The sequence below is a fragment of the Nitratireductor sp. ZSWI3 genome (assembly GCF_024655565.1).
In the GTDB taxonomy this organism is placed as follows: Bacteria; Pseudomonadota; Alphaproteobacteria; order Rhizobiales; family Rhizobiaceae; genus Nitratireductor.
The window spans coordinates 1-54952 of the sequence record NZ_JANKOF010000010.1; the positions used below are offsets into that span (position 1 = coordinate 1).

The following is a 54952-nucleotide window of genomic DNA, read 5'->3' on the forward strand; positions in this document are numbered from 1 at the left end:
GCCGGGGCGAACGGCCCCGGCGCACGGCTCATTCTTGCCGGCGAGGCCTTTTGCCAGACGACCCGCCGCACCTCGAAACACTGCGCACTTTCGCATCTGCGAAAAAACCTGTATGAGCGCGGCGACAGAAACTGGCTGCGCCACCCTTCGCGCGTGCCCCGCCGACCCCAAAGAGCGACCATGAAACTGCGCAATATCGCGATCATCGCCCATGTCGACCATGGGAAGACGACACTCGTTGACGAACTTCTGAAGCAATCCGGCGCGTTCCGCGAGAACCAGCGCATCGCCGAGCGGGCGATGGATTCCAACGACCTTGAGAAGGAACGCGGCATCACCATCCTGGCCAAGGCCACCTCGGTCGAATGGAAGGACACCCGCATCAACATCGTCGACACGCCCGGCCACGCCGATTTCGGCGGCGAGGTCGAGCGCATCCTGTCGATGGTGGACGGTGCCGTGCTTCTGGTGGATGCCGCCGAAGGCCCGATGCCGCAGACGAAGTTCGTCGTCGGCAAGGCGCTGAAGGTGGGCCTGAAGCCGATCGTCGCCATCAACAAGATCGACCGCCCGGACGCACGCGCCGACGAGGTGATCAACGAGGTGTTCGACCTCTTCGCCGCACTCGATGCGACGGATGAGCAGCTCGATTTCCCGATTCTCTACGGTTCGGGCCGCGACGGCTGGATGAACCACAGCCCTGAGGGGCCGAAGGACCAGGGCCTCGGCCCCCTGTTCGACCTGGTGCTGGAACATGTGCCGGAGCCGGCCACCGAGCCGGGGCCGTTCCGCATGATCGGCACGATCCTCGAGGCCAATCCCTTCCTCGGCCGCATCATCACCGGCCGCATCGCAGCCGGATCCGTCAAGCCGAACCAGGCGGTGAAGGTGCTTCACCATGACGGCACCCTGCTGGAAAACGGCCGCATCTCGAAGATCCTCGCCTTCCGCGGGCTCGAGCGCCAGCCGATCGAGGAAGCGCAGGCGGGCGACATCGTCGCCATCGCCGGCTTGCAGAAGGGTACCGTGGCCGACACGTTCTGCGATCCCGCCGTCAGCGAGCCCATGGAAGCCCAGCCCATCGATCCGCCGACCGTGACGATGAGCTTCATCGTCAACGATTCGCCGCTTGCGGGCACCGAGGGCGACAAGGTGACGAGCCGCGTCATCCGCGACCGCCTCTTGAAGGAGGCTGAAGGCAACGTCGCGCTGAAGATCGAGGAAGCCGAGGACAAGGACTCCTTCTACGTCTCCGGGCGCGGCGAATTGCAGCTCGCCGTCCTGATCGAAACCATGCGCCGCGAGGGCTTCGAGCTCGCCGTGTCGCGTCCGCGCGTCGTCATGCAGAAGGATGAGAGCGGCCAGATCCTCGAACCGGTCGAGGAAGTGGTTATCGACGTGGACGAGGAGCATTCGGGCATCGTGGTGCAGAAGATGTCCGAGCGGAAGGCCGAGATGATCGAGCTGAAGCCTTCCGGCGGCGACCGTCAGCGCCTGGTCTTCCACGCGCCCACGCGCGGCCTGATCGGCTACCAGTCGGAGCTGCTGACCGACACCCGCGGCACGGCGATCATGAACCGGCTTTTCCACGAGTATCAGCCCTACAAGGGCGAGATCGGCGGCCGGATCAACGGCGTGCTCATCTCCAACGACAACGGCGAGGCGGCCGCCTATGCGCTGTTCAACCTGGAGGACCGCGGGCCGATGGTCATCGACGCCGGCACGAAGGTCTATCAGGGGATGATCATCGGCATTCACAGCCGCGACAACGACCTCGAGGTGAACGTCCTGAAGGGCAAGAAGCTCACCAACATCCGCGCCGCCGGCAAGGACGAAGCCGTGAAGCTGACGCCGCCGATCCGCATGACGCTGGAACGCGCGCTCTCCTGGATTCAGGACGACGAGCTGGTGGAGGTGACGCCCAAGTCGATCCGCCTGCGCAAGCTCTACCTCGACCCGCACGAGCGCAAGCGCTTCGAAAAGCAGAAGGTTGGGGCGGCGTAACAACGCCGCTCCGGTCTTTCCCGCGCCGACATCGGCAACGCCGGCGGGCCTTCGGATCAGCTCATTCGGGCTCCGGACGGGCGAAATCGCCGGTCTGCGGGTTCATGACCCAGAGTTCGCCGCTCGAGATGTCGAACCACGCCCCGTGCAGCGAAAGACGGCCCTTGTCCTCAAGGATCTTCACGCACGGGAAGCTGCGCAGATTGGCGACCTGGTAGCGGATCGATATGCGCTCGAGCGCCGTCTGGCGCTCGGCGGGCGTCATCATCGGATTGCTGGTGAGGGCCTCCGCCGCCGGCGCCACCAGGCCCATCCACTTGCCGATGAAATCGCCCGGCGACAGCGGCTCGGCGGACGGGTTGAGAGCGGCGCCGATGCCGCCGCACCGTCCGTGCCCCATGACGACGATGTGCTTCACCTTCAGGCTCTGCACCGCGAATTCCAGCGCCGCCGAAGTGCCGTGATGCTGGCCGTCGGGCGCATAGGGCGGCACCAGATTGGCGACGTTGCGCACCACGAAAAGCTCACCCGGCCCACAATCGAAGATCGTCTCCGGAGCGGCACGGGAATCGCAGCAGGCGATCACCATGGTCTGGGGAGACTGGCCTTCCTTGGCCAGGGAACGATACCGGTCGCTTTCGGAGGAATATCGCCCGGCCATGAAGTTGCGATAGCCGGCGAGCAATCGTTCGGGCAGATGGGTCATGGAATGCCGAATAACCGGAAATGGCGCGGCAGGCAACGTGCATTGTGCAATCCGGCCCGGCGCCCCGCGCGTCCGGTCAGGCCGTGCGGGAAACGGGCTCCCCGACAGCCTCGACCCTGATCTCCACCTGCGGCTGGCTGAGGCTCGGCCGGTCGGTTTCCAGCATCAGCTCGTCGGCACCGCGCTCGGCGGCCTTGCCGAGCACCTCCACCACCGACCCCGTCGTCAGGGCCAGAGCTTCGGCCGGCCTTTCCCCTGCCAGGATGCGCGCCAGATAGAGCGCCGCAGTCAGGTCTCCGGTGCCGTTGGGCGCCTTGGGGATGCTGTCGTGCTCGGCCCGCAACACCCTGTCGGGCGTCACCAGGAGATTTGCCAGCCGGCCCTTTCTGCCGGTCGGCGCGGATGTCACCAGCACACGTCCGGGCCCCGCCCTGCGCGCGGCGGCGACCGCCGCGGCCGTATCGGCGATCGCAAGCCCGGTCAGCCATTCGAGCTCGTAGCGGTTCGGCGTGGCGATGTCGGCGAGCGGCATCAGCGTGCTGCCGATAGCGCGCGCCGTCGCCTCGGGCACGTAGAGACCCTGCCGGTCGCCGATCACGGGATCGCAGACATAGAGCGCCCGCGGGTTGGCCGTCTTGACCTTGCGCACCAGCCCCGCGATGGCCTCGACCTGATCGGCGGAGCCCAGATAGCCGGTCAGCACACCGGCCACTTCGCCCAGCCAGGGGGCGTTTGCGAGGTCGGCGAGGAACCGCTCGAACGCGTCGGCTTGCGGCACGATCCGCGTTGCCGGGCCATGCCCCGGATGCCAGGGCAACAGGATGGTCGGCACCGCCCAGACGGGAAAGCCCAGCGTTTCGAGCGCGAAAACGGCCGCGCGGTTGCCGACGCTGCCGCGCGCGACATGGCTGGAGACCACGATGACGGCACGCCCTGCGCCGCTGGCCTGCGATCCCGTCATGGCGCTATCCGCCGAACACATAGTAGAAGAGCCACGCGATCAGCGCGACGAGCACCGTCACCGCGATCGTGCGACCGATGCGCGTTCCCCACAGCTCCACCGGATCGTCCTTGCGAACGTCGTTCGCCGTCACATGGTCACGCACGCGGCCGAGCATGGAGCTTTCGCTTTCACGGCCCACGCGCTCCAGGATGCGGCGGGATTCGGTTTCGGCCTTGTCGTCCTTTCGTCGTGGCGTCATGCAACAGTCCATGTGAGCACAATGGCCGAAACCCTACAGCACGGAGGCGATGATCGGAATTGGTTTCCTATCAGTGGTCCATGTTCTAATGTCGCCAGATCCAATGTCGACGAGGGGTCGATCCATGTCCTACGCCAAGCCCTTTGCCGCCCGTTTTCCGCGCGGCCCTTTCACCTTTGTCGCCCTGATCCTGATTCTTCCATTGTTGACGGCCTGCGGCTTCAACACCATTCCGACGCAGGAGGAGAAGGCCAAGGCGGCATGGAGCGAAGTGCTCAACCAGTATCAGCGTCGCGCCGATCTCATTCCCAATCTGGTCGAGACGGTGAAGGGCTATGCGGCGCAGGAGCGTGAGGTGCTGCAGGGCGTCGTCGAGGCGCGTGCCAAGGCGACCCAGGTGCAGGTCTCGCCGGAGATGCTCAGCAATCCCGAGGCCTTCAAGGCCTTTCAGGAAGGGCAGGCGGGCCTGACGGGCGCCCTTTCGCGGCTTTTGGCGGTGGTCGAGAACTACCCCGACCTGAAGTCCAACCAGAATTTCCTTGCCCTGCAGGCTCAGCTCGAAGGAACCGAGAACAGGATCGCCGTCGCCCGCCGCGACTATATCGAGGCGGTGCGGGCCTACAACACCTCCCTGAGGACGCTGCCGTCCATGCTGTGGGCCAAATTCTGGTTCACCGACGCAAAACCGTTCGAGACCTTCACCATCGCCGAGGACAAGATGGAGGTTCCATCGGTGAATTTCGACGCCAAGACCGGCGGCTGATCGGGTTTCGCTCGATGGGGGAGGCATTGTCGCGCGTCTCGACGGGGCCGGAGCGTGTCGGCCGGCTCGCAGGCCGGCTGCGCGCGATGCTGGCGATCTGCCTCGCCGTTCTCGCCGCATCGCTTTTCGCCCCATCGCTTTTTGCCACGTCGCTTTTCGCCGCCGAGATCCCGCCGCTCACCGGTCGCGTGGTCGACAATGCCGGCATCATCGACGATGCGGCGGAGCGGGCGCTGACCGAAAAGCTCGCCGCCTTTGAAGCTAGATCCTCCGACCAGATCGTCGTCGCCACCATCCGCAGCCTTGAGGGCGAGGCGTTGGAGCCTTTCGCCAACCGCCTCTTTCGCGCCTGGGGCATCGGCCAGGCCGGTGAGAACAACGGCATCCTCCTCCTCGTGGCGCTCGACGACCGCAAGATGCGCATCGAGGTGGGTTACGGGCTCGAAGGCACCCTGACCGACCTGCATTCGAAGCTGATCATCGAGAACACCATGGTGCCGGCCTTCCGCGCCGGCGATTTTTCGGGCGGCATCAGCCGCGCCGTCGACGACATGATCATGGTGCTCGAGGGCAATGCGGCCGAACTGGAAGCCCGCGCCGAGCGCAACCGGCAGCAGGAAGAGAGCATCCCCTGGCCGGTGCTCCTGTTCATGCTCGTCTGGGGCACGTTCTTCTTCGGCGGATTCGCCTTCGCGTTCCTGCCGCCGATCTTTGGCCGCAAGATCGGGCCGGGCCGCTATCGCTGGCTCGGCATGGACGTCAGCTACAACAAATCGGGCCGGCGTTCGTCGAGTGGACGGTCATCCGGCGGATGGTCGTCCGGAGGCGGAGGGTTCTCCGGCGGCGGCGGCTCGTCCGGCGGCGGTGGCGCCTCGGGGAGCTGGTAGAATGACAAGACGGGACAAGACGCTCAGCGCAAGTGAGCACGATCGCATCGCCCAGGCGATCAGGGATGCCGAGCGCAACACCAGCGGCGAGATCTACTGCGTCCTGGCGCGCTCGAGCGATGCGTATCTCTACCCCGCCGGCCTCATCGTGGCCCTGGCGATCCTGATTCTCGGTCCGCTTGTCGCGCTCGGCCTCGAATTCTGGTGGGTCGTGATCGATCCGGTGGCCTTCGCCACGGCACAACTCGCCGCCTTCGCCGCTGCCGCGCTCCTCGTAACGGCTTTCCCCGGCCTGCGCGCCGCGCTGGTGCCGAAGGCGCTCAAATACCGCCGCGCCCATGACAACGCGCAGAAGCAGTTCCTCGCCCACAACATCCACACGACCCAGCATCGCACCGGTGTCTTGATTTTTGTTTCGCTGGCGGAACGATACGTTGAGATTGTGGCGGATCGTGAGATCGATGAGCGTGTTGAGCAGGCGGTGTGGAACGATACGGTGGCGATTCTGCTCGCCCACGCGCAAAAAGCCGCGCTCGCCGAGGGATTTGTGGAGGCTGTCTCCCGCGTCGGCGCCGTTCTGGCCGAGCATTTCCCCGTCGGCCGGCTTAATCCCAATGAAATCGAAGACCGTTTGACGGAAATCTGAGCACTTTCGGCTGGCTGGGCGTTACCGCAAAGACAGGCTCTCTAATGCTTGCGCATCCCTCACCGACGCAGCTATGGTTAAGAAACCATGAAGACGCTGACGATCGACATCAGACGAGCAGAGCCGAAGGACGCCGAGGCGGTGGCCGAGGTCCACGACAGGGCTTGGCGCGGCGCCTACACCGGCATCATACCCCATCGCGCACTGGGCCGCATGATCGGACGGCGCGGACCGCGCTGGTGGGGCAACGCCATCCGGCGTTCCGCGACGGTCCTCGTGCTCGAGGTCGGCGGCGAGGTCGCCGGCTATGCAACGCTCGGCCGCAACCGCGCCCGCGAGCTTCCCCACCAGGGCGAGATCTACGAGCTCTATCTGAGCCCCGAATACCAGGGCATCGGTTTCGGCTCGCGCCTGTTCGCGGCGGCGCGCGAGATGCTTGCCGCCCATGGCCTCAAGGGCCTCGTCGTCTGGGCGCTGGAAGACAACAGCACAGCCATCGCCTTCTATGCCGGTGCCGGCGGGCGCGACGTGGCCGAAGGTGTCGAGGTCTTCGACAGCAAGGCCCTGCGCAAGCTGGCCTTCGTCTGGGACTGATCTGCGCCGCGAATCTTTCGCACTGCAACATCGTTCGCATTGCCATGCGGCGCGCGACACGATAAAGCCCTCCCATTCTTTCCAGGCTGCACGATCCGGTTGGCTCGCCTGGCCATCGCACCGGGCCGACACAGCCTCGATCTGTCAGAATGAAGGAACGCTTCTCCCATGCGCATAGACGCCATCGCCACCGGCAAGAATCCACCGGAAGACGTCAACGTCATCATCGAAGTCCCGGTCGGCGGACAGCCGATCAAATACGAGATGGACAAGAATTCCGGAACGCTGGTCGTCGACCGTTTCCTCTACACCCCGATGACCTACCCGGGCAATTACGGCTTCGTCCCGCACACGCTGTCCGATGACGGTGATCCGATCGACGTGCTCGTCTGCAACACGCGCCAGCTCATTCCCGGCTGCGTGATCAATGTGCGGCCGATCGGCGTGCTGATCATGGAAGACAATTCCGGCCAGGACGAAAAGATCATCGCCGTCCCCTCGCCGCACCTGACGCGCCGCTACGAGATGGTGAAGAACTACACGGACCTGCCGGAGATCACCCTGCAGCAGATCCAGCACTTCTTCGAGCACTACAAGGATCTGGAGCCCGGCAAATGGGTGAAGATCGGCGACTGGATGGACGCCGCTGCCGCCCGCAGGCTGATCGTCGAGGCCGTCGACCGGGCCAAGGCCAGCAAGGCCGGCTAACCCCCGTTGTCGCCGCCGCTCGGTGCCGGTAGCGGAACGGTTCCCGCATCGATCACCGGCTGGTCGGCGCCGCAAGCGAAATCGAAAGCCTGCTCATCGGCGATGCGGCGGGCTTTTTCATTGGCGTTTTCGTTTCCGGTCGCCACCACATAGCCCATCACGCAGCCCTGGCGCTCCTGCACCTGGCCGACCTTCTCGACCACCAGCACCTCGATGTCCTCGTCCTCGCCTTCGTCGGCGCTGACGAACCAGCGATGGATCGTGGCGATCGGACTCCTCCGTTCGCCGTCAACCAGGATCCGCCATTCGATCGTTGTTCCGGTGCGGTTGAAAGCGGCGAAGCTTTCCCAGTCGCGTGCCGGATCTCCCTCGGGCGGAAAGCCGTAGAAGATCGATTCCCGCAGATCGCCATAGAAGACGAGCACCGGATAGCCGCGCCAGCCGGGGCAGACGTAGCTCGCCCAGTCGGCCGACTCGTCCGCCGCCGGGGTCGCAAAGGCCGCGCAGTCCTTGCCGATGTCCAGCTCGGTATGGGCGCTTTCGATCTCGGCTGTGACAGCAGGTCCTGTCATGGCGATGAAAAGACAGCCGATCAATGCCCGTCGCATGACGATCGCTCCTGTTGGTTGCGACCGCACAGTAACGGGTTTTGGCGACGCAGCCTATCCTTTCGCCGCCACCAGTGCTTCCAGCCGTTTCAGGATATCGGCCGCTTCGCCCTTCATCTCGACCGTCTTCAGCCGGGACGTCGCGCCGCCGGCGACGGAAACGGCGCTCGCGGGCAAGCGAAGCTGCTTGGCAAGCAGCTTTTCCAGTGCCGCATTCGCCTTGCCGTTCTCCGGCACCGCGCGCACGCGAACCTTCAGATGGCTTCGCCCGTCATCGGTCTCGGCAAGTCCCTCGACCGCATCGCGTGACGACTTCGGCGTCAGCCGGACGAACACGGCGACGCCGTCGCTGGTGGGGCGATACCAGGCGGGAGTGCCCGGCATTAGGTCACAGCAGCGCTGGCGCGACCGTCGTCAGAATGAACTGGCGGACGAAGAAGAGAATCAAAAGCAGGATGATCGGCGAGATGTCGATCCCGCCGAGATCGGGCAGCACATTGCGGATCGGTCGCAGGGCCGGCTCCGTCACCCGGAACAGGAAGTTGCCGATGGACCCGACGAACTGGTTGCGCGGATTGACGACGTTGAAGGCATACAGCCAGGAAAAGACGGCGGACGCGATAATCAGCCACCAATAAATGTCGAGCGCCATGACGATGGTCTGGATAAGCGCGAGCATGCCGGTCTCCTGGGCCAGATGGATATGTGCGCCGAAAGCCGGCCGTTCAGCCGTGGCGCCACGATTTTTGCGACATGTAGCCATTGCCGCCGGACCCGGCAAGTCCGACCGTCTTTTTTGCGCCGCCGCCGCCACGCCGTCCGGCTGAAAAATCACCGGGCCAGCCCTGCATTTGGGCAAACTCGCTTCTTGACAGGCCGGTGGCTGCGGACCTAAATGCGGCCCACCGGCGATACGGGGCTGTAGCTCAGATGGGAGAGCGCGTCGTTCGCAATGACGAGGTCAGGGGTTCGATCCCCCTCAGCTCCACCAGCCGGCCAACTCCCATACACTGAAGCCGATGGCCCGCTCGAGAGGGCGAGCTGGAACCGTTTTTCTTCGGAACATTTGCCGCTCCGGCGGAACGGCCTTCCCCCTGCCGGGCAGGGGAAAGGCGCTTTGCACAAATGCCGAGCGTTCAGCCCTGGCGCTTGCGCGCCGCCAGCGTCCGCAGGCGCAGGGCGTTGAGCTTGATGAAGCCCGCCGCGTCCTTCTGGTCGTAGGCGCCCTGATCGTCCTCGAACGTCACCAACGCATCGGAGTAGAGCGATTTGCCGGACTTGCGACCGGTGACGATGACGTTGCCCTTGTAGAGCTTCAGGCGCACGTCGCCTTCAACATCCTGCTGGCTCTTGTCGATAGCCGCCTGCAGCATCTCACGCTCCGGCGAGAACCAGAAGCCGTTGTAGATCAGCTCCGCATAGCGCGGCATCAGCTCGTCCTTGAGATGCGCGGCGCCCCGATCGAGCGTGATCGATTCGATGGCGCGGTGCGCGGCGAGCAGGATCGTGCCGCCCGGCGTCTCGTAGACGCCGCGCGACTTCATGCCGACGAAGCGGTTCTCGACGAGATCGATGCGGCCGATGCCGTTGTCCCGGCCGAGATCGTTGAGCGCCTTCAGGAGCGTGGCCGGCGACATCGCCTCGCCATTGATGGCAACCGCATCGCCGGCCTTGAACGAGATGGTGATCTCCGTCGGCTGGTCGGGCGCATCCATCGGCGAAACGCTTCGCTGGTGCACATATTCCGGCGGCTCGCTCCACGGATCTTCCAGCACTTTGCCTTCGGAGGACGAGTGCAGGAGATTGGCGTCGACCGAGAACGGCGCCTCGCCCTGCTTGTCCTTCGGCACGGGAATCTGGTGCGCCTCGGCGAACTTCAGAAGGTCGGTGCGCGACTTGAAGGTCCAGTCGCGCCAGGGCGCGATGACCTTGATGTCCGGGTTGAGCGCATAGGCCGAAAGCTCGAAGCGCACCTGGTCGTTGCCCTTGCCGGTCGCGCCATGGGCGATGGCGTCGGCGCCGGTCTCGGCGGCGATCTCGACCAGGCGCTTGGAGATCAGCGGCCGGGCGATGGACGTGCCGAGAAGATAGGTGCCTTCGTAGAGCGCATTGGCGCGGAACATCGGAAAGACGAAATCGCGCACGAACTCCTCGCGCACATCCTCGATGTAGATCTGCTTGATGCCGAGCATCTCGGCCTTCCTGCGTGCCGGCTCCAACTCGTCGCCCTGGCCGAGATCGGCGGTGAAGGTGACCACCTCGGCGCCGAATTCGGTCTGCAGCCACTTCAGGATGATCGAGGTGTCGAGGCCGCCCGAATAGGCGAGCACGACCTTCTTGACGTCTTTGTGTTGGGTCATGGTTTTGTCCGGTTTTCGAGAGTCTCGGCGGAGCCGACGGAGCCCCGCGCGCCGAAGCCCCATGAGTTGGGCCGACTATTATCAGGAATGGCCGCGCGAGCAAGGCCAAGCCGCACAAATGAGAAGGGCCACGCCGAAACGACGCAGCCCCTCGCCCCCGAATGAAGCGGCATTTTCTATTTGGCGACGTCCGCCTTTACCTCGGCCACTTCCTCCGCGCTCATCTCGCCCACCGTGGTCACCGTGCCGTCCTTGATCTGCCAGAGACGGAACGGACCGGTGATGTCGCCATACTGGTCGAAGCCGACTGGTCCGATGACGCCTTCGTATTTGATCGGCTTGCCGTCCTTGATCAGCGCCAGCGCCTTCGCGAATTCGTCCTTGCCGGCGTGGACGACTTCGCCCCCCGCCGCGACCACTTCGGGGATAGCCGCCTTGATCGCTGCCGGATCGCCCTTGCCGGCCTTGGCGACGGCGAGGGCGACGATGGCGCCCGCGTCATAGGAGCGGTCCGCGGCCGGCGCATCGGGCTTGATGCCGCCTGAAAAGCTCTCGTAATTGGCGTAGAAATACTCCGTCGAGGCGGTCGGATTGGTGCCCGAGGAGGTGCCGTAGGCCTCGTTCAGGTACTTGGCGCCGACGGCCTCGATGAATTCTTCCGAATTCATGCCGTCGTTGAGCAGAAACTTCTGCGGGCCACCGCCCGAGATCCAGGCGCGCGCAATGGTGGCGCCGTCGACCGGGTAGCTCACGAGATAGAGCGCTTCCGGATCGCCCGCCATCGCCGCGCTGGCTTCCGAGGCATAGTTCGCCTGGCGCTCGTTGTAGGGGGTGACGGAGGTCACCGTGCCGCCGAGCTTTTCATAGGCGGCCTTGAATTCGCGCACCATGTTGACGCCGAAATCGTTGTTGACGTGGATGATCGCCAGCTTCTTCAGCCCCTGGTCGAGCGCATATCTCGCCGCTGCAGTGCCTTGCAGCGCATCGGACGTGATGGTGCGGAAGAACACGCCGTTGGTCTTGCCGTCGCGACCGAGCGCCGTCAGCGTCGGCGAGGAGGACGCCGGCGAGACCTGCACGACGCCGGCAGCGGCCGTCACCGAGGTCAGGATCGGGATCGACACCGACGAGATGATGCCGCCGATGATGACCGGCACCTTCTTCACGTTGACGAGCTGGGTCGCCTGATCGACGGCGACATTGCCCTGGCTCTGACTGTCGCGCGTGTCGGTCACCAGCTTGCAGCCGTCGACGCCGCCCGCTTCGTTGAAGTCGCGGAAGGCCATCTCGACGGATTTGGCGCCCGCCTGACCGTACTGTCCGGCCGGTCCGGTCAGTTCCATGACCAGGCCGATGGTGATGTCGCAATCCTGCGCGGCCGCCGGGGCGACCAATCCCGCAAGCAGAGTGGTGAGCAGAAGCATCTTCTTCATCGTTGCGTTCCCCTATCTGGTTTCCTTGTTTGTCCGGGCCGTTTCCCTGCGGCCGTCTCTTGTCTTGCAGTCCTTGTTCCGCGGTCAGGCGGCTCCGGCGTTCAGGTTGTATTTCATGATCGACCCGTGGCGCCCGTGCCGATCGCGCTCCAGGTCGAACACGTCGCCCTCGATAGCGCTCGCCTGCCCCAGAACGGCATCGATCCCGGCGATGTCCTCCGCCGTCAGGGCAAGATCGGCGATGGCCAGATTCGAGGCCAGATGCGCGCGGTTGCGCGCCCCCACAATGGCGGCGGCCACCGCCGGCCGCTGCAGCATCATGGCGCTCGCAACGGTCGCGATGGTGCTGCCGTGGCGCCGGGCGACGGCATCCAGCCTCGACAGGAGCGCCTGGAACAGGTCCCAGCCGCCGAAATCGTCGATGATCAGCTTGTATTTGGTCAGCGAGCGGTTCTCGAGCGGCGCCACCGGTTCGGCGCCCCCCAGCCAGCGCTCGCTCAGGAAACCGCCCGCCACCGTGCCGTAGCAGAGCAGAGAAACGCCATGGCGCGCCGCAGCTTGCGCCATGTGCCTGGCGGGGCGGCCGTCGAGCAGGGAATACTGGACCTGCATCGACACCAGCGGCACGCCGCTTTCAATGATCTGCCGCATGTGGGCGGTGTCGAAATTGGTGGCGCCGAGCCTGTCGATCTTGCCTGCCCGCTGCAGTTCCCCGAGCCAGTGCGCCGCGTCGAGCCACCCCGGCACTGCATAGTCCCACCAGTGGAACTGGACGAGATCGAGCCTCTCCTGGCCGAGCCGGCGCAGGGATTCCTCGATGATGCCGGCGACCGTGGCCTTGGTCAGTTTCGGCAACAGGTCGAGATCCGGCACGCATTTCGTGTGGATCTTGACGGCCTTGAGCGCATCGGTGCCGCGCAGATCCGCATAGTGCTTGCGGAAGCGGCCGATCATCTCCTCGACCCCGGTGTAGATGTCGGCGCAGTCGAAAGTGGTTATGCCGGCGTCGGCGCAGGCCACCATGTCGGCCACGGGATCCCCGCTTTGCGCCGCGCTGTGCCCGCTCGACATCTGCCAGCCGCCACGGATGACACGGGAAATCTCATAGCCGGGGGCAAGCTCGATTCGGTGCATGAACTATTCGGTCCTCTTCAAGGGCACGGCCGTGGTGTCGGCGTGGCTGAAACGGCGCCTGCCGAGGCGCGTGATGCGCAGCCGCGACGCGCAGTTCGGATCGGGACAGGCCACCTCCGCATCGGTGGTCATCCAGTCGTTGTCATGGGTCGGCCGTTGCTTGGCGGCCAGGAGGGGCAGGACGGCGGCCAGCGAGTAGATCGAGAAGCCCTGGCCTGGCGGCAGATGGAGCATCTCGCCGCGCAGCTCGAAATGATCACCGGGTTTTGCACCGCAGAAGATCGGCTGGCCCTCCGGCACCACCACGTCGACGCGCAGATCGTAGAGTTCGAAGCCGTCGTCTCTCCGCTCAGCCATAGCGCACCACCTTCTCCCGGGCATCGAGAGCGCCGCGAATGAGATCGAAGGAGCGGGTGATGTCCTGCGTCAGCGCCCGAACGGAGGCGTCCGCGTCGCGCCGTTCCATCGCCTCGATCAGCGCCCAGTGGAAATGCGTGGCTCGGATGTCGCGGTCCTCGTCGTGAATCTGCGCGGCCGCGCGCACATAGGGTCCCGATTGCAGCCACAGGCTCTCGACCACCGGGATGAGGACGGCAGAGCCCGCCGCCCGGTAGATGTGGAAGTGGAAACTGTGATTGAGTTCGGACGTGGTGTGGGCCTTGTCCGGATCGTCGCTGCCGAAGGCGGCGTCGCAGCGTTCCGTCAGCGCGCGCAGGGTCTCGAAATCCGGCGCCGTCAATCGGCCGCTCGCCAGGGAGGTCAGCGCTCCTTCGACGAGAACCCGCGCTCGCGCCAGATCGTCCAGCCGCTCGCGGGTGATGAGCGGAACCCGCACCGAGCGGTTCGGCAGGGCCTCCAGCGCCTGTTCGGACACCAGCTGGCCGAGCGCCTCGCGCACCGGCATGGTGCTGGTGTCGAGCTTCGCGGCCAGATCCTGGATGCGCAGCACCGCCCCCGCATCGAACATGCCGTGCATCAGGGAGCGGCGCAACTCGGCATAGACACGATCCTGGAGGGTTTCGCGGCCGACCGGGGAAAGGGGGGAGCGGCTCACCATAAGAAGCAACCTTTCGACCGGTCCCGGGCGTCTGACCAGAGATTCGCCTCGCGCACGCTCCGGTAACGTCGCAGGACAATCGCATATGGCGGTACGCTACCCCCACCCCTCAAGGGGAAGGGGGATGATCGGGCCCGCCACCTTTCTTCCCTCCCCCTTGAGGAGAGGGGTCCGAAGGACGGGAGAGGGTCGCAGGCGCGGCCTGCAGGAAAAATCATAGGCGATTGTCCTGGGGAACGCCGGGAGCGAAGGCCTGTTCGATACGCCGTCATCCGCGTCACCTTGCCTGCTGCGATGTTCGTTCGGGCCTGCCAGGAGACCTGCTTGGTACAGGCACACGCATTTTTCCGGTTGCTTTCCGCTGCGATGTCAAGTTTGATCAAACATCATTGATCACGTTTTGGCAAGGACGATATGCCGACCGATGTCGACCAGCAGCCGGGTGAGGAGCGCGCAGCCCAGGGCGGCATGGCGCTGATCCAGGTGCGCGACGTCGCCATGCAGTTCGGTGGCTTGCGCGCGGTCGACGGCCTTTCCCTCACATTGCATCAAGGCGAGATGCTCGGGCTCATCGGCCCCAATGGCGCAGGCAAGACGACGCTGTTCAACCTGATCGCGGGAAGCCTGAAGCCGACAGCCGGCGGCATCTTCATCGACGATCGGGATGTCTCCCACGAGGGCGCCGACCGGCGCATCGGCCACGGCGTCGGCCGCACGTTCCAAATCCCGCGCCCGTTTGCCGAGATGACCGTGCTCGAGAACGTGCTCACCGGCCGGCAGCACCAGGCCGGCGAGCACATCTGGATGAATTTCCTGCGCGGCGGGCAGGTGGCGCGGGAGGAACGGCAGGCCGTCGAGAAGGCGCGCGCGCTGCTCGACTTCGTGACCCTCTCGCATCTGGAGAGCGAGCCGGCGCGCGTGCTTTCCGGCGGGCAGCGCAAGCTGCTGGAGCTCGCCCGCATTCTGATGGCCGACCCGCGCGCAATCCTGCTCGACGAGCCGGCAGCCGGGGTCAACCCGTCCCTGCTCGAGGTGATCATAGAGCGGATCCGGTGGCTCAATGCCGATGGCAAATCGGTCCTGCTGATCGAGCACAACATGGACATGGTGGCGCGGCTCTGCAGCCGTGTCGTCGTGATGGCAGCCGGCCGCTACCTCACGGAAGGAACTCCCGACGAGGTGGTGCGGGACCCGGCGGTGATCGAGGCCTATCTGGGCGAGGCCGCATGAGCGCCGCTCCGGCACCGCCGCCCGCGCTGGCGACACGAGACCTGGTCGCCGGCTACGAGCGCGATCTGCCGATCGTCCGCGGCATCGATTTTTCGGTAAGGCAGGGCGAATTTGTCGTGATCCTGGGCCCCAACGGCGCCGGCAAGTCGACCCTCGTGAAGGCGATTGCCGGGCTGGTTCCAATCCATTCCGGCAGCACCCATCTGGCGGGCGAGGACATCACCCTGTCGCCGGTGCAGGAGAAGGTGAGGCACGGTCTCGCCTTCGTGCCGCAAACGGAAAACATCTTCGCCACGCTGTCCATAAGGGAAAACCTGCAGCTCGCCGCCGACATCCTGCCCAGAGGCAGGCAGGCCGCGCAGATCGACGAGGTCTACAGCCTCTTCCCCGACCTCGCGTCCCGACGCGGCGCGCGCGCCGGCAATCTTTCCGGCGGTCAGCGGCAGATGCTGGCGGTCGCCCGCGCGCTGGTCGTCAAACCGTCGGTGCTCATCCTCGACGAGCCTTCGGCAGGCCTCTCCCCGAAAATCGTCGGCGAGGTGTTTGCCCGCTTGAAGGCGCTCAATGGCGCCGGCATCACGATCGTGCTGGTGGAGCAGAACGTGAAGGCGGCGCTGGCCGTCGCCGATCGCGCGGTGATCCTCGTCGAAGGCAAGCTGCGTCACGAAGGCCCGGCCGCCACGCTTTCCAGCGACCCGATCGTCGGCGAGCTCTATCTCGGCGCACGCGCGCGCCAAGGGGAGAATGGTCGATGAACCCGCAGGTGCTGATCGATGGGCTGATGGCGGGTGCCCTTTACGGGCTCGGCGCCATCGGCGTGACGCTGACCTACTCGATCCTGCGTTTTGCCAATTTCGCCCACAGCGAGCTCCTGACCTTCGGCGCCTATGCGGCTCTGGCGCTGAGTTCCGCGCTCGGCGCTCTCTCGGCGGGTCTTCTGGAACCCATCGCGCCCTTCTCGTTCGGCTGGGCCCTGCCGCTCGCCGGCCTGGTCGCGGTGGCGCTGACCGGCCTTCTGGCACTCGCCGTCGATGCGATCCTCTTCGGCCGGCTGCGCCACAGGCGCAGTTCCATCATCGTCATGGTCATGGCGAGCTTCGGCGCCGCCCTGACACTGCGCAGCCTGATCGAGTTCGCGTTTACTTCTAAGCCGGCTTACTTCACCCGCGAACTGCAGATCGCCCTGCCGCTCGGACAGGGGATGCGGGCGACTCCCGACCAGCTCTTATCGCTGGCGCTTGCCGCCATACTCGTGATCGGCGTGCATCTGCTTCTGACACGCACGGCCATCGGGCGCTCCATGCGCGCGGTCAGCGAGAACCAGGCGCTGGCGGGCGTCGTGGGCGTCGACGTCCGCAGGGTCATCCGGGTCGTCTGGCTGCTCGGGGCAGCGCTCGCCTGCATCGCCGGCATCATGTCCGGCCTTCTCGTGCAGTTGCGTCCCTATATGGGCTTCGACCTGCTCCTGCCGCTTTTCGCGGCGGCGATTCTCGGCGGTATCGGCAGCGTTCCCGGCGCCATGCTGGCCGGCCTGATCGTCGGACTGGCCGAGGCGGCGACGGTGCAGCTCGTCGGCGCGGAGTGGCGAACGGCGGTCGCCTTCGTCATCCTCGTGCTGGTGCTGCTGTTGCGCCCGCAGGGTCTTCTCGGGAGGGCACAGGCATGAGCGTGGAACTCGTCGCCTATGGCTGCTTCTTCCTGACCATGGCCCTCACCTACGCCATCATGTGCCTGGGGCTGAACCTTCAATGGGGGCAGACCGGCCTGTTCAACGTCGGCATTGCCGGTTTCGTTGCCGTCGGCGCCTATGTTTCGGCGCTGCTGACGACGCCCGACGTCGCCGATCGCCTGGGAGGCTTCGGCCTGCCGATGCCTCTCGGCTGGCTGGGCGGCTCCCTGTCGGCGGCGCTGATCGCCTATCTCGTCGGCCGGCTGACCATAAGGCTGCGGGCGGATTATCTGGCCATCGCCACCTTCGGCATCGCCGCCGCCGTGCAGCTTCTTGCGCTCAACCTCGAGCCCGTCACCGGCGGGCCGTTCGGCATCGGCTTCATTCCACGCCCCTTTGCCGGCCGGGCCGGCGACCCGCTTTTGTTCAGCGTTCTGAACCTCGCATTGGTGGCCGCCGTTGTGCTCCTTCTCTATATGGCATTGGAGCGCCTTGTCCGCAGTCCGTGGGGCCGTGTGCTGAGGGCTATCCGCGAGGACGAGCCGGCCGCCCTGGCGCTCGGCAAGAACGCAAACCGGTTCCGGTTGCAGGCCTTCGCCATCGGCGGCGGCATCATGGGGCTGGCCGGTGCCGTCCAGGCGCATTTCATAGGGTTCATCGCGCCGGAAAACTATCTGCCGATGCTGACCTTTCAGGTCTGGGCGATGCTCATCGTCGGCGGTTCCGGCAACAACCGCGGCGCCATTTTGGGCGCCGTGCTGGTGTGGGGCATCTGGGCGCTCTCCGCCGCCTTCATCTCCGCCACGTTCGAGCCCGGCCAGCAGGCGCGCGCCGCTTCGCTGCAGATTGCGCTGATCGGGGTGGCGATCTGCGCCGTCCTGTTGCTGAGGCCGCAGGGCGTACTCGGCGAGGCGCGCGTGGTGTCGCGGCACCTCCTCGAAGCCGTTGGAAGCCGAAAAATCCGCGTCGCCACCGACGCGCAACCTGTCAGACAGCCGCCGGAGTGAAACCATGAGCGACCAGACCCTTCTTGCGACCGGCCCGGAAACCGGCCGACTGTCCGACCGGCTGACCTTGCGCCGCCTCATCTGCGGCCTGTGGCAGGTGGCTGATCTGGAGAAGGACGGCGCGCCGCTTGATCCCGATGCGGCGGCCGATGCTCTTCAGGCTTATGCCGACGCCGGCTTCGACACCTTCGACATGGCCGACCATTACGGCAGCGCGGAGCTGATCACCGGCCGCCTGCTGTCCCGCTATCGCGACGATGCACGGCGGCCGCGCGCCTTCACCAAATGGTGCCCGGAACCCGGACCGATGACCGCCGAAGTGGTGCGCGCCGGGGTGATGGAGCGGCTTGCGCGGCTGGGGGTCGAGAAGGTCGATCTCCTGCAGTTCCACTGGTGGACCTTCGAGCACCCGGCCTGGCTCGATGCGCTGCACGAGATGACCCGCTTGCGCGAGGAGGGGCTGATCGGCGAGATCGGCGTCACCAATTTCGATGCGGCTCATCTGGCCGTCGCGCTGGCGGACGGCATTCCCCTCGTCAGCAACCAGGTTTCGTTTTCGCTGGTCGATCGACGCGCGGCGGGGCCGCTCTCGGACCTTTGCCGCGCGACGGGCGTCAGGCTCCTTGCCTACGGCACGCTGTGCGGGGGCTTTCTTTCGAACAGATGGCTCGGCAAGGAGGAGCCGGCAGAAATCCCCGACTGGAGCCGACAGAAATACAAGCGCTTCATAGACACGGCCGGCGGCTGGGAGGCCTTTCAGGGCATCCTTTCGGCCGCCGACCGGATCGCCAGGAAACACCGTGTGTCGATCTCCAACGTAGCGACGCGCTGGGTCCTGGAGCATGAATCCGTCGCGGCGGCGATCATCGGCGCCCGGCTCGGCGAGAGCGAACACCGCGCCGACAACCTGAAGATCTTCGATTTCGCATTCGACGCGGAAGACCATGAACGGCTGGAGGCGGCTTTCGCCGCAACACGGCCGGTGCCGGGCGATTGCGGCGACGAATACAGGCGGCCGCCTTACCTGACGGCCTCGGGCGATCTGAGCCATCATCTCCAGGCGATTCCCTCCGTCTTCACCGCCGAGCCGGTGCCCGGCCGCAAGAACCGGATGCGCGTTTCCTCAGGCAGCGTCTGGGAAGAATTAGCCGGCTATAGCCGTGCAATGCGCGTCGGTGATTCGATCCGTGTGTCAGGCACGACGGCCACGCATGGCAGTGACCGCTGCGTCGCCCCGGGCGATCCGGGCGCCCAGGCCACCTACATTCTCGACAAGATCGCCGCCGCGATCCGGGCGCTTGGCGGATCGATGGACGACGTGGTGCGCACGCGCATCTACCTGCGCGATGCGGCTCATTGGGAACCGGTGTCGCGGGTGCACGGCCGGGTGTTCGCGCAGATACGCCCGGCCAACACGCTGATCGAGGCCGGCAATCTGGTCGGCGAATACTTGGTCGAGATCGAGGCCGAGGCCGTCGTCGATTGAAGCGCCGTGCATCCGTCGAACGCACAAAGGGCGCTGCAAGTCTTTGAAGCTGCGTTTCAGATCGCGATGATTTTGGATTGAATCAATCCAAAATCATAAACGCGATCGATTCCAAAAATTAGAGCGGGATGCGGGCGGAAAACCGCTTCACACTTTTCCTCATCCCGCTCAGTCCGCGTCCAGAGTAGCGATGGTCTTCAGCGCGCCGTCGAGCATCGTTCCCTTCTCGTCCTTCAGCGCTGCCTCGCGCAGCCTGCGAAGCCAATCTGCCGCGTCGGGACGGCCTTCCAGCGGCTTCAGGCCGGACAGGACCCGGTCGAACTTGGAATGCGCCCGCACATGCGTGTCGCTGTAGCCCTTGATCAGGCGGCGGCAGTTCAGGATCTCGACCGCCAGCGCATAATCCTTCGGGGCCGTGGCCAGCGCCAGCGCATACCAGCGTTCCAGATGCGCCCGCTCCACCTGATGTCGCAGCAGCGAGCGGCGCCAGGGCCGCAGGGTTCCGATCAGCCAGAGAGAGCCGAAGCCCAGCAGGCTGTCGGTGCGAATGCGGCGGCCGCGGTTGATGCGCCGGTCGATCCACCCCGCCAGCGCCGGCCGTCCCTCGATGAAAAGTCCGAGGCGCGCCGGCAACGTCCCGCAGAGCTCCTCGACGCGCGGATGGAAAAACTCCGTCACCTGCAGGACATTCTCGCCGCCGACATTCATCTCCCTGCGAATGCGCAGGTCGCGCGCGGTGCGTGTTTTGAGGTCGGCGACACGCAGGATATCGTCGTAGCACATGGCGTTGGCCAGGTGCTTGGCAGCCGCGGTGGAAAGCGCATGCCCGTGTTCCTCGCCATCCAGTTTCAATGCCTGGTCGACCCGGTCCAGATACTCCGCGCCATAGACAGGATCCTGGTAGTCGACCACCTTGCGCAGGCCGGCAAGAACCATCGCGCGGACGGGTTCCGGGTAGGCGCCTGCACGAGCCGTCAGCGCATTCCATCGCGCAACGAGCCGCTCCGGACCCCGCACCGCAATGCCTTTCGGGGCGGCCGCCCCGGCAGCGACGGCGGCGCCTTCTGCTTCGGCACCCGCGGCAGCCCGCTCATAGGCCATGCCGAAGGCCGCCAGGCTGGCCTTCACGCCGCGGCCCGACGCCCGGATGGTCTCTTCGTAGCTCTCCCGCGGGAAAGGCAGGGCCCCCGAACCGGCCAGGGCGCCGAACAGGCTGGCGGAGATGACAGATCCTGCCTCGACCGCGATCTTCTCCATGTCGAAGGCGACGTAACGGCTCGCGGCCCGGCGGGCGCTTTCATGGACCGTTTCGGCATCGGCGCGGCCGTCCCCGGGTTCGATCTTCTCCGAGACGGCGGCGATGCGGTGAGACGAGGCGATGAGCGTGGTGCGATCCGGCGTCACGAAGCCGCGCATGACGGCGCGTCCGGCCTCCATCAGCTCGGCGGCGATCAGGATGTCCACATCGCCCTGGGCCGGGGAGAGCGCGAAAACCGGCCGGCGGCCCGTGTCGGGGCACATCTCGACATAGTAGATCGTCGCGCCGGTGCGCTGCGCGACACCGGCCACCGAGGTGGATTGCGCCAGATAGCCGTTGCGCTCCGCGACGTCGGTGATCCAGTTGGTCAGCACGCCGCCACCCTGCCCCCCGACCGCCAGCGCGGCGAGCTTGATGATCGTCTGGCCGCTGTGCCTGTTCTTGCCGTTCGTGACCATCACCGCTTTCTCAAGCCTCCGCGAAGATCAGGCGGCGCTTCTCACGGCGCCCCTGCAGGAAGCTGGTGATGCCGCGCCGCAGACCATTCATGAAACGGTCCCAACGGCCGGGATTGTGCACCACGTCGGCCCGGTAGAAGGACGGGCAGAGCACGGCGGCATCCGCCACCTCACCGCAATTGCCGCAGCCGACGCATGTGTGGTCGATCGCAGCCACCGGATCGTCGCGCAGCGGATCGTCCAGCGTCTTCACCGACAGCGAGGGACAGCCCGAAAGCCGCATGCAGGCGTGATCGCCCGTGCACACGTCCTCGTCGACCCCGAAGCGCGGCTTGACCACCCGTTCGCCACCGGCGATCGCCTTGGCGGTCAGCGGCTTCTCGCGCCGCTGCCGGTTCAGCATGCATTCCGACGAGGCGACGATCACCTTCGGCCCCTTCTCCTGCGTCGTCAGCGCCTCGCGCAGTGCCGCGCGCACCCGCGTGACGTCGTAGGTGCGATCGATGTGGCGCACCCATTTGACGCCCATGCCCTTCACCGCATCGGTGATCGGGTGCTTGGTGGACTTGGTGCGGTTTTCGGCGCGCGACGACAGGATGTCCTGTCCGCCGGTGGCGGCCGAATAGTAGTTGTCGACCACGACGATCACACCGTCGTTCTGGTTGAAGACGGCGTTGCCGATGGAGGAGGTGAGGCCGTTGTGCCAGAAGCCGCCGTCGCCGACGAAGGAGATCGAGCGCCGCTTGGCATTCGGCGCGTTGAAGGCCGAGGCCGAGGCAGGGCCGAGCCCGTAGCCCATGGTGGTGGCGCCGAGCTCGAAGGGCGGCATGATGGAGAACAGGTGGCAGCCGATATCCGAGGCGATGTGGTGAGGGCCGAGCTCCTGCTCTATCAGCTTGGTGGCGGCGAAGATCGGCCGCTCGGGGCATCCCGTGCAGAAGCCCGGCGGACGACCGGGCACCACCTTGGCGAGGTCGGCGGCAAGCGCGTTGTCGCCGGACGCGTTCGGCGCCAGAAACTGGGCGGAGAGAAGCTCAGGCGCATGGGCGCGCAGATAGGCGCTCAGCCCGTCGAGCATCACCTGGCCGGTATATTCGCCGGCCATCGGCAGCATCTCCTTGCCGAGGATGCGCGTGTCGAGCTCGGCCTTGTGCATCATTGCGGCGATGGCCTGCTCGAGATAGTTGGGCTGTCCCTCCTCGACGACCAGAACCGAATCCTTGTCTTCGCAAAAGGCGATGACCTCGTCCTCGACCAGCGGATAGACCGCGTTGAGCACATAGAGCGGCACATCCGTCTCGCCGTAGACGTCAGCCAGTCCCAGACGCTGCAGGGCACGGATCACCGCATTGTACATGCCGCCTTGCAGGATGATGCCAGCTTTCCCGGATGTCGGCCCGAAGAACTCGTTGATCTTGCGCGAGCGGATGAAATCCACCGCCGCCGGCATGCGCTTTTCCACTTTCTCCTTCTCGTGCAGGAAGGACGCGGGCGGCAGGACGATGCGGTTGGTGTCGCGACGCGGCGCCTCCAGGGCTTCCGCAACAGTCATGGTCGGGCGCTTGTTGTCCTTGGTCTCGAAGCTGCCGGTCACATGGCAGCTGCGGATGCGCACCATCAGCATGACCGGCGTGTTCGAGGCTTCCGACAGTTCGAAACCGTCCTCGACCGCCTTGACGATGGAGGGCAGGTTGGCGCGCGGATCGAGCAGCCAGACCTGGCTCTTCATGGCAAAGGGGTGGCTGCGCTCCTGCATGATGGAGGAGCCTTCGCCATAGTCTTCGCCAACGATGATGAGGGCGCCGCCGGTGACACCGCCGGAGGCGAGATTGGCCAGCGCGTCCGAGGCCACGTTGAGACCGACGGCCGACTTGAACGTGCAGGCGCCGCGGATGGGATAATGCACGGAAGCGGCGAGCATGGCCGTGGCCGTGGCCTCGGAGGCACTTGCCTCGAAATGCACGCCGAGCTCGCCGAGGATTTCCTGGGCGTCGGCCAGCACGTCCATCAGGTGGCTGATGGGCGCGCCCTGATACCCGCCGACATAGCCGACGCCGCATTGCAGAAGCGCCTTGGTGATGGCGAGAATCCCTTCTCCGTGGAAGGTTTCCCCCGCCCCGAAACGAAGCTTCTCCACCTCCTTCGCGAAAGAACGTTCAGCCATCAGGGGTCTCCCATTGCTCGCCTGTGCTCTTGAGCATCGGCCCGAAAACCGGAAAGCACGATGCGCAGATTCGAAGACTTACAGCGTCCTTTGTGCGTCCTAATGGGCGCACGGCGCTGTAAAGGCCGTGCCGCCGGCGGTTAGAAGTCATGCTTGCGGATGTTGCCGAGGATCTTCTGAAGCGTTCCGATGAAGGCCGCGTATTCCGCATCGTCGATTCCCTGGAACATCTGCTCAAAGGCCGCATGCATCGCCGGCCAGGCCCGGTTGAACTCTTCCCGGCCGCTGTCGGTCAGGAAGATCTTGCGGGCACGACTGTCGTCCTGGCAGGCCTCACGCCGGACAAGCCCCTGTGCTTCCAGTGCATCGAGCGTCCGGCTCATCGTCGATTGCTCGATGACGGTGTAGACCGACAGTTCGTTGATCGTCATGCCGTCGCCGACGGCAAGCACCGCCAAAGCGCGCACCTGCGGAACCGTCAGCTCCTGCTTGCGCAAGTCGAGCCGCAGGCTGGCGTTGTAGCGCCCCATGATCCGGTTCATCAGATAGGGCGCGAATTGTTGCAGGCCGATCTGCCCCAGCGTCGCGATGCGCAGAGTCTTGTTGTCGGAACGCTGATCCATCAAACTGTTACCGCTCGCTTCGTTGTTCGCCGTGCCATGGCAGGTTTAATTCCTTGCCACCAGCGCCAGAACGCGACAGGGGCTGCCGGTGCCGTGCTCGATCTTGAGCGGGGCAGCGATCAGGATCGCGCCTTTCGGCGGCAGCTTGTCGAGATTCGCCAGGCTGGCGAGGCCGTATCGATTGGCCTGGTGCATCAGGTTGTGGGCCGGGAAGGGCGGCTCCATGCCGCCGGCCTGGCCGGCATCGGTGCCGATCGTCTCGCTGCCCCAGCCGACGATCCCCTTGTCGATCAGATAGCGGATCGCCTCCGGCGTCGGTCCTGGAGAATGCGGGCCGTTCTCGTCGGCATTCAGGAAATCCGCCTCGGAGCCGTTGCGCTTGTACCAATCGCTGCGCAGCACGACCCACTCACCCGCCTCGATCTCGCCATGCTCGGCTTCCCACGCCTCGATGTGGTCCACCGTCAGGAGAAAATCGTTGTTCTCGGCCACTTCCCGCGAGCAATCGATCACATTGACCGGCGCGACGAAGTTCTGCGGGGCAATGGTGTCCGTCGCCCCGTCGGGAAAGTCGCGCCCGGTGATCCAGTGGATCGGTGCATCAAAATGCGTTCCCGAGTGCTCGCCGAGCTTGAGCCAGTTCCAGGCCCACCAGGGACCCTTGTCGTCATACTCGGAGATCTTGTGTATTTCGATCTTCGGCGTATCGACCGCCAGCTCCGGCGGCAGCTTGAGAAGCGGCGTGTTGGGGCCGAGCACCGCGGAAAGATCAACCACTTCGATCTTGCCGGAAAGCAGGTCACCGGCGAATTGAGCAAGGACGGACTGACTCATCTTTTCTCCTCCCAGGTCGGCATGGACGCAACGGACGCCACGCTTCTTTGCTGTCAGCCTAAAAGGAAATGAATGCATATGCAATTATCTTTGTGAGCGTGCCGTTTTGGCCGCATGCACAAGGGTGCACATGCCTCGGTCCTGAAGTGCGCGTTTTCCCATCGGTGGCCTTAATCAGCTGGCCGCGTAAAACAATATGCAGATGAATAAAACCGGAAGCCAGCGAGAACATCCGTACGAATGGATGAACGGATGAACAAGCCTTCTCTCCTCGTCCGAAAGCCCTTCGCCCAACGGGTGGATGCCCGGTCGGTTTTCCTGTGATATTGAGCACCTATGGCTCAGAAGAAAGCACACGAAGTCGAGCGATGGCTGGCCCGGCCCGAGGCAACCTATCGCATTGTCCTGATTTACGGTCCCGACCGCGGTCTGGTCAGCGAGCGTGCCCGGCGCTTTGCCGAAGGCACCGGACTGCCACTCGACGATCCCTTCACGGTGGTGCGTCTGGACGCCGGCGAGGTGGAGCAGCAGCCGGGCCGCCTGGCCGACGAGGCACAGACGGTCCCGATGTTCTCCAGTCAGCGTCTGATCTGGGTGAAGGGCGGCGCCAATCAGAAGGCGCTCGTCGCGGATATCACCGCGCTGATCGCCGCTCCGCCGGCCGATTGCGTCGTGCTGATCGAGGCCGGCGATCTGCGCAAGGGATCGGCGCTCCGGGCCGCCGTCGAGCGCGGCGATGGGGCCATGGCATTGCCCTGCTATGCCGATGACGGCCGCGGCATCGATGCCGTGATCGACGAGGCGCTCGGCGCCGCAGGCCTCGCCCTCGCTCTCGATGCGCGGCGGGCCCTGAAGGCCAATCTCGGCGGTGACCGGCTGGCAACGCGCGGCGAGCTGGAAAAGCTCGCTCTCTATTGTGCGGGCAAGGGCGAGGTCACGGTCGAGGACATCCGCCTGCTGACCGGCGATGTCGCCGGGCTCAGCGCCGATGAAACGGTGGATGCCGTGCTCACCGGACAGTTCAAGGAGTTCGACAACACGTTCGGGCGCTTTCTGTCGGCGGGAAACCCGCCCTTTCTCATACTCTCGGCGACGCTGCGGCAGGTTCACGCCCTGCAGGTCCTGCGGCGCGCGATGGATGCCAACGGCCAATCCGCCAGCGCCGCGGTGGCCTCGGCGCGCCCGCCGGTCTTCTTCTCGCGCCGCAAGACCGTCGAGACGGCGCTGACGCGCTGGAGCGCTGCGGCGCTGCAAGGCGCCGCCGACCGGCTTCAGGCGGCAATCCTGCGGACCCGCCGAACACCGGCTCTGGCCATCCCGATCGCCAGGCAAGCCTTGATGGCGCTTGCCGTCGAGGGCGCCCGCGGACGGCGATAGAGCGCGGCGCCTCCGCGACACAATGGTTCGAACGCCATCTGCATCAATCCAGTGCGTGGTTCGACAAGACCAGCATGACCGAAACCGTCATGTCTCGACACAAGGGACGTCCGTCTTCTCGCGTTTCTGCATTAAGGGCAGTCGGATGAATCCACCTGGCGCAGGGGCGCGATTAACCCGTTGCTAACCATAAATCGGCATCGGCACGCTTTCGCGCGCCGGCAGGATCACTGCTTCAGAAGCCGGCAGAGTTCGTCCAGTTGCTCCAGGCTGCGGTAGGCGATGCGCACCTCGCCGCCACGTTCCTTGTGGTTGATCACCACCTTCAAGCCGGTCTGGTCGCTCAACAGTTTCTGCAGCGCCAGCGTGTCGGCGTCCTTTTCCTTGCGTTCGGGACGCGAAGGGTCCTCCGAGCGGGCGGGGGCGCTGGCCAGCGCTTCCGCTTGGCGAACGGACAATCCTTCTTCGATGATGCGCCGGGCAAGGCCCACGGGATCTTCCGCCGTCACCAGCGTGCGCGCATGGCCCGCAGACAGCGAGCCGTCGGTGATCAGGTCGCCGATGGCGTCCGGCAGTTTCAGCAGGCGCAGCGTGTTTGCCACATGGCTGCGGCTTTTGCCGATCACCTGACCAAGATCGGCCTGGGTGTAGCTGTGTTCATCGATCAACTGCTGATAACCGCGCGCCTCCTCGAGGGCGTTGAGATCGGAGCGCTGGACGTTCTCGATGATGGCGAGTTCCAGGGCGGCCTTGTCGTCCACCTCCCGCAGGATCACCGGAATCTCGGTCAGCCCGGCCCGTTGTGCCGCACGCCAGCGCCGTTCGCCGGCAATGATCTCGAAGCGCCCCGGCGCGCCGCCCGACCGCACCACCACCGGCTGGACGATGCCGTGCTCGCGGATCGACTGGGCCAGATCGGCCAGATCTCCCTCCACGAATTGGCGGCGCGGATTGCGCGGGTTCGGTGAAACAAACTCGATCGGCACCGATCGGTCGGCCCGCACGGTCTCCTGCCGGACCGTTTCCGGCTTGTCCATCTCGCCGATCAGTGCGGCAAGACCGCGCCCAAGGCGTTTGCGCGAGGGATCTTCGTTCATGTCACAACACCATCAAGCATCAAACTGACAAACTTTCAAACGTCCGGGCAGCAATCAACGTCTACGCCGCCCGCAACCGCCTCTCGCGCCGAATCACCTCCGATGCGAGTTGCAGATAGGCTTGGCTTCCCGAGCATTTCAGGTCGTAAAGGATCGCCGGCTTGCCATAGGAGGGCGCTTCCGAAACCCGCACATTGCGCGGAATGATCGTGTCGTAAACCGTCTCGCCCATATGCGCGCGGACATCCTCAACCACCTGATTTGCCAGGTTGTTTCGACGATCGAACATGGTCAGAACGATGCCCTGGATGCCGAGCTTCGGATTGATCGAGCCGCGCACCTGTTCGACGGTTTCGAGCAACTGGCTGAGGCCTTCCAGCGCGAAGAACTCGCACTGCAGGGGCACGAGGATGGAATCCGCCGCGGCCATGGCGTTCAGCGTCAGCAGATTGAGCGACGGCGGGCAGTCGACCAGCACATAGGAATAGGGGAAACCGCCATCGCGCAAGGCGTTCCGCAATTTCAGAACGCGATCGGGAGCGCTGGAGATCTCCATCTCGATGCCGAGAAGATCGAGCGTCGATGCCACCACGGACAGGCCGGGCACGGCCGTTTCCATTGCCGCTTCCAAAAGGCTCGCACGGCCGGTCAGGACGTCGTAGGAAGACACATGGCGGGCCTGGCGATCGATGCCCAGTCCCGTGCTGGCATTACCCTGCGGATCCAGATCGATCACCAGGACATTCTCGCCGATCGCCGCCAGGGCAGTGGCAAGATTGATGGCGGTGGTGGTCTTGCCGACCCCGCCTTTCTGGTTTGCCACGGTGATGATTCGCGTGCCGCTTTTCATCGCTGCTGTCCCGATAAAACCTCTATCGTTCAAGGCGTTCGCGGCGTCCCGCCGGGCTTGAGCCGGACGGGATTGCTGACTTCCAGGATCACGGCAGCCGCATCAACCTTGTCCTTGTGTTCTATCAGATCGAAGCGCCACGCGTTACCGCTTTCTTGAACTTCCCGCCGGTAATCCCGGCCTTTGTGGAACAGGCCATGCGCGCCGGCCTGGAGCCAGGGAGCGGTAAGCTCCAGCAGCAACGGCAACGGTGCCAGCGCCCTTGCCGTGACGATGTGTGGCGTTTCGACCCGTTCGTAGCAGTCCTCGATTCGCCTGGCGTGGACACGTGGCGTCACCCCGACCTCATTGAGTGCGGAGACCAGAAAGGCCGCTTTCTTGCGGTTGCTTTCGATCAGATCCACCCGCGCCCCCGGATGTTCGGCCATCAGAATCGTCACGATCGCTCCCGGAAACCCTCCGCCCGATCCCACATCCAGCCAGCGGCGCGCCGATGGCGCGAGCCGGATCAACTGCGCGCTATCGAGGATGTGGCGCTCCCAGAGTGCTTCCAGAGTGGAGGGCGCAGCGAGGTTTATTTTCGCCGCCCACCGCAGAAAAACCGATTCGAACGCCACGAGACGCTCGAATGTTTCACGTGAAACCGGGCCGGCGACGTCTTGAAGCTGCGAAAAACGCGCCTCGCTCACGCGGCGCCCCGTTGGTGCTCGACCTGCCGGATGGTGGCGATGATCAGCGCGAGCGCCGCCGGGGTCATCCCGTCGATCTTCTGCGCTTCGGCAATGGTGCGCGGGCGACGCGCACTCAGCTTCTGCTTGAGTTCGTTGGAAAGACCCGGAACACAGGAGAAATCGATTGCGCTCGGTATGGCCCGGGCCTCCTCTCGGCGCAACGCGATCGCATCGCTCGACTGGCGCTCCAGATAGACCGCGTAGCGCGCCTCCGTCTCGATCTTCTCGGCCACGTCCGGAGGGATGTCGCGCAGCTCCGGCCAGATGCCGTGCAGGCGGGACAGATCGACCTCCGGATAGGAGAGGAGATCATAGGCCGTTCGGCGAACACCGTCGCGGTTGAGAAGGATGCCGTGCCGGGAGGCTTCGTTCGGGCTGATGGAACGGCTCCGAATCAGTTCTCGCGCAGAGGAAAGCGCGTCCTCCAGAGCCCGAAACCTCGACTGCCGCTCGACAGAGGCGATCCCCAGCCGGATGGCCAACGGCGTCAGTCGGGCATCGGCATTGTCGGCCCGCAGCGAGAGTCGGTATTCGGCGCGCGAGGTGAACATGCGATAGGGCTCGCTGACGCCGCGGGTCACCAGATCGTCCACCAAAACTCCGATATAGGCGTCGGCGCGGCTCAAGACGAAGGCGTCGCCACCGGACGCGGCCCGCGCAGCGTTGATCCCCGCCAGTATTCCCTGTGCGGCGGCTTCCTCATAGCCGGTCGTCCCGTTGATCTGACCGGCCAGGAACAAGCCCTTGACCGCGCGCGTCTCCAGAGACGGCTCGAGCTCGCGCGGATCGACATGGTCGTATTCGATGGCGTAGCCGGGCTGCAGGACGCGCGCATGCTCCAGGCCGGGAATCGTCTTGAGCAGGGCTTCCTGGGCGTCCTCGGGCAGGGAGGTCGAGATGCCGTTGGGATAGACGGTGTGATCGTCCAGCCCCTCCGGCTCAAGAAAGATCTGATGTCCCTCACGGTCGCCGAACTTGACGATCTTGTCCTCGATCGACGGACAGTAGCGCGGGCCGATGCCGTCGATCGCTCCGGAATACATCGCCGAGCGATGCAGATTGGCGCGAATGACGTCATGCGTCGCACCGGTTGTGCGTGTGATTCCACATTCGATCTGCGGGTTGAGGATGCGGTCCGTCAAAAGGGAGAACGGCGTCGGATCGTCATCCGCGGCCTGCCGGTCCAGCCCCGACCAATCGATGGTTCGCCCGTCCAGGCGGGGCGGGGTTCCCGTCTTCAAACGCCCCAGCTTGAAGCCCGCCTGTTCCATGGACTGCGAAAGGCGAACAGCAGCCTGCTCGTTCATCCGCCCGGCAGGGAACCGTTTCTCGCCGATGTGAATCAGGCCGCGCAGAAAGGTGCCCGTGGTGAGAACGATGGCGCCGCAGCTCAGGCGCCGTTCACCCGAAACCACGACGCCGGTCACACGACCGGAAACGATCGACAGCTCGAGCGCCTCGCCTTCCACGACATGCAGATTGTCCTGCGCGCGGATCGCCGCCTGCACAGCCTCGCGGTAAAGCCGGCGATCGGCCTGCGTGCGCGGACCACGGACAGCCGGGCCTTTGCGCCGATTGAGCAGGCGGAACTGAATGCCACCGGCGTCGGCGGCGCGACCCATGATGCCGTCAAGAGCATCGACTTCCCGCACCAGATGCCCTTTTCCAAGACCGCCGATGGCGGGATTGCAGGACATCGCGCCGACCGTGTCGAATCGAAGCGTGACCAGTGCGGTGCGCGCGCCGGCCCGCGCCGCAGCCGCGGCCGCCTCGCACCCGGCATGCCCCCCACCGATCACCACGACATCGAATTGTTCTGCCATCTCTCTGCCTTGAGTCCCACATCGTTCGGTCCGCACGACCATTGCCGCTGCGTTCGAATGCAGGGACACATGTCCTCTTCTTCTCTTCGCGTCAAGAACCCATGCGTCATGCCGTTTCACGTGAAACAATCTTTCGCCGATAGGTCTCGACCCTGAAAGGGTTTCACGTGAATCGGTACCTGCCATTCGGTCATTGTTTCACGTGAGTCATCGCCCGATCCGGTCTTGCGTGTTTTACGTGAGTCATTTCCCGATGCAGAATTGGGAAAAGATCGTGTCGAGCAGATCCTCCACATCGATCGCGCCGGCGATCCGCCCGAGGGCATCCGCCGAAAGGCGCAGTTCTTCCGCCCGCAGCTCGAGATCGGCCGAGACCATCGTCACCGCCCTGTCGGCATGCCTGGTGGCTTCGCCGATCAGCCGGACATGCCGTTCGCGAAACGGCAGAAGGTCGGAAGCGCGGCGCGCCGTGGAGGCGGTGATTTGCCCGATCCGATCGAAGAGGGTGTCGAGGCCCGCACCTGTCAGGGCTGAAATCTCGACGTCGTATCCGGTTGAAGCGCTCGGATGGGCGAGGAGGTCGCATTTGTTGGCGACACGCAGCGCCGGAATCCCCTCCGGCGGCTCAATCTTCTGCGGTCGCGTCGCATCTTCCAGAATCAGAACGAGATCGGCCTCGCGGGCGTGTTCCAGCGCTCGTTCGATGCCGAGCGCTTCGACGCGACCGGGATCGGTCCGGATTCCTGCCGTATCGCTGACGATCACCTTGGCGCCGCCAATGTCCAGCGCCACCTCCAGCACATCGCGCGTGGTGCCGGGTTCATCGGTGACGATGGCTACGTCCCGCCGTGCCATGGCATTCAGGAGGCTGGATTTTCCCGCATTGGGTGCCCCGAGTATGACGACGCGGAATCCGTTCCGGATGATCTCGGCGTCGCGAAAGCCGGAGGCATGTGCGCGCATGGCGCGGCAGAGTTGGGCGACATCCTGCCAAACGCCCTCGGCCACCGACCCTGGAACATCCTCCTCGTCGGAAAAGTCGAGCTCGGCCTCGATCATGGCGCGGGCGCGGATCAGTCGCTGCCGCCATTCGGCGTAAAGTGCCCTGTGCCTCTCGTCCCCATTGGCGAGAGCGAAGCGACGCTGCGCCTCGGTTTCAGCCGATATGAGATCGGCCAGGGCCTCGGCCCCGGTGAGATCGATCTTCCCGTTGAGGAACGCACGCCGGGTGAATTCCCCCGCCTCCGCCGGACGAAAATCCTCGCGCTCGCCAAGCGCCCGGAACACCGCCCTGACCACCGCCGGCCCGCCATGCAGATGCAGTTCCGCGCAATCCTCACCCGTGAAACTGTTCGGTGCCGGGAAAAACAGAAGCAGGCCGCAGTCGAGCAGGTTTCCATCCTTGCCGCGCAGCGACGCCAGGGTGGCCCTGCGTGCCTCGGGAACAGCACCGCTCAGATCGGCGATCGCTTCCCGGACCTGCGGGCCGGACACGCGGACAATCGCCACCCCCGAAGGAAGACTGCCGCTGGAGATGGCAAAGATCGTTTCACGCATTCGGATTTGCCCTGTCTCGTAAAGCGCCGTACCGTGTGATGGCGCGCTTCAACGCTTCACCCTATCAAAGGCCTGACGCCGTGCTTGCAGCCGAAAACCTCCTTGCCGAAGAGACCAGCCCTTATCTGTTGCAGCATAAGGACAATCCCGTGCACTGGCGGCCCTGGTCGCAAGCGGCCCTGAACGAAGCGAGGGCGCTGGACCGTCCCATCCTCCTGTCGATCGGCTATGCGGCCTGCCACTGGTGCCATGTCATGGCGCATGAGTCCTTCGAGAACGAAGCGGTCGCTGCCGTCATGAACCGACTCTTCGTGAATATCAAGGTCGACCGCGAGGAGCGTCCAGAGATCGACCAGATCTACATGGCGGCGCTATCGGCGACCGGTGAGCAGGGTGGATGGCCGCTGACCATGTTCCTGAGCCCGGATGGAAAGCCCTTCTGGGGCGGAACCTATTTTCCCCCGGCCCAGCGCTTCGGCCGGCCCGGCTTCGTGCAGGTCCTGGAGGCCGTTCACGCCGCCTGGCGCGACAAGAGGGACGAACTTTCCACGAGCGCCGAACGGCTGCACGCGCATGTCGGAGCGCGCCTGGCGCCGGCGCCGGCGGAAGGCGAGGACCCCCGGCTGTTGCTGAAGGAACTGGCCGGCCGCATCCATGGCATGATCGATCAGGAAATGGGTGGTCTGGGCGGTGCCCCCAAATTTCCGAACGCCCCGTTCCTGAACGTTCTCTGGCTGAGCTGGCTGCAGGACGGCAACACCGCGCATCGCGACGACGTGCTCCTCAGCCTGCGCCGCATGCTGTCCGGCGGGATCTACGACCATGTCGGGGGCGGATTGGCGCGCTATGCCACGGATGCCGAATGGCTCGTGCCGCATTTCGAGAAGATGCTCTGCGACAACGCACAACTCCTCCAGTTGCTTTGTCAGGCATTTTCCGCCACCGGCGACGCGTTGTTCCGCATCCGAATCGAGGAGACCGCCGGCTGGCTGTTGCGCGAGATGCGAACCGAGGGTGGAGCCTTTGCCGCAAGCCTTGACGCCGACACCGAGGGCGAGGAAGGCCGGACGTATCTGTGGACCGAGGAAGAGATCCGGACCCATCTCGGCGACGATGCCGGGTCGTTCTTCGAGGCCTACCAGCTGGCTTCGCCTGACAACTGGCACGGTGCGCCGATCCTGCATCGCCTTTCCCAACCGGAATTTCTCGGCCCCGCGCGCGAAGAGAGCCTGCGGGAACAGCTCGATCTTTTGCTTGATGTGCGCAATTTGCGGGCGCAGCCGAACCGGGATGATAAGGTCCTGGTCGACTGGAACGGCCTGACGATCGCGGCGCTGGCCGAGTGCGGGCGCCTCTTGCAACGGCCGGACTGGATCGCAGCTGCACAAGACGCATTTCGTTTCGTCTGCGAATCGATGGCGGATGGCCGTTTGCCGCACAGCGTGCGGGCCGGACGAAAGCTCTTTCCTGCCGTCTTGAGCGACTACGGTGCCATGATATCCGCCGCGATCGCGCTCTATCAGGCCACCTGGCACCGCTCGCTGCTGAAGCAGGCCAGGGATTGGATGGATGCGGTTCAGACCTGGTATGGCGACGCCGACCTGAGCGGCTTCTATCTGACGGCCTCCGATGCCGGCGACGTTCCCTTGCGGATCCGTGGCGACGTTGATGAAGCGACGCCTTCCGCGACTAGCCAGATCTTGGAAGCGATCACCGCTTTGTCCCTTTTGTCCGATGACGCGGCACTTTCCGAGCGCCTGCCCGTCATCGTCGAAGCTTCGCTCGGCCGCGCCCGATCCCAGGCCTATGGGCAGGCCGGCATCGTCTATGCAGCCAGCCTCGCGTCGCAGCCCCTGAAGCTCGTCATGGTGGAGGAAACGGAGGCATCAAAGTTTGTTCCGGTGGCGAATCGAGCAAGCGATCCGAGGAGGTCCGACCTGATTCTACCTGTCGGTCCCGGTTCGCACACGCTGCCGGGAGGCGCCGTCATCGATACCGGTGAGGCGGCTGCCTATCTGTGCATCGGTCAAACCTGCCTTCCGCCCATAAAAGAACCCGCTGAGTTGCAGCGGGTCCTTGGCAATCCGGTCGCTTCGTCGTGATCTATGGTTAATGAAGCCTGACCACGAACGATAGCCTCATGTGTTCATCGAATCGAAGAATTCCGAATTCGACTTGGTCTGCTTGAGTTTGTCGTTGAGGAACTCGATTGCGTCGGTCGTGCCCATCGGGGCCAGGATACGGCGTAGGACGAAGATCTTCTGCAGATCCTGGCGTGGGATGAGCAGGTCTTCCTTGCGCGTGCCCGACTTGAGAATGTCGATCGCCGGGAAGATACGCTTGTCCGCGACCTTGCGGTCGAGCACGATTTCCGAGTTGCCCGTGCCCTTGAACTCTTCGAAGATGACCTCGTCCATGCGGCTGCCAGTGTCGATCAGAGCCGTGGCGATGATGGTCAGCGAACCGCCTTCCTCAATGTTGCGGGCGGCGCCGAAGAAGCGCTTCGGGCGCTGCAGCGCATTGGCGTCCACGCCGCCCGTCAGCACCTTGCCGGAAGACGGGACAACGGTGTTGTAGGCGCGGCCGAGGCGCGTGATGGAATCGAGCAGGATGACGACGTCGCGTCCATGCTCGACCAGCCGCTTGGCCTTCTCGATGACCATCTCGGCGACCTGCACGTGGCGCGAAGCCGGCTCGTCGAAGGTCGAGGAGATGACCTCGCCCTTCACCGAGCGCTGCATGTCGGTCACTTCCTCGGGACGCTCGTCGATCAGAAGGACGATCAGGAAGCATTCCGGGTGATTCGACGTGATGGAGTGCGCGATGTTCTGCAGCAGCACGGTCTTACCCGTGCGCGGCGGCGCGACGATCAAACCGCGCTGGCCCTTGCCGAGCGGCGCCACCAGATCGATCACGCGCGCCGACAGGTCTTTCGTCGTCGGGTTCTCGATCTCCATGTTCAGCCGCTCGTCGGGATACAGGGGCGTGAGGTTGTCGAAGTGGATCTTGTGGCGGATCTTCTCCGGATCCTCGAAATTGATCGTGTTGACCTTCAGAAGGGCAAAATACCGCTCGCCTTCCTTCGGGCTGCGGATCGGACCCTCGACGGTGTCGCCGGTCTTCAGCGAAAAGCGGCGGATCTGCGAAGGCGATATGTAGATGTCGTCTGGGCCCGGCAGATAGTTGGCGGTGGCGGAGCGCAGGAAACCGAAGCCGTCCTGCAGAACCTCGACGACGCCTTCGCCGATGATTTCGATATCCTGGGTGGAGAGCTTCTTCAGAATCGCGAACATCAGCTCCTGCTTGCGCATGATGCTGGCGTTCTCGACCTCGAGCGATTCGGCGAACGCGATGAGATCGGTCGGCGATTTGCTTTTGAGCTCTTGGAGTTTCATTTCCTGCATGTGGCGGACTCTGGAAAGGCGAACGAAAGATGGAGATATGGCGGATATGGTGCCGGCCGGCTTCACTCGGAACGGAAGAGATTCGTGGAACCGGGCAAAAAGGAAGGAACCGACTCTTATCGCTGTCCCGGCCAAACGGCAAGATGGCTTCACCGGTTCCGCATTCGAAGGCGGTTTCTCAATCCACTATCAGAAGGGTTTGACGATAACAAGGACAACGATGACGATCATCAATAAGGTCGGCACCTCGTTCATTATACGCCAATGACGCGCCGGCCTGGTGTTCGCGTCAGCCGCGAAGCGTCGGACGGACGCCGAGAAATAACCGTGCACCCCGGACATGGCGACAACGAGGGCGATCTTGGCGTGCAGCCAGCCGCCCTGGAAGGAAAAGCCCTTCCAGGCAAGCCAAAGGCCGAACACCCAGGTCACCATCATCGCGGGGTTGATGATGAGCCGTAGCAGGCGGCCTTCCATCACCTTGAAGGTTTCCGATTGCGGCGAGCCGGGCTCGGCTTCGGCGTGATAGACGAAGAGGCGCGGCAGGTAGAGCATGCCCGCCATCCACGATATCACGGCGATCACATGGACAGCCTTGGCCCACAGGTAGAAGCCTTCCGGATCGACAACGAACAGCACCGCGGTCAGACCGGCGAAGATCGCCAGGGCCACGATCGCCCGAATTGCGGCCTTGCGGCCGCCCGTTTCCTGTCCGGTGGTCATCAGACGCTCTCTCTGATCCGTTTCAGCATCAGCTCCACATGGGCGACCGGCGTGTCGGGCGTGATGCCATGGCCGAGGTTGAAGATGAACGGACCGTGCCGCAACGCCTCAATGATGGCGTCGACGCCCTCCACAAGCCCGTCGCCGCCGACGATCAGCCGAAGCGGGTCGAGATTGCCCTGAACAGCCCCCTCCGCCTGGAGGCGCCGGGCCGTGCCCAGCGGCACCGTCCAGTCGAGGCCGAGCGCGGTCACGCCGGTCTGCCTGCGATAGCCCGCATAATTCGCTCCGGCCCCCTTCGGAAATCCGATGATCGGCACCTGCGGATGGATCTCGCGCACCCGGGCGACCATTCGCGCAACGGGCCTTGCACACCAGCGGTCAAAGGACATCTCGTCGAGCACGCCCGCCCAGGAATCGAAGATCTGCACAGCGTCGGCACCGGCATCGATCTGGCGAACGAGATAATCGGCGGAAACGTCGGCCAGGTGATCGATCAGGCCGGCAAAGGCGTCGGGCTCGCGCAGGGCGAACAGCCTCGCCGGCGCCTGGTCGGGCGTTCCGTGTCCGGCGATCATGTAGGTTGCGACGGTCCAGGGCGCGCCGCAGAAGCCGAGCAGCGTCGTCTCCTCGGGGAGCTCCTTCCGCAGCCGCCGCACCGTCTCGTAGACCGGCGACAGGTGATCGTGGAAACCGGCGTCGTCGAGCTTGGCGATGCCGGCCGCGTCGATCGGCGTCATCAGCGGTCCCCGGCCCTCCTCGAAGCGCAGGTCGCGGCCGAGCGCGTGCGGCACGACGAGGATGTCGGAAAAGAGGATGGAGGCGTCAAAGCCGAAGCGCCGGATTGGCTGTAGCGTCACCTCGACCGCCAGATCCGGGTTGTAGCACAGGTCGAGAAAGCTTCCGGCCCGTTTCCTGGTTTCCCTGTATTCGGGCAGATACCGTCCCGCTTGCCGCATCATCCATGCCGGAGGCGGAAAAACGGTTTCGCCCTTCAGCACGTCGAGGATTTTTCGTTGCCCCATGCGGTCGTTCCACAGCCAGGATTAAAAGATGAGTCCGAATTGAAGATTCTTCTGATTCTATGACTCTGTTTGTAACGTGGATTCAATTCTGTCCACGAAAAGCCACGGCCACCGGCCGGTCGAATTGCCGCGCCCGATCGTCATCCCCATATGGAGAAGACCGGGGATTGTCCAGAATCATCGATGCTTTTCAGGCGTTTGATCCGTCTAGTGGGACCTTGCTACTTGTGCATGTGGCAAAGGCAAATTTGAATTGTCGGATGTTCTCCACATGGGGGCTTCTGATTTCACGCCACCGCGAACTGTGGATGAAGCGGCGTGTTTTCAAGAGGCGGAGCCTCGCCATCCGCCGCCTCGGAGGTTATCAACATGCATCCACATGGTCGGGCAGAAAACCGTGCAACAACCGCAGCGCTTCTTCCATCTTCACATGATTTCTGATGCGACTGGCGAGACTCTCCTGGCCGCCGGTCGCGCTGCGGCGGCGCAATACAAGGACGCGCGGGCCGTCGAGCACATCTACCCCCTGATTCGGAACGAGAAGCAGCTTGCCAGGGTTCTCGACGAGGTGGAGAACGAGCCCGGCATCGTGCTCTACACCGTGGTCGACCAGAACCTGGCGCGCCGTATCGATGAAAGCTGCGCGGCGCTCGGGTTGCCGTGCGTTTCCGTCCTGGAGCCCGTGCTGATGGTGTTCCAGTCCTATCTCGGCACGCCGGCCGGTCGTCGGATGGGTGCGCAGCACGTGCTCGACGCGCAATATTTCCGGCGCATCGAAGCGCTCAATTTCACGATGGATCATGACGACGGCCAGTTGCCTCTCGATATCGAGGAGGCCGACGTGATCCTCGTCGGGATTTCGCGGACGTCGAAGACGCCGACCAGCATCTATCTCGCCAACCGCGGCGTGAAGGCGGCCAATGTGCCGATCGTGCTCGACATGGCCCTGCCGGAAGAGCTCTCCCGGGCGAAGCGGCCGCTGATTGTCGGTCTGGTCGCCTCGGCCGAGCGCATCTCGCAGATCCGGCAGAACCGCGTGCTCGGTTCCGTCAACGAGGATGATTTCAACCCCTATACGGATCGTGCGACCATCGCGCGGGAGATCGCCTATGCGCGGCAGATCTGTGCACGGCACGGATGGCCCGTCATCGACGTGACGCGCCGCTCGATTGAAGAGACGGCGGCCGCGATCCTTGCCTTGCACGCCAAATCACGCGAAATCAGGGAAATCTGACATGACGGAGAAAATCGACCTCCTGCTCGCTTCCGGAAGTGTCTTCCGTCGGCAGCTGCTCGAGAATGCCGGCCTGGATTTCCGTGTCGAGCGGTCGACCATCGACGAGCGCGCCGTGGAAAAAACGCTGGAAGACAGCAACGCCGACCCCGAAACCGTTGCCGAGGTGCTCGCCCAGGCGAAGGCGGTGGAGGTTTCGGAGCGTTTTCCCGAAGCGCTGGTGATCGGCGCCGATCAGACGCTTTCGCTTGGCGACGAGGTGTTTCACAAGCCGGCCGACATGGAAAGCGCGCGGCGTCATCTCTTGAAGCTCTCCGGTCGCACCCACCAGCTCAACAGCGCCGTGGTGCTGGCACGCGGTGGCGACGTCATCTGGTCGCATGTCGGCATCGCCCGCCTGACCATGCGCGAGCTCGACCCGGCCTTCATCGGCCGCCACCTGTCGAAGGTCGGCGAAAAGGCGCTGTCGAGCGTCGGCGCCTATCAGATCGAGGGCGAAGGCATCCAGTTGTTCGAAAAGATCGAAGGCGACACCTTCACCATCGTCGGGTTGCCGCTTCTGCCGCTGCTTCAGGAATTGCGCGATCTCGGGGCCATCGATGGCTGAAATTCATGCTTTCGTCTGCGGGCATCCGATCGCCCATTCGCGGTCCCCGATCATCCACCGCCATTGGCTCGCCGAGCATGGGATAAAGGGCAGCTACGAGCGCATCGATGTCGCACCGCTCGATTTCCCGGCTTTTCTCGAAGGTCTTGCCGGTCGCGGGTTCGCCGGCGGCAATGTCACCCTGCCGCACAAGGAAGCGGCATATCGCCTGGTCGCGCGACGTGACGAGGCGGCCGAGGCGATCGGTGCGGTGAACACGCTCTGGTTCGAGGATGGGAGGCTCTGTGGCGGCAACACCGACACCTATGGCTATGCCGCCCATCTCGACGCGACCGCGCCTGCCTGGCGACAGGGCGAAACGGCCATGGTCCTGGGTGCCGGCGGTGCCGCCCGGGCCGTCATCCACGCCCTGCTCAAGGTGGGTTACAAGACCGTTCGTATCGTCAACCGCACGATCGGGCGCGCCGAGGACCTGGCGGCGATCTTCGCGGGCGGTGCGAGCGCCCATGGCTGGGAGGAGATCCCCGCTCTGCTCGCGACAGCCGATCTTCTCGTCAACACGAGCGCGCTCGGCATGAGCGGAAAACCGCCGCTCAAGATCGCGCTCGATCCGTTGCCCGACCATGCCATCGTCAGCGACATCGTCTACACGCCGCTCAAGACCGATCTTCTGGCATCGGCAGAGGCTCGCGGGCTGGTCGGTGTCGACGGGCTGGGAATGCTCCTGCATCAGGCCGTTCCGGGGTTCGAGCGCTGGTTCGGGGTTCGGCCGGACGTGACGGAGGCCCTGAGGGCCGCAGTTCTGGCCGACCTGGAGGGCACGGCATGATCGTCCTCGGCTTGACCGGCTCCATCGGCATGGGAAAATCGACCACGGCCAGGATGTTCCTGGAGGAAGGCGTGCCGGTGCACGATTCCGATGCCGCCGTTCACCGGCTCTATTCGGGCGTCGCGGCGCCGCTGATCGAGGCGCGTTTCCCCGGAACGGTGGTCGATGGCGTCGTGGACCGCGCGCGCCTGGCGAAGGCCGTGCTCGGCAATCCGCAGGCGATCGCGGCGCTGGAGGGCATCGTGCACCCGCTCGTGCGCAAGGATGCGGATGACTTCGTTGCAAGGAACCGGGCGGAGGGAAAGAATCTGGTCGTGCTCGACATTCCGCTCCTGTTCGAGACGGGCGGCATGGACCGGGTCGACAAGATCGCCGTCGTCACCGCGCCTGAAGAGGAGCAGCGGCACCGGGTTCTTGCCCGTCCTGGCATGACGGAAGAGAAGTTCGCCGCAATTCTCGCCCGCCAGGTGCCGGACGCCGAAAAAAGGCGTCGCGCCGATTTTATCGTCGACACCGGCAATGGCATGGAGCCGGCGCGCGCCGCGGTGCGGGCAATCGTCGCGGCGCTTTCCCCAGGCGAAACCCGGTCCCGGTAGGTGGCGGCTTGCCTCGCCGCGCCATGGCGCGCATGGTGATTCGATATCGTCAGCCGCCGTCCAGCAGATACGAGAGCTTGTTCAATGCGCGAGATCGTCTTCGACACCGAGACCACGGGCCTCGATTTCGGTGAGGACCGGGTGATCGAAATCGGCGGCGTCGAGCTCATCAATCGCTTCCCGACGGGTCGCACCTTCCATCACTATATCAATGCACAGGGGCGGTCGGTCCATCCCGAGGCGCTTGCGGTGCATGGGATCAGCAACGCCGATCTTGAGGGAAAGCCGACATTCGGCGACATTTTCGAGGAATTCATCGAGTTCATCGACGGTGCGAAACTGATCGCCCACAACGCGAGCTTCGACATCAATTTCATCAATGCGGAGTTCGCGCGGCTCAACCATCCCTCCGTCGATCCGGGCTTCGTGGTCGATACGCTGGCGATTGCCCGCCGCAAGCACCCGATGGGGCCGAATTCGCTCGACGCGCTCTGCCGGCGCTACAGCATCGACAACAGCCGCCGCACCAAGCATGGAGCTCTTCTCGATGCCGAGCTTCTGGCGGAGGTCTATATCGAGCTGATCGGCGGCAAGCAGGCGGCCCTCGGTCTCGAGATTTCCGCCAATGCCGGCGAGGATTCGGGCAGCGATGCGAATGTCGTGATCGCGGTCGCCCCGCGGCCGGCGCCGCTTCCATCCCGGCTGAGCGACGCCGAACGGGCCGCGCATGAAGCTTTGGTGGAAAAGCTGGGCGAGAAGGCGCTTTGGCGCAATATCCGCGTGTGAATGCGAGTGGGTTTGAAAACGGGGCGGATCACGCCCCGTTTCCATGAAACGCCTGGAGCATCTTGCTGTCGGATGGCATCACCTGACAGCGCATAATGCGTCTAAAACGACAATTTAGGAGACCTGAACCTGCGACTTTGCCTGTTCCTCGGCGATGCGCTGCTGGAACATACGGGCAAAATCGATCGGGTCGATCATCAGCGGCGGGAAACCGCCGGCGCGCGTGGCTTCCGCGATCACCTGGCGCGCGAAGGGGAAGAGAAGCCGCGGGCACTCGATGAACAGGACGGGGAGCATGTGCTCCTGCGGGAAGCCGGCAACGCGGAAGACACCGCCATAGACCAACTCGACGTTGAACAGGACCGTCTTGCCCGCTTCCGCCTTGGCGTTCAGCGTCAGGATGACGTCATAGTCGTTGTCGCCGAGCGGGTTGGCGTTGACGTTGACGTTGATGTTGATCGCCGGAGCTTCGGTGCGGCCGCGCAGGGACTGCGGCGCGCCGGGGCTCTCGAAGGAAAGGTCCTTCACATATTGCGTGAGCACGTTCAGAGAGGGCTGCGCGCCGTTGCCGGGCTTCGGCGCCTCATTCGCGGCTTCGGTCTTTTCTTCTGGTTTCTTGGCCATGCGTGTTCTTCCTCAAGCGTGGTTCGGCAGCCGCGCGGCTCCCCGTTCGAATTGCCTGCTCGCTAGCATGGGTGCTGCCGCATGACAAGGCAAAGGCGGAAACGCCTGGGGCGCGTCGCCTATTTGCGGTCGGGATCGCGCCAGGGCGATTCCTCGTTGCCGGCGTCCTGGTAATCCTCCGAGGAAAGATCGATGGTCTGCGGCCCCGCGTCCCGGCGGTAGGCAGGCTCGTGCGGCCGGCCGGCCCCGGCCGCGCTCCCGAGGATCACGACGCGATTGCGCAGAAATCGCCACCCCGCATCCCGCAAGGCCGGAATGAACAGCAGAAAACCGAGCGTGTCGGTGATGAAGCCGGGCGTCAGCAGCAGCACGCCGGCCACCAGGATCATCACTCCGTGCACCAGATCGCGGCCGGGCGCACCGCCGGCATTCATCGTTTCCTCGATACGGCGGACGACGCCAAATCCTTGAATGCGCAACAGGATCGAGCCGGCAACGGCGGTCGCGAGCACCAGAGCCAGTGTCGGGAAGACGCCGATCTGGCTCCCGACGATCACGAACATGGCGATCTCGGCCAGGGGGATGGCGAGGAGAAGGAAGGGGATGAGGGAAAACCGCACGAATTTGTTAGCCCTGTTGCACCTGATAAACGAGTTTCTGACCGCATCGTGCTGGTCAGTGACAAAAACATAGGTATTCTGACCTGAAGTTTGAATGATGAGTGCCCGCGTTCTATATGTTTGCCGGTAAGGACGGGGTGCCGTCGCCCTAGCGCCTGTCTTGAGCCGGTCAGCGCTGCGGAACGAAGTGGCTCGTTTGGCTGGACGTTATGGAATTCTTCGATTTCGGCACGATATTTTTTCTGATCGCTGCGGCAGTGATCTTCTTCCAGCTGCGCAACGTGCTGGGTCGCCGCACCGGCAATGAGCGTCCGCCGTTCGATCCCTATACGGCCGGCCGCAACGCTTCCAAGAAAAAGGAAGCGGGCGACCGCGAGAACGTGGTCTCGCTGCCCCGTCGCAAGGGCGCTGCCGAGCCCGACCCGACCTATGCGGAAATCGATGCCGTCGCCAAGCCGGGCTCCGAATTGAACCGCGGCCTGCGTGCCATCAGGGATGCCGATGCCTCCTTCCAGCCGAAGGGTTTCGTCGAGGGCGCCAAGATGGCCTACGAGATGATCGTCATGGCCTATGCCGACGGAGATCGGCGCACCTTGAAGAACCTCCTTTCGCGCGAGGTCTATGAAGGTTTCGTCTCGGCCATCGACGAGCGCGAGAAGCGCAACGAGAAGATCGAATCCTCTTTCGTCGGCATCGACGGCATGGACATCATCGCCGCCGAGATGAAAGGTTCTGAGGCGCATGTGACGCTGCGCATCGTCAGCGAGCTCATTTCCGCCACCCGCGACAGCGCCGGTGAGGTGATCGACGGCGATCCCGAGACGGTGGCCGAGGTCAAGGACGTATGGACCTTCGCGCGCGACACCCGCGCCCGCGATCCGAACTGGAAGCTCGTCGCGACCGAAGCCGAGGATTGATCCTTGCCGGGCGAGGCGTTGCGCATGGCCGCGTCGCCGGCGGTGTTGTCGCCTCTTCTGGAGCCGGTCTCGTTCGACATTCTGCCGGGCTGGCGGGACGATGTGCTGCTGCCCGCCCTTGCCGCGTTCCAACGGTCGGCGCGGCATGTTCTCGAAAAACCCTACCGCTCGGGCAGTCTGGGGATCGCTCTTCCCGCCTTCGCCGAAGCGCATGAGGCCGCGTTTGCGCTGACGGGTGCCGACGAGACGGCGGCGCGCGCATTCTTCGAGCACCATTTCGTTCCCTGCCGCATTGCCCCGCCCGATGACGGACGCGGCTTTGTCACCGGCTATTACGAGCCGGAAGCTGAGGCGTCGCGCGTTCGAACCGATCGCTTCCGCATCCCTCTTTATGCCCGCCCGCCCGACCTGGTGGATGTGGACGAGACGAACAGACCGGAGGGCCTCGATCCCTATTTCGCCTTTGCGCGCGATGCGGGCGGCGGCCGTCTGACGGAATATTTCGACCGCCGGGCTATCGACCAGGGCGCGTTGGACGGCTACGGCCGGCCGCTTGCCTGGCTGGAGAGCAAGGTGGATGCCTATTTCATCCACGTGCAGGGCGCGGCGCGGTTGCGGCTGACCGACGGCACGACGATCCGGGTCACCTATGCCGCAAAGAGCGGCCATTATTTCACCGGCGCCGGCAAGGTGCTGATCGCGCGGGGCGAGCTGGCGCCGGATGCCGTCACGATGCAGTCGATCCGCGGCTGGTTCCGCGACCATCCCGAGCGTGTCGACGAGATTCTCTGGCAGAACCGCTCCTATATCTTCTTTCGCGAGACCGAGATCGGCGACCCGCAAAAGGGGCCCGTCGCGGCGGCCAAGGTGCAGCTCGAACCGGGCCGCTCGATCGCCGTGGACCGGCTCCTGCACACCTTCGGCACACCTTTCTTCATCAACGCGCCGACGCTGAAAGCCGTCGATTCGCGGCCGTTTCGGCGGCTGATGATCGCCCAGGACACGGGTTCTGCCATCATCGGCCCGGCGCGTGCGGATCTCTTCGTGGGGACCGGAGATGCGGCCGGGGACGTGGCCGGCGTCATCCGCCACCCGGCGGATTTCTATGCGCTGGTGCCGCGCGGGCTGGTGGAGGCGCGAAGGTGACCCGCCACACGCCGAAGAGACTGAGCCTGGAAGACCGCATCCTGTGGAACAAGGTCGCGCGAACCACCGAGCCGCTGAAGGGCAAGGTTCTGGAAGAGCTGCCCATGCCGGCGGACGATGCGATGGAGGAGTTGAGCCGCCTGGTCGCGTCGGACCGCAGCCGCGCGGTTGCTCGGGCCGCGGCGGCGCCGCAGGAGGTCAAGGCCAAGGCTCACCCGGTCCGGAAGATCGACCAGCCCACCCACAACAAGCTGGCGAGGGGACGCCTTGCCATCGAGGGGAGGGTGGATCTGCACGGATTGACCCAGTCCGAGGCGCACGGCCTGTTGCTTTCGTTTCTCAGCCGCGCCCACGCGGAAGGGCTGCGTCATGTGCTGGTGATCACCGGCAAGGGGGCCTCGCTGGGCAGCGAAGGCGTGTTGCGCCGGGCATTGCCGCAATGGCTGGCGACGCCGCCCTTTTCCCACCTTGTCAGCGGAATCGACGAGGCAAGCCGCCGTCATGGCGGCGGCGGCGCGTTCTACATCCGCATCAAGCGGCACCGGAGGGACGCTTCGTGACGCCGCTCGGCGCGAAAATCCGCCAGTTGCGGAACGAGCGCGGGGTCAGCCAAAAGGAGATGGCCGCGGCCATCGGCGTAAGCCCGGCCTATCTGTCGGCGCTCGAGCACGGTCGCGCCAGCCCGCCCAACTGGGCCATGGTTCAGAAGATCATCGGTTATTTCAATGTCATCTGGGACGAGGCGGACGAACTGCAGCGCATCGCCGAGCTTTCCCATCCGCGCGTCGTCGTCGACACGGCGAAGCTGTCGCCGCCGGCGACGGAGCTGGCAAATCTCCTTGCCATGCACATTGCGACCCTCTCGGACGCGCAGATCATCTTTCTTCTGGAACGCTTGAGGGAAATGACTTCCGACGAGCGGGACGAGGCAGCGGGAGCCCGACGCTTCGATAGCGATAGCGCACTCTAAGAGTCCGGGAACAGGGCCGTCAGCTCATCGAGCTTTTCGTTGACCAGCCAGCCATAGTAGTTCTCTTCGGGCAATTTCGAGATCTGCCCCTTTGCACGGCGGAGGCGGTTTTCCGCGGCAAGCCGGGCGGCCCGCGCCTCGGGATTCCCGAGATTGTACAGCGTGGCCGTGATGCCGGGGTTCTTCGAGATGTCGAAGTCGGCGATCCGCCGATAGGCGGAAATCGAGGTCTTCAGCGTCGCCGCCACATAGGCGAGCGACTTGTCCGGATCCATGATGGTCCGGTAAACCTCCTGCGCATCGTCGTGATCGAGCCGCCGGAAGTGTGAAACGGCGTGCACCGTATCGGTCATCTTCAACGCCGTCAGCGGATTGAGCTGGCCGATGCCAAAGGTCTGGCCGGCATAGAAGGGCTGGAAGAAGACGGCCCCAAAACGATCGTTCGGCCAGGATTTTCCATCCACCTTCTTGCCGCGGAACGCTTCTTCCCAGACATTCTCGCGGCAGGTCCACACGTCGTAGCTGCCTTCCTCCTTGCCGCACTCGGCAAATTCGGGCCGCTTGACGAACTGGCCGACGGTCTCGCCATTGTGCTGGAAGGCGAAATCGCTCTTCATGTAGGAAACGGCCTTGACGTAATAGGTCTGAAGCCGGTCGTAGGCATCCACATTGTAGGTGTGCTCGCCGACGATGGCGCCGACGATGTGCACGGGCTCGATCTGGTACTGCGCCGCGACGGTGCGAATCTTCGAGATCAGCCCGCTGTCGTTCTTGAGAAGCTGATAAACCTTGCCGTATTTGGCCTCAAAGGTGGTCCTGGCGGATTTTGTGCGCTTGGCCGATACGCCGGGAACCGGCGGCTGTTCCGCATTGCGGTTGCCGGCCGGCACGAGCTTGGCGGCAAGAGCGGGCTGAAAGCCGGCGCCGAGAAAGCCGAGGCAGACACCAATGACCAAACGAGCTCGTGATGTCATGTCGCGCCGCTGCTTGCGCCCCTTGAATCGATGTGTTGCGAATGGCGCGCAGGGTAGGCAAACCGCTTCCCCAAGTCGAGAGCCTTTATCGCCGCGCGCCACGCTGGCGCCGGACCGCGGCAAGGATGCCACACCCGGCCTTGCGGGCCATGCAGCAAGCCGCCTGCTGCATGGCCCGTTTTCATGCATCGCGATCTAGAGGATGAAGCGCGAAAGGTCGGTGTTCTTGGCCAGATCGCCGACATTCTTGTCCACGTAGTCGGCATCGATGGTCAGCGTCGTTTCGGAGCGGTCCGGGGCATGGAAGGAGATGTCGTCAAGAACCCGCTCCATCACCGTCTGCAGGCGTCGCGCGCCGATATTCTCGACGGTCGCGTTGAGATCGACGGCGATGGCCGCCAGACGATCGATCGCATCGTCCGTGAACTCGAGCGTCACGCCTTCCGTCGCCATCAGCGCGACATACTGCTTGATCAGGCTCGCCTCGGTCTCCGTCAGGATGCGGCGGAAGTCGTCCTTCTCCAGGGCGCGCAGCTCGACGCGGATCGGCAGGCGGCCCTGCAGCTCGGGCAGGAGATCGGACGGCTTGGCGACGTGAAAGGCGCCCGAGGCGATGAACAGGATGTGGTCCGTCTTCACCGGCCCGTACTTGGTCGCCACGGTCGTGCCCTCGACCAGCGGAAGCAGATCGCGCTGCACGCCTTCGCGTGACACGCCGGCGCCGACCCCGCCTTCGCGGGCGGCGATCTTGTCGATCTCGTCGAGGAAGACGATGCCGTCGTTCTGCGCCGAATCGAGCGCCCGCTGCACCACCTCTTCCTGGTCGAGCAGCTTGTCGGATTCGTCGGCGATGAGGAGTTCGTAGGACTCCTTCACAGTGGTCTTGCGCTTCTTGGTCTGCTGTCCGCCCATCGCCTTCTGCAGCATGTCGTTGATGTTGAGCACACCGATGTTGGCGCCCGGCATGCCGGGGATCTCGAAGCCCGGCATGCCGCCGCCGGAATCGGCGACCTCGACCTCGATTTCCTTGTCGTCCAATTCGCCGTTGCGCAGCTTTTGGCGGAAGCTGTCCCGGGTGGCCGGGCTCGCCGTCTTGCCGACCAGCGCTTCCAGGACGCGTTCCTCCGCGTTGATGTGGGCGCGAGCCTTGACGTTCTCGCGCATCTTCTCGCGCGTCAGGCCGATGGCGACCTCGACGAGGTCGCGCACGATCTGCTCCACATCGCGGCCGACATAGCCGACCTCGGTGAACTTGGTGGCCTCGACCTTGATGAAGGGCGCGCCGGCGAGTTTTGCCAGGCGGCGGGAAATCTCGGTCTTGCCGACACCGGTCGGGCCGATCATGAGGATGTTCTTCGGCATCACCTCTTCGCGCAGCTTCGGCTCGAGCTGCTGGCGCCGCCAGCGGTTGCGCAGGGCGATGGCCACGGCGCGCTTGGCGTCCTTCTGGCCGATGATGTAGCGGTCGAGTTCGGAGACGATCTCGCGTGGGGAAAAAGTGGTCATGTGTTCGTCTCGTTGTTCTTGTCGTATTGCATGATGAGAACGCCAGGTGTGCGTTCCTGCAGATGGGGGACGGGTCTGAACCCGGCTTTCTCGTAGGCGCGCACGGCGCGCCGGTTCTGCGGATCGGGATCGATGATGATTGTCGTGTGGCCCTCGTCGAGCAGTCGCTTCACCATAAGCTTCACGGCCCGGCTGCCGATGCCCTTGGACAAGAGCTCCTCCTCACCGATGGTCAGGTCCACGCCCACGGCGTCGTCGGGAAGCTCGGCAAGCCAGGGGCTGGCTTCGACCAGTTCGGGGCCCTTGTTGTCGGCAAGGAACCAGTACTGAATGTAGCCGACAGGGTGCCCGTCCAGTTCGATGATGAAGGGGCGTGTCGTGTCGCGGCCTTCGACCTTGGCGCGGATATGGTCCAGCTCCGTTTCAGGCTCGCCCCACCATTCCCGCACATGCGGCCGGCGGAGCCAGTCGAGAAGGAGCGGAAGGTGCTCGGCCGTCACCGGCGTGAAGCCTATCCTGTCCGCCTTATTCGGCATCGAGCGTTTCCACCACGACATTGTCATTGGTGTAGATGCAGATCGAAGCTGCGATCTCCATGGCCTTGCGGGCGATGACCTCCGCATCCTGCTCGCTGTCGATCAGCGCGCGGGCAGCGGCCAGCGCATAGTTGCCGCCCGAGCCGATGGCCATCACGCCCTGTTCCGGCTCCAGCACGTCGCCATTGCCGGTCAGCGCCAGGGTCACGCTCTTGTCGGCCACCAGCATCATTGCTTCGAGCCGGCGCAGGTAACGGTCCGTGCGCCAGTCCTTGGCGAGTTCCACGCAGGCCCGCATCAACTGGTCCGGATATTGTTCGAGCTTGGCCTCCAGCCGCTCCAGAAGGGTGAATGCATCGGCCGTCGCGCCGGCGAAGCCGGCGATCACATTGCCCTTGCCGATGCGCCGCACCTTGCGCGCATTGCCCTTCATGACGGTGTTTCCAAGGCTAACCTGCCCATCACCGGCGATCACCACCTTGCCGCCTTTGCGCACAGTGACGATCGTCGTGGCGTGCATGGATCTGTCTTCACTCATCGCACACTCCTTATCGCGCCGCCCGAAAAGGCACGGCGCCGTCAGAGCGATATGTATGTTGATGGCGTCGGAATGCAAACCGCCGAGGGCGCTTGGCGCTGCGGGAACATGCTGCTAGAAGGCAAGCCGTCTTAACCGTTAGGGAAAATGGGGCCATGGCTTCCAGCAAGGCGCGCACGGCCGAGATCAAGCGCAAGACCAACGAGACGGCGATCGCCGTCCGCGTCGATCTCGACGGCGAGGGACGCTACGACGTGGCGACAGGCGTCGGTTTCTTCGACCATATGCTGGAGCAGCTCTCGCGCCATTCGCTGATCGACCTGACGCTGAAAGCGGATGGTGACCTGCACATCGACGATCACCACACGGTTGAGGATTGCGGCATCGCCATCGGCAAGGCGGTCGCCGAGGCGCTGGGGGAGCGTCGCGGCATCGCCCGCTACGCTTCGCTCGATCTCGCCATGGACGAATGCCTGACACGCGCCGCCGTGGATGTTTCCGGCCGGCCCTTCCTTGTCTGGGACGTGATTTTCCCGACGCCGAAGATCGGCACGTTCGACACCGAGCTGGTGCGCGAGTTCTTCCAGGCGCTGGCGCAGAATGCCGGCATCACGCTGCATGTCACCAACCATTACGGCGTCAACAGCCATCACATCGCCGAAACCTGTTTCAAGGCCGTGGCGCGTGTGCTGCGGGCGGCGTGCGAGCCGGATCCGCGTCAGCGCGATGCGGTCCCGTCGACCAAGGGCAGCCTGAAGGGATAGGGCAATGGCAAGCTATGTGGTGATGGAGCCGCCGCAAGAGGGTCCGGAAAACGCGCTCCTCCTGCGCGACGGCTTCGCCTTTCTGGCCTTCATCATCCCGTTCTTCTGGTTCCTGTGGCACCGGATGTGGCTCGAGGCCTTCGCGGTGCTTGCGGTGGCGCTGTTGCTCGGTGCCCTCGGCTCCATCGAGGGATGGTCTGCGACCTCCACCGTCGCATCGCTGTGCCTGTCGCTTTTCCTTGGCCTGGAAGCGCGCAATCTGCGTGCCGCCATGCTGCGCCGGCGCGGCTGGCGCCAGTGGGGCGTGGTGGAGGCGGACAACCGGTCGGACGCCGAAACGCGCTTCATGGCGGAACTGTTTGCCGGCAGCGGTCCGGCGCCCACGCCGTCGGCGCCGGTTCTTTCCGATGCCGCGGTCCGCGGTGCCGGCCGCGAAGGCAATGGGCCGGCGCTCGGTCTCTTCACCTATCCGGGGGCAGGCTGACATGAAGGTCGCCGTCATCGACTATGGCTCGGGAAACCTGCGTTCCGCGGTCAAGGCCTTTGAACGCGCGGCGCGCGAGGCGGGCGTCGCTGCCGATATCATCCTGACGGCCGATGCCGAGGCGGTGCGGGCGGCCGACCGCATCGTGCTGCCGGGCGTCGGCGCCTATGCCGATTGCCGGCAGGGCCTGAACGCGGTGCCGGGCATGACCGAGGCGATCACCGAAGTGGCGATCGACAAGGCGCGGCCGTTTCTCGGCATCTGCGTCGGCATGCAGTTGATGAGCGAGCGAGGGCTGGAAAAGACGATCACGCGAGGCCTGGGATGGATCGCCGGCGACGTGGTGGAGATGACGCCGCGCGATCCGGAATTGAAGATCCCGCAGATCGGCTGGAACACGATTCACGTGAAACACTCGCATCCGCTCTTTGCCGGAATCCCCACCGGGCCCGATGGCTTGCACGCCTATTTCGTGCATTCCTATCACCTGGCGGCGGAAAACGACGCCGAGGTTCTCGCCACGGCGGATTATGGCGGGCCGATCACGGCCGCCGTCGCGCGAGACAACCTCGCCGGCACGCAATTCCATCCGGAAAAGAGCCAGGCGCTGGGCCTGGCCCTGATTGCCAATTTCTTGAGGTGGGCACCATGAGCAAGAAGGGATACTGGGTCGCGCTGGTCGATATCGCGGACGCCGAGGCCTATAAGGGCTACATCGAGGCCAATGCGGCGGCTTTCGCCAAATACGGAGCGAAGTTCCTCGTGCGTGGCGGGCGGCACACCGACCCCGAAGGGCCGGCCGGCGATCGGCAGGTGATCATCGAGTTCGAGTCCTACGAGCAGGCGCTGGCCTGCTACAACTCGCCTGAGTATCAGGAAGCACTGAAGATCCGGCTGGCCAACTCGACGGCCAGGTTCGCCATTCTGGAAGGCGTCTGACGCATGATCCTCTTTCCCGCCATCGACCTGAAGGACGGCCAGTGCGTCCGTCTCAGGCTCGGCGACATGGACGAAGCGACGGTCTACAACCCCGATCCGGCCGCCCAGGCGAAGGCCTTCGAAGATCAGGGCTTTGAATGGTTGCACGTGGTGGACCTGAACGGCGCTTTCGCGGGCGAGAGCGTCAACGGAGCCGCGGTCGAGGCGATTCTCAAGGCCACCGGCAATCCGGTGCAGCTCGGCGGCGGCATCCGCTCGCTCGAGCATATCGAGGCCTGGCTGGACAAGGGCCTGGCACGCGTCATTCTCGGCACGATCGCGGTGCGCGATCCCGGCCTGGTGCGCGAGGCGTGCAAGGCGTTTCCCGGCAGGGTGGCCGTCGGTATAGACGCGCGCGGCGGCAAGGTGGCGGTGGAAGGTTGGGCCGAGACCTCCGATCTCTCCGCCGTCGAGCTCGCCCGCCGCTTCGAAGGCGCCGGCGTCGCTGCGATCATCTATACCGACATCGACCGTGACGGCGTCCTGACGGGCATCAACTGGGATGCGACGATCGATCTGGCCGAGGCGGTTTCCATCCCGGTTATCGCCTCCGGTGGCCTCGCCTCCATCGCCGACGTGGTGCGCATGACCATGCCCGACGCGCGAAAGCTCGAAGGTGCGATCACCGGACGGGCGCTCTACGACGGGCGGCTGGACCCGGCGGAGGCGTTGCGGGTGTTGCGTGGGGCGGCCGCATGACGCTGAAAGCTCGTGTCATCCCCTGTCTCGACGTCAAGGACGGCCGCGTGGTCAAGGGCGTCAACTTCGTCGACCTCATCGATGCCGGAGATCCGGTCGAGGCGGCGAAAGCCTACGATGCGGCCGGCGCCGACGAGCTCTGCTTCCTCGACATCACCGCTTCAAGCGACAATCGCCAGACCATCTTCGACGTGGTCGCCCGTACGGCCGAACAGTGCTTCATGCCGCTCACCGTCGGCGGTGGCGTGCGCGAGGTGGCGGATATCCGCAAGCTGTTGCTGGCGGGCGCCGACAAGGTGTCGATCAACACCGCGGCAGTGAACGATCCGGATTTCGTTGCCCGCGCCGCCGACAAGTTCGGCAACCAATGTATCGTTGTCGCCATCGACGCCAAGAAGGTGTCCGGCGAGGGTGAAGCCGATCGCTGGGAGATCTTCACCCATGGCGGCCGCAATCCCACCGGCATCGACGCCGTCGGGTTCGCCCGCCGCGTGGTCGACCTCGGGGCCGGCGAAATCCTGCTGACCTCGATGGACCGTGACGGCACCAAGGCCGGCTACGACATTGCCCTGACACGGGCCGTGGCCGATGCGATCCGCGCGCCCGTCATCGCTTCCGGCGGTGTCGGCACGCTCGATCACCTGGTGGCCGGCATCCGTGAAGGGCACGCGACCGCGGTGCTCGCCGCCTCGATCTTTCACTTCGGAACCTATACGATCGCCGAAGCCAAGGAATACATGGCTGCCGCCGGGATTCCGATGCGGCTCGATCCGGTGCGGAAACTGGAGCAGGCATGAGCACGTTCGACCTTTCCAAGCTGGAAGCGATCATCGCTGAGCGGGCACGCTCGGGCGATGCCGGTTCCTGGACGGCGAAGCTTTTCGCCAAAGGCACGGGCAAGGCCGCGCAGAAGCTCGGCGAGGAAGCCGTCGAGACGGTCATCGCGGCGGTTTCACACGACCGGCAGAGCCTCATTTCCGAAAGTGCGGATCTCCTTTATCATTGGCTGGTCGTGCTGGCGCTGGAAGAGGTGTCGCTCGACGAGGTGATGGCGGAGCTCGAAAACCGAACCGGACGCTCCGGCATCGCGGAAAAGGCGGCGCGAAAGGGCTGAAGGTTATGGCGGCAAGGAAGGGGGCCGCGGATTTCATGGACCAGCTTGTCTCCGGAGAGAAGTATTCTCCCTACCGCATCTTTTCCGCGCAGAAATGGGCGCAGTTCCGCGCCGACACGCCGCTCACCCTGGCCGAGGACGAGGTGCGCCGCCTGCGCTCCCTCAACGACCCGGTCGATCTGGAAGAGGTGCGGCGGATCTATCTCTCCATGTCGCGGCTTCTGTCGGCGCATGTGGAGGCCAGCCAGCTTCTGTTTCGCCAACGCCAGGTCTTCTTCGATTCCAACGACATGGTGAAGTCGCCCTTCATCATCGGCATCGCCGGATCGGTGGCGGTCGGCAAGTCGACCACGGCGCGCGTGCTCAAGGAGCTGCTCGCCCGCTGGCCGTCGAGCCCCAAGGTCGATCTGGTGACGACGGACGGTTTTCTCTATCCGAACGAGGTGCTGCGGCGCGAAAACCTGATGGAGCGCAAGGGATTCCCCGAAAGCTACGATCTCGGGGCCGTGCTGCGTTTCCTGTCTGGCATCAAGGCGGGCATGCCGAACGTGCGCGCGCCGCTCTATTCGCACCTGACATATGACGTGCTGCCCGGCGAGTTCGTCACCATCGACCGGCCCGATATCCTGATCTTCGAGGGCATCAACGTTCTGCAGACGCGCGACTTGCCCCGAGACGGAACGGCCGTGCCGGTGGTTTCGGATTTCTTCGATTTCTCGATCTATATCGACGCGCCGGAGGAATTGATCCACCAGTGGTACGTGGATCGCTTCATGCGGTTGCGCGAGACGGCGTTCAAGAACCCCGAATCCTTTTTCCATCGTTATGCGGCGTTGAAGCCGGAAGCGGCGCTGGCGATCGCCGAGCAGCTCTGGGAAAACATCAATCTCAAGAACCTGCGCAACAACATATTGCCGACCCGCCCGCGCGCCGATCTCATTCTGCGCAAGGGCGCCAATCACCTGACCGAGGAAGTGGCGCTGCGGAAGCTTTAAGGTCGCTGGCGCTCCGGCCATTTTTCCCGGCGGGTCATGTGGCAGCGTCCGAACCGGGCTTCGTGACGCGGCGGAGGGTCAGGTTGATGCGGCCCGGCGATCTGAGCAGGGTCGACGTGCCGGGATAGATCCGGTCGACCCCGTGATAGGCAAGACGGCCCGCGCCCCCCATCACCACGACGTCCCCGCTTTGCAGCTTCACCGACACCGTCTTGTCGCCGCGCCGGGTGCCGCCGATCCGGAACAGGCAGGAATCGCCGAGCGAAACCGAAACGACAGGCGCCGCAAACTCGTCTTCGTCGCGATCCTGGTGCACGCCCATTCTGGCGGTCTCGGTGTAGAAGTTCACCAGGCAGGCCTGTGGCGGGGCGGGGTATCCGGCCGTATCAGCCCACAGCGCCAGAAGGCTTTCGGGAATTGCCGGCCATGGCTTGCCGGTGATCGGATGAACCTCCTGATAGCGGTAGCCGCGCTCCTTGTCGGTCACCCAGCCAAGCGAGCCGCAATTGGTCATCCGCACGCTCATTTCCTTGCCGGTGCGCGGCATGACCGGCACGAAAAGAGGCGCCTCGCGGACGACCGCCCGGACGGCCTCCACCAGGGCTTCCTGCGCGGCC

General features: G+C 64.6%; 60 protein-coding genes and 1 tRNA gene (1 of these 61 cut by a window edge). 31 read left to right on the plus strand and 30 right to left on the minus strand.

What is annotated here, in order from left to right; translation table 11 throughout:
- The first annotated feature begins 180 nt into the window (after positions 1-180).
- On the plus strand, positions 181-2004 hold the full coding sequence (gene typA, locus NUU27_RS05515) for a translational GTPase TypA (protein WP_257761076.1): 1824 nt from the start codon (positions 181-183) through the stop codon (positions 2002-2004).
- A 61-nt stretch (positions 2005-2065) separates the two neighbouring features.
- On the opposite strand, the gene NUU27_RS05520 is transcribed toward typA, so the two are convergent.
- From NUU27_RS05520 to NUU27_RS05530, 3 genes are all read right to left on the minus strand, one after another.
- Positions 2066-2710 (minus strand): carbonic anhydrase, encoded by a 645-nt coding sequence (locus NUU27_RS05520; protein WP_257761077.1) that lies wholly within the window; start codon positions 2708-2710, stop codon positions 2066-2068.
- A 76-nt stretch (positions 2711-2786) separates the two neighbouring features.
- On the minus strand, positions 2787-3671 hold the full coding sequence (pdxY, locus tag NUU27_RS05525) for a pyridoxal kinase PdxY (protein ID WP_257761078.1): 885 nt from the start codon (positions 3669-3671) through the stop codon (positions 2787-2789).
- A gap of 4 nt (positions 3672-3675) precedes the next feature.
- A complete protein-coding gene (locus NUU27_RS05530; RefSeq protein ID WP_257761079.1) occupies positions 3676-3912 on the minus strand; it encodes a hypothetical protein in 237 nt (78 codons plus the stop codon).
- 124 nt (positions 3913-4036) lie between these two features.
- Here NUU27_RS05530 and NUU27_RS05535 point away from each other — a divergent pair, with 124 nt between their 5' ends.
- The 5 genes from NUU27_RS05535 (at position 4037) to ppa (ending at position 7510) form a co-directional block, all read left to right on the plus strand.
- A complete protein-coding gene (locus NUU27_RS05535) occupies positions 4037-4675 on the plus strand; it encodes a LemA family protein (RefSeq protein WP_257761080.1) in 639 nt (212 codons plus the stop codon).
- A 14-nt stretch (positions 4676-4689) separates the two neighbouring features.
- Positions 4690-5562, plus strand: coding sequence for a YgcG family protein (locus NUU27_RS05540; RefSeq protein ID WP_257761081.1), 873 nt, complete (start codon positions 4690-4692; stop codon positions 5560-5562).
- Between the two features lies 1 nt (position 5563).
- Positions 5564-6208, plus strand: coding sequence for a TPM domain-containing protein (locus tag NUU27_RS05545; protein ID WP_257761082.1), 645 nt, complete (start codon positions 5564-5566; stop codon positions 6206-6208).
- Between the two features lie 87 nt (positions 6209-6295).
- A complete protein-coding gene (locus tag NUU27_RS05550) occupies positions 6296-6802 on the plus strand; it encodes a GNAT family N-acetyltransferase (protein WP_257761083.1) in 507 nt (168 codons plus the stop codon).
- Between the two features lie 168 nt (positions 6803-6970).
- Positions 6971-7510 carry an inorganic diphosphatase gene (ppa, locus tag NUU27_RS05555; RefSeq protein ID WP_257761084.1) on the plus strand — a complete coding sequence of 180 codons (540 nt, stop codon included), beginning with the start codon at positions 6971-6973 and terminating at the stop codon, positions 7508-7510.
- Here the strand turns inward: ppa and NUU27_RS05560 are convergent.
- From NUU27_RS05560 to NUU27_RS05570, 3 genes are read right to left on the minus strand one after another with little or no spacing between them, the layout of a single operon-like run.
- A complete protein-coding gene (locus NUU27_RS05560) occupies positions 7507-8118 on the minus strand; it encodes a hypothetical protein (RefSeq protein WP_257761085.1) in 612 nt (203 codons plus the stop codon). The two genes, ppa and NUU27_RS05560, sit on opposite strands and share 4 nt — an antisense overlap.
- 54 nt (positions 8119-8172) lie before the next feature.
- Positions 8173-8502 (minus strand): DUF167 family protein, encoded by a 330-nt coding sequence (locus NUU27_RS05565; protein WP_257761086.1) that lies wholly within the window; start codon positions 8500-8502, stop codon positions 8173-8175.
- A 4-nt stretch (positions 8503-8506) separates the two neighbouring features.
- Positions 8507-8797 carry a YggT family protein gene (locus NUU27_RS05570; protein WP_257761146.1) on the minus strand — a complete coding sequence of 97 codons (291 nt, stop codon included), beginning with the start codon at positions 8795-8797 and terminating at the stop codon, positions 8507-8509.
- Positions 8798-9033: 236 nt separating this feature from the next.
- Here NUU27_RS05570 and NUU27_RS05575 point away from each other — a divergent pair.
- Positions 9034-9109, plus strand: a tRNA-Ala gene (locus NUU27_RS05575).
- 145 nt (positions 9110-9254) lie between these two features.
- Here the strand turns inward: NUU27_RS05575 and NUU27_RS05580 are convergent.
- The 5 genes from NUU27_RS05580 to NUU27_RS05600 form a co-directional block, all read right to left on the minus strand.
- Entirely contained in the window at positions 9255-10478 is a 1224-nt protein-coding gene (locus tag NUU27_RS05580; RefSeq protein WP_257761087.1) for an argininosuccinate synthase, read from the minus strand.
- A 176-nt stretch (positions 10479-10654) separates the two neighbouring features.
- Complete coding sequence (locus NUU27_RS05585; protein ID WP_257761088.1) at positions 10655-11911, minus strand: ABC transporter substrate-binding protein; 1257 nt, start codon at positions 11909-11911, stop codon at positions 10655-10657.
- 84 nt (positions 11912-11995) lie between these two features.
- Positions 11996-13045, minus strand: coding sequence for an aldo/keto reductase (locus tag NUU27_RS05590; RefSeq protein WP_257761089.1), 1050 nt, complete (start codon positions 13043-13045; stop codon positions 11996-11998).
- A gap of 3 nt (positions 13046-13048) precedes the next feature.
- A complete protein-coding gene (locus NUU27_RS05595; RefSeq protein ID WP_257761090.1) occupies positions 13049-13402 on the minus strand; it encodes a TIGR04076 family protein in 354 nt (117 codons plus the stop codon).
- Positions 13395-14102, minus strand: a complete 708-nt coding sequence (locus NUU27_RS05600) for a GntR family transcriptional regulator (RefSeq protein WP_257761091.1) — start codon at positions 14100-14102, stop codon at positions 13395-13397. The genes NUU27_RS05595 and NUU27_RS05600 overlap by 8 nt, the downstream gene beginning before the upstream one ends.
- A 414-nt stretch (positions 14103-14516) precedes the next feature.
- Between NUU27_RS05600 and NUU27_RS05605 the strand changes: the two genes are divergently transcribed.
- From NUU27_RS05605 to NUU27_RS05625, 5 genes are read left to right on the plus strand one after another with little or no spacing between them, the layout of a single operon-like run.
- Positions 14517-15332, plus strand: coding sequence for an ABC transporter ATP-binding protein (locus tag NUU27_RS05605; protein ID WP_257761092.1), 816 nt, complete (start codon positions 14517-14519; stop codon positions 15330-15332).
- Positions 15329-16087 carry an ABC transporter ATP-binding protein gene (locus tag NUU27_RS05610; protein ID WP_257761093.1) on the plus strand — a complete coding sequence of 253 codons (759 nt, stop codon included), beginning with the start codon at positions 15329-15331 and terminating at the stop codon, positions 16085-16087. The genes NUU27_RS05605 and NUU27_RS05610 overlap by 4 nt, the downstream gene beginning before the upstream one ends.
- Entirely contained in the window at positions 16084-16998 is a 915-nt protein-coding gene (locus tag NUU27_RS05615) for a branched-chain amino acid ABC transporter permease (RefSeq protein ID WP_257761094.1), read from the plus strand. The genes NUU27_RS05610 and NUU27_RS05615 overlap by 4 nt, the downstream gene beginning before the upstream one ends.
- Positions 16995-18008: a branched-chain amino acid ABC transporter permease gene (locus NUU27_RS05620; protein WP_257761095.1), complete on the plus strand. Its 1014-nt coding sequence runs from the start codon at positions 16995-16997 to the stop codon at positions 18006-18008. Before NUU27_RS05615 ends, NUU27_RS05620 begins: the two co-directional genes overlap by 4 nt.
- 4 nt (positions 18009-18012) lie before the next feature.
- Positions 18013-19494, plus strand: coding sequence for an aldo/keto reductase (locus tag NUU27_RS05625; RefSeq protein WP_257761096.1), 1482 nt, complete (start codon positions 18013-18015; stop codon positions 19492-19494).
- Between the two features lie 168 nt (positions 19495-19662).
- Here NUU27_RS05625 and NUU27_RS05630 read toward each other — a convergent pair whose 3' ends face one another.
- The 4 genes from NUU27_RS05630 to NUU27_RS05645 form a co-directional block, all read right to left on the minus strand.
- Complete coding sequence (locus NUU27_RS05630; protein ID WP_257761097.1) at positions 19663-21210, minus strand: indolepyruvate oxidoreductase subunit beta family protein; 1548 nt, start codon at positions 21208-21210, stop codon at positions 19663-19665.
- 10 nt (positions 21211-21220) lie between these two features.
- A complete protein-coding gene (locus NUU27_RS05635; protein ID WP_257761098.1) occupies positions 21221-23374 on the minus strand; it encodes an indolepyruvate ferredoxin oxidoreductase subunit alpha in 2154 nt (717 codons plus the stop codon).
- 140 nt (positions 23375-23514) lie between these two features.
- The gene (locus NUU27_RS05640; RefSeq protein WP_257761099.1) at positions 23515-23997 is read right to left on the minus strand and encodes a MarR family winged helix-turn-helix transcriptional regulator; all 483 of its coding nucleotides are present in this window, start codon (positions 23995-23997) and stop codon (positions 23515-23517) included.
- Positions 23998-24042: 45 nt separating this feature from the next.
- Positions 24043-24831, minus strand: a complete 789-nt coding sequence (locus NUU27_RS05645) for a cyclase family protein (protein ID WP_257761100.1) — start codon at positions 24829-24831, stop codon at positions 24043-24045.
- A gap of 336 nt (positions 24832-25167) precedes the next feature.
- On the opposite strand from NUU27_RS05645, the gene holA reads away from it, so the two are divergent.
- A complete protein-coding gene (gene holA, locus NUU27_RS05650; protein ID WP_257761101.1) occupies positions 25168-26208 on the plus strand; it encodes a DNA polymerase III subunit delta in 1041 nt (346 codons plus the stop codon).
- A 227-nt stretch (positions 26209-26435) separates the two neighbouring features.
- Here the strand turns inward: holA and NUU27_RS05655 are convergent, their stop codons facing one another.
- The 5 genes from NUU27_RS05655 to mnmE all read right to left on the minus strand — a co-directional run bounded on the left by NUU27_RS05655 (position 26436) and on the right by mnmE (position 32266).
- A complete protein-coding gene (locus tag NUU27_RS05655; RefSeq protein WP_257761102.1) occupies positions 26436-27305 on the minus strand; it encodes a ParB/RepB/Spo0J family partition protein in 870 nt (289 codons plus the stop codon).
- Positions 27306-27366: 61 nt separating this feature from the next.
- Complete coding sequence (locus NUU27_RS05660) at positions 27367-28155, minus strand: ParA family protein (RefSeq protein WP_257761103.1); 789 nt, start codon at positions 28153-28155, stop codon at positions 27367-27369.
- A gap of 29 nt (positions 28156-28184) precedes the next feature.
- Positions 28185-28844, minus strand: coding sequence for a 16S rRNA (guanine(527)-N(7))-methyltransferase RsmG (gene rsmG, locus NUU27_RS05665; RefSeq protein ID WP_257761104.1), 660 nt, complete (start codon positions 28842-28844; stop codon positions 28185-28187).
- Positions 28841-30709 (minus strand): tRNA uridine-5-carboxymethylaminomethyl(34) synthesis enzyme MnmG, encoded by a 1869-nt coding sequence (mnmG, locus tag NUU27_RS05670; RefSeq protein ID WP_257761105.1) that lies wholly within the window; start codon positions 30707-30709, stop codon positions 28841-28843. The genes rsmG and mnmG overlap by 4 nt, the downstream gene beginning before the upstream one ends.
- Positions 30710-30952: 243 nt before the next feature.
- Positions 30953-32266, minus strand: coding sequence for a tRNA uridine-5-carboxymethylaminomethyl(34) synthesis GTPase MnmE (gene mnmE, locus NUU27_RS05675; RefSeq protein ID WP_374565764.1), 1314 nt, complete (start codon positions 32264-32266; stop codon positions 30953-30955).
- Positions 32267-32304: 38 nt separating this feature from the next.
- On the opposite strand from mnmE, the gene NUU27_RS05680 reads away from it, so the two are divergent.
- A complete protein-coding gene (locus tag NUU27_RS05680; RefSeq protein WP_257761148.1) occupies positions 32305-34368 on the plus strand; it encodes a thioredoxin domain-containing protein in 2064 nt (687 codons plus the stop codon).
- Between the two features lie 36 nt (positions 34369-34404).
- Here the strand turns inward: NUU27_RS05680 and rho are convergent, their stop codons facing one another.
- The 3 genes from rho to hemE all read right to left on the minus strand — a co-directional run bounded on the left by rho (position 34405) and on the right by hemE (position 37418).
- Positions 34405-35670 (minus strand): transcription termination factor Rho, encoded by a 1266-nt coding sequence (rho, locus tag NUU27_RS05685; protein WP_257761106.1) that lies wholly within the window; start codon positions 35668-35670, stop codon positions 34405-34407.
- 189 nt (positions 35671-35859) lie between these two features.
- Positions 35860-36393 carry a protoporphyrinogen oxidase HemJ gene (gene hemJ / locus NUU27_RS05690; RefSeq protein WP_257761107.1) on the minus strand — a complete coding sequence of 178 codons (534 nt, stop codon included), beginning with the start codon at positions 36391-36393 and terminating at the stop codon, positions 35860-35862.
- Positions 36393-37418, minus strand: a complete 1026-nt coding sequence (gene hemE / locus NUU27_RS05695) for a uroporphyrinogen decarboxylase (protein WP_257761108.1) — start codon at positions 37416-37418, stop codon at positions 36393-36395. The genes hemJ and hemE overlap by 1 nt, the downstream gene beginning before the upstream one ends.
- 397 nt (positions 37419-37815) lie before the next feature.
- Between hemE and NUU27_RS05700 the strand changes: the two genes are divergently transcribed.
- The 5 genes from NUU27_RS05700 to dnaQ all read left to right on the plus strand — a co-directional run bounded on the left by NUU27_RS05700 (position 37816) and on the right by dnaQ (position 41470).
- Positions 37816-38652 (plus strand): pyruvate, water dikinase regulatory protein, encoded by an 837-nt coding sequence (locus tag NUU27_RS05700; protein WP_257761109.1) that lies wholly within the window; start codon positions 37816-37818, stop codon positions 38650-38652.
- Position 38653: 1 nt separating this feature from the next.
- Positions 38654-39259, plus strand: a complete 606-nt coding sequence (locus tag NUU27_RS05705) for a Maf-like protein (RefSeq protein ID WP_257761110.1) — start codon at positions 38654-38656, stop codon at positions 39257-39259.
- A complete protein-coding gene (locus NUU27_RS05710; protein ID WP_257761111.1) occupies positions 39252-40088 on the plus strand; it encodes a shikimate dehydrogenase in 837 nt (278 codons plus the stop codon). The genes NUU27_RS05705 and NUU27_RS05710 overlap by 8 nt, the downstream gene beginning before the upstream one ends.
- Entirely contained in the window at positions 40085-40684 is a 600-nt protein-coding gene (gene coaE, locus NUU27_RS05715; protein WP_257761112.1) for a dephospho-CoA kinase, read from the plus strand. Before NUU27_RS05710 ends, coaE begins: the two co-directional genes overlap by 4 nt.
- Positions 40685-40768: 84 nt before the next feature.
- The gene (dnaQ, locus tag NUU27_RS05720; RefSeq protein ID WP_257761113.1) at positions 40769-41470 is read left to right on the plus strand and encodes a DNA polymerase III subunit epsilon; all 702 of its coding nucleotides are present in this window, start codon (positions 40769-40771) and stop codon (positions 41468-41470) included.
- Between the two features lie 114 nt (positions 41471-41584).
- Here the strand turns inward: dnaQ and secB are convergent, their stop codons facing one another.
- Complete coding sequence (secB, locus tag NUU27_RS05725; protein WP_257761114.1) at positions 41585-42094, minus strand: protein-export chaperone SecB; 510 nt, start codon at positions 42092-42094, stop codon at positions 41585-41587.
- A gap of 119 nt (positions 42095-42213) precedes the next feature.
- Complete coding sequence (locus NUU27_RS05730) at positions 42214-42714, minus strand: FxsA family protein (protein ID WP_257761115.1); 501 nt, start codon at positions 42712-42714, stop codon at positions 42214-42216.
- 209 nt (positions 42715-42923) lie between these two features.
- Here NUU27_RS05730 and NUU27_RS05735 point away from each other — a divergent pair, with 209 nt between their 5' ends.
- The 4 genes from NUU27_RS05735 to NUU27_RS05750 are packed head-to-tail and all read left to right on the plus strand — an operon-like array spanning position 42924 to position 45747.
- Complete coding sequence (locus tag NUU27_RS05735; RefSeq protein ID WP_257761116.1) at positions 42924-43631, plus strand: Tim44/TimA family putative adaptor protein; 708 nt, start codon at positions 42924-42926, stop codon at positions 43629-43631.
- A gap of 24 nt (positions 43632-43655) precedes the next feature.
- Entirely contained in the window at positions 43656-44777 is a 1122-nt protein-coding gene (locus NUU27_RS05740) for a murein transglycosylase A (protein WP_257761117.1), read from the plus strand.
- Entirely contained in the window at positions 44774-45337 is a 564-nt protein-coding gene (locus NUU27_RS05745; protein WP_257761118.1) for a Smr/MutS family protein, read from the plus strand. The genes NUU27_RS05740 and NUU27_RS05745 overlap by 4 nt, the downstream gene beginning before the upstream one ends.
- The gene (locus NUU27_RS05750; protein ID WP_257761119.1) at positions 45334-45747 is read left to right on the plus strand and encodes a helix-turn-helix domain-containing protein; all 414 of its coding nucleotides are present in this window, start codon (positions 45334-45336) and stop codon (positions 45745-45747) included. Before NUU27_RS05745 ends, NUU27_RS05750 begins: the two co-directional genes overlap by 4 nt.
- Here NUU27_RS05750 and NUU27_RS05755 read toward each other — a convergent pair.
- From NUU27_RS05755 to hslV, 4 genes are all read right to left on the minus strand, one after another.
- Positions 45744-46721, minus strand: a complete 978-nt coding sequence (locus NUU27_RS05755) for a DUF1402 family protein (RefSeq protein WP_257761120.1) — start codon at positions 46719-46721, stop codon at positions 45744-45746. The two genes, NUU27_RS05750 and NUU27_RS05755, sit on opposite strands and share 4 nt — an antisense overlap.
- Positions 46722-46916: 195 nt before the next feature.
- Positions 46917-48227, minus strand: a complete 1311-nt coding sequence (gene hslU / locus NUU27_RS05760) for an ATP-dependent protease ATPase subunit HslU (RefSeq protein WP_257761121.1) — start codon at positions 48225-48227, stop codon at positions 46917-46919.
- Entirely contained in the window at positions 48224-48763 is a 540-nt protein-coding gene (locus NUU27_RS05765) for a GNAT family N-acetyltransferase (RefSeq protein WP_257761122.1), read from the minus strand. Before NUU27_RS05765 ends, hslU begins: the two co-directional genes overlap by 4 nt.
- Positions 48753-49301 (minus strand): ATP-dependent protease subunit HslV, encoded by a 549-nt coding sequence (hslV, locus tag NUU27_RS05770; RefSeq protein WP_257761123.1) that lies wholly within the window; start codon positions 49299-49301, stop codon positions 48753-48755. Before hslV ends, NUU27_RS05765 begins: the two co-directional genes overlap by 11 nt.
- Before the next feature lie 155 nt (positions 49302-49456).
- Here hslV and hisB point away from each other — a divergent pair, with 155 nt between their 5' ends.
- Genes hisB through coaA form a run of 8 tightly spaced genes read left to right on the plus strand, consistent with a single transcriptional unit; the run spans position 49457 to position 54335 of the window.
- Positions 49457-50065 (plus strand): imidazoleglycerol-phosphate dehydratase HisB, encoded by a 609-nt coding sequence (hisB, locus tag NUU27_RS05775; protein ID WP_257761124.1) that lies wholly within the window; start codon positions 49457-49459, stop codon positions 50063-50065.
- A gap of 4 nt (positions 50066-50069) precedes the next feature.
- Positions 50070-50549 (plus strand): DUF2628 domain-containing protein, encoded by a 480-nt coding sequence (locus NUU27_RS05780; protein ID WP_257761125.1) that lies wholly within the window; start codon positions 50070-50072, stop codon positions 50547-50549.
- Between the two features lies 1 nt (position 50550).
- Complete coding sequence (gene hisH, locus NUU27_RS05785) at positions 50551-51201, plus strand: imidazole glycerol phosphate synthase subunit HisH (RefSeq protein ID WP_257761126.1); 651 nt, start codon at positions 50551-50553, stop codon at positions 51199-51201.
- Complete coding sequence (locus NUU27_RS05790; RefSeq protein WP_257761127.1) at positions 51198-51488, plus strand: DUF1330 domain-containing protein; 291 nt, start codon at positions 51198-51200, stop codon at positions 51486-51488. Before hisH ends, NUU27_RS05790 begins: the two co-directional genes overlap by 4 nt.
- 3 nt (positions 51489-51491) lie before the next feature.
- Positions 51492-52226, plus strand: a complete 735-nt coding sequence (gene hisA / locus NUU27_RS05795) for a 1-(5-phosphoribosyl)-5-[(5-phosphoribosylamino)methylideneamino]imidazole-4-carboxamide isomerase (protein ID WP_257761128.1) — start codon at positions 51492-51494, stop codon at positions 52224-52226.
- Positions 52223-53023, plus strand: coding sequence for an imidazole glycerol phosphate synthase subunit HisF (gene hisF, locus NUU27_RS05800; protein WP_257761129.1), 801 nt, complete (start codon positions 52223-52225; stop codon positions 53021-53023). Before hisA ends, hisF begins: the two co-directional genes overlap by 4 nt.
- Positions 53020-53340: a phosphoribosyl-ATP diphosphatase gene (locus NUU27_RS05805; protein WP_257761130.1), complete on the plus strand. Its 321-nt coding sequence runs from the start codon at positions 53020-53022 to the stop codon at positions 53338-53340. Before hisF ends, NUU27_RS05805 begins: the two co-directional genes overlap by 4 nt.
- A 35-nt stretch (positions 53341-53375) precedes the next feature.
- The gene (gene coaA / locus NUU27_RS05810; protein WP_257761131.1) at positions 53376-54335 is read left to right on the plus strand and encodes a type I pantothenate kinase; all 960 of its coding nucleotides are present in this window, start codon (positions 53376-53378) and stop codon (positions 54333-54335) included.
- A gap of 34 nt (positions 54336-54369) precedes the next feature.
- Here the strand turns inward: coaA and NUU27_RS05815 are convergent, their stop codons facing one another.
- Positions 54370-54952: the 3' portion of an alpha-ketoglutarate-dependent dioxygenase AlkB gene (locus tag NUU27_RS05815; protein WP_257761132.1), read on the minus strand. 50 nt of this gene lie beyond the right edge of the window; the window shows 583 of its 633 coding nt (coding positions 51-633); its start codon lies off the right edge, out of view; its stop codon occupies positions 54370-54372.

Coding starts and splice junctions, on each gene's coding strand:
- NUU27_RS05640 (WP_257761099.1), bottom strand. CDS start 23,997: ATGGATCAGCGTTCCGACAACAAGACTCTGCGCATCGCGACGCTGGGG.
- hisB (WP_257761124.1), top strand. CDS start 49,457: ATGGCTTCCAGCAAGGCGCGCACGGCCGAGATCAAGCGCAAGACCAAC.
- NUU27_RS05705 (WP_257761110.1), top strand. CDS start 38,654: ATGACGGAGAAAATCGACCTCCTGCTCGCTTCCGGAAGTGTCTTCCGT.
- NUU27_RS05600 (WP_257761091.1), bottom strand. CDS start 14,102: ATGGTGAGCCGCTCCCCCCTTTCCCCGGTCGGCCGCGAAACCCTCCAG.
- NUU27_RS05610 (WP_257761093.1), top strand. CDS start 15,329: ATGAGCGCCGCTCCGGCACCGCCGCCCGCGCTGGCGACACGAGACCTG.
- hslV (WP_257761123.1), bottom strand. CDS start 49,301: ATGAGTGAAGACAGATCCATGCACGCCACGACGATCGTCACTGTGCGC.
- hemJ (WP_257761107.1), bottom strand. CDS start 36,393: ATGACCACCGGACAGGAAACGGGCGGCCGCAAGGCCGCAATTCGGGCG.
- NUU27_RS05790 (WP_257761127.1), top strand. CDS start 51,198: ATGAGCAAGAAGGGATACTGGGTCGCGCTGGTCGATATCGCGGACGCC.
- NUU27_RS05660 (WP_257761103.1), bottom strand. CDS start 28,155: ATGAAAAGCGGCACGCGAATCATCACCGTGGCAAACCAGAAAGGCGGG.
- NUU27_RS05645 (WP_257761100.1), bottom strand. CDS start 24,831: ATGAGTCAGTCCGTCCTTGCTCAATTCGCCGGTGACCTGCTTTCCGGC.
- NUU27_RS05590 (WP_257761089.1), bottom strand. CDS start 13,045: ATGCACCGAATCGAGCTTGCCCCCGGCTATGAGATTTCCCGTGTCATC.
- pdxY (WP_257761078.1), bottom strand. CDS start 3,671: ATGACGGGATCGCAGGCCAGCGGCGCAGGGCGTGCCGTCATCGTGGTC.
- NUU27_RS05635 (WP_257761098.1), bottom strand. CDS start 23,374: ATGGCTGAACGTTCTTTCGCGAAGGAGGTGGAGAAGCTTCGTTTCGGG.
- NUU27_RS05780 (WP_257761125.1), top strand. CDS start 50,070: ATGGCAAGCTATGTGGTGATGGAGCCGCCGCAAGAGGGTCCGGAAAAC.
- coaA (WP_257761131.1), top strand. CDS start 53,376: ATGGACCAGCTTGTCTCCGGAGAGAAGTATTCTCCCTACCGCATCTTT.
- NUU27_RS05550 (WP_257761083.1), top strand. CDS start 6,296: ATGAAGACGCTGACGATCGACATCAGACGAGCAGAGCCGAAGGACGCC.
- NUU27_RS05615 (WP_257761094.1), top strand. CDS start 16,084: ATGAACCCGCAGGTGCTGATCGATGGGCTGATGGCGGGTGCCCTTTAC.
- hisA (WP_257761128.1), top strand. CDS start 51,492: ATGATCCTCTTTCCCGCCATCGACCTGAAGGACGGCCAGTGCGTCCGT.
- NUU27_RS05605 (WP_257761092.1), top strand. CDS start 14,517: ATGCCGACCGATGTCGACCAGCAGCCGGGTGAGGAGCGCGCAGCCCAG.
- dnaQ (WP_257761113.1), top strand. CDS start 40,769: ATGCGCGAGATCGTCTTCGACACCGAGACCACGGGCCTCGATTTCGGT.
- NUU27_RS05585 (WP_257761088.1), bottom strand. CDS start 11,911: ATGAAGAAGATGCTTCTGCTCACCACTCTGCTTGCGGGATTGGTCGCC.
- NUU27_RS05535 (WP_257761080.1), top strand. CDS start 4,037: ATGTCCTACGCCAAGCCCTTTGCCGCCCGTTTTCCGCGCGGCCCTTTC.
- NUU27_RS05570 (WP_257761146.1), bottom strand. CDS start 8,797: ATGCTCGCGCTTATCCAGACCATCGTCATGGCGCTCGACATTTATTGG.
- NUU27_RS05560 (WP_257761085.1), bottom strand. CDS start 8,118: ATGCGACGGGCATTGATCGGCTGTCTTTTCATCGCCATGACAGGACCT.
- NUU27_RS05520 (WP_257761077.1), bottom strand. CDS start 2,710: ATGACCCATCTGCCCGAACGATTGCTCGCCGGCTATCGCAACTTCATG.
- hisF (WP_257761129.1), top strand. CDS start 52,223: ATGACGCTGAAAGCTCGTGTCATCCCCTGTCTCGACGTCAAGGACGGC.
- NUU27_RS05710 (WP_257761111.1), top strand. CDS start 39,252: ATGGCTGAAATTCATGCTTTCGTCTGCGGGCATCCGATCGCCCATTCG.
- hemE (WP_257761108.1), bottom strand. CDS start 37,418: ATGGGGCAACGAAAAATCCTCGACGTGCTGAAGGGCGAAACCGTTTTT.
- rho (WP_257761106.1), bottom strand. CDS start 35,670: ATGCAGGAAATGAAACTCCAAGAGCTCAAAAGCAAATCGCCGACCGAT.
- NUU27_RS05805 (WP_257761130.1), top strand. CDS start 53,020: ATGAGCACGTTCGACCTTTCCAAGCTGGAAGCGATCATCGCTGAGCGG.
- NUU27_RS05630 (WP_257761097.1), bottom strand. CDS start 21,210: ATGGTCACGAACGGCAAGAACAGGCACAGCGGCCAGACGATCATCAAG.
- NUU27_RS05620 (WP_257761095.1), top strand. CDS start 16,995: ATGAGCGTGGAACTCGTCGCCTATGGCTGCTTCTTCCTGACCATGGCC.
- NUU27_RS05580 (WP_257761087.1), bottom strand. CDS start 10,478: ATGACCCAACACAAAGACGTCAAGAAGGTCGTGCTCGCCTATTCGGGC.
- NUU27_RS05625 (WP_257761096.1), top strand. CDS start 18,013: ATGAGCGACCAGACCCTTCTTGCGACCGGCCCGGAAACCGGCCGACTG.
- typA (WP_257761076.1), top strand. CDS start 181: ATGAAACTGCGCAATATCGCGATCATCGCCCATGTCGACCATGGGAAG.
- mnmG (WP_257761105.1), bottom strand. CDS start 30,709: ATGGCAGAACAATTCGATGTCGTGGTGATCGGTGGGGGGCATGCCGGG.
- ppa (WP_257761084.1), top strand. CDS start 6,971: ATGCGCATAGACGCCATCGCCACCGGCAAGAATCCACCGGAAGACGTC.
- NUU27_RS05680 (WP_257761148.1), top strand. CDS start 32,305: ATGGCGCGCTTCAACGCTTCACCCTATCAAAGGCCTGACGCCGTGCTT.
- hisH (WP_257761126.1), top strand. CDS start 50,551: ATGAAGGTCGCCGTCATCGACTATGGCTCGGGAAACCTGCGTTCCGCG.
- NUU27_RS05765 (WP_257761122.1), bottom strand. CDS start 48,763: ATGCCGAATAAGGCGGACAGGATAGGCTTCACGCCGGTGACGGCCGAG.
- NUU27_RS05595 (WP_257761090.1), bottom strand. CDS start 13,402: ATGGCTGAGCGGAGAGACGACGGCTTCGAACTCTACGATCTGCGCGTC.
- NUU27_RS05540 (WP_257761081.1), top strand. CDS start 4,690: ATGGGGGAGGCATTGTCGCGCGTCTCGACGGGGCCGGAGCGTGTCGGC.
- NUU27_RS05755 (WP_257761120.1), bottom strand. CDS start 46,721: ATGACATCACGAGCTCGTTTGGTCATTGGTGTCTGCCTCGGCTTTCTC.
- NUU27_RS05530 (WP_257761079.1), bottom strand. CDS start 3,912: ATGACGCCACGACGAAAGGACGACAAGGCCGAAACCGAATCCCGCCGC.
- NUU27_RS05740 (WP_257761117.1), top strand. CDS start 43,656: ATGGCCGCGTCGCCGGCGGTGTTGTCGCCTCTTCTGGAGCCGGTCTCG.
- NUU27_RS05565 (WP_257761086.1), bottom strand. CDS start 8,502: ATGCCGGGCACTCCCGCCTGGTATCGCCCCACCAGCGACGGCGTCGCC.
- secB (WP_257761114.1), bottom strand. CDS start 42,094: ATGGCCAAGAAACCAGAAGAAAAGACCGAAGCCGCGAATGAGGCGCCG.
- hslU (WP_257761121.1), bottom strand. CDS start 48,227: ATGACCACTTTTTCCCCACGCGAGATCGTCTCCGAACTCGACCGCTAC.
- NUU27_RS05545 (WP_257761082.1), top strand. CDS start 5,564: ATGACAAGACGGGACAAGACGCTCAGCGCAAGTGAGCACGATCGCATC.
- NUU27_RS05655 (WP_257761102.1), bottom strand. CDS start 27,305: ATGAACGAAGATCCCTCGCGCAAACGCCTTGGGCGCGGTCTTGCCGCA.
- NUU27_RS05735 (WP_257761116.1), top strand. CDS start 42,924: ATGGAATTCTTCGATTTCGGCACGATATTTTTTCTGATCGCTGCGGCA.
- holA (WP_257761101.1), top strand. CDS start 25,168: ATGGCTCAGAAGAAAGCACACGAAGTCGAGCGATGGCTGGCCCGGCCC.
- coaE (WP_257761112.1), top strand. CDS start 40,085: ATGATCGTCCTCGGCTTGACCGGCTCCATCGGCATGGGAAAATCGACC.
- mnmE (WP_374565764.1), bottom strand. CDS start 32,266: ATGCGTGAAACGATCTTTGCCATCTCCAGCGGCAGTCTTCCTTCGGGG.